We start from the raw sequence: 57,671 nt of genomic DNA on the forward strand, positions 1-57,671 counted from the left end.
GCCGCCCGCCCGCCCGCCCGCCCGCCCGCCCGCCGCCCGCCGCCCGCCGCCCGCCGCCCCGCCGCCCCGCCGCCCCGCCGCCCCGCCGCCCTGTGTCGTGGGTCCCGTGTCCGGCAGAGGGCTTTACGTGGCCACGATTGTTGTTATAGTTCATAACAACAATGATCGGGCGGACGGATGTGTCCGGCGACGTGGACGTAGCAGGAGAGGTAGATGGCTGACTATCAGGGGCGCTGGAGCTGCGTCGAGGTGCAGGTGGAAGATGGCGTTGCATGGGTGACGCTGAACCGTCCGTCCAAGCGCAACGCGATGAGCCCGACGCTGAACCGGGAAATGCTCGAGGTGCTCGATGCGGTCGAGCTGGACCGCGATGCGCAGGTGCTGGTGCTCACCGGCGCGGGCGAATCGTGGTCGGCGGGCATGGACCTGAAGGAATACTTCCGCGAGACCGACGGTCATGACGAGATCGCGCAGGAGCGGATCCGGCGCGAGTGCTCGGCCTGGCAGTGGCAGCGGCTGCGGTTCTACACCAAGGCCACGATCGCGGCGGTCAATGGCTGGTGCTTCGGCGGCGCGTTCTCGCCGCTGGTGGCGTGCGACCTGGCGATCGCGGCAGACGAGGCGGTGTTCGGGCTGTCGGAAATCAACTGGGGCATTCCGCCCGGGAACCTGGTGAGCAAGGCCGTGGCCGACACGATGGGCCACCGCCAGGCGCTGTACTACATCATGACCGGCAAGACCTTCACCGGCCAGGAAGCGGCGGCGATGGGCCTGGTGAATGCGTCGGTGCCGCGAGCGCGACTGCGCGAAGAGGTCAAGGCGCTGGCGGCCACGCTGCTGGAGAAGAATCCGGTGGTACTGCGTTTTGCCCGGCACGGATTCAAGCGCTGCCGCGAGCTGACCTGGGAGCAGAGCGAGGACTACCTGTACGCGAAGGTGGACCAGTCCAACCACCGCGACCCGGAGTGCGGTCGCGCCCAGGGCCTGAAGCAGTTCCTCGACGACAAGACCATCAAGCCGGGGCTGCAGACCTACCGGCGCGACGTGCCCGATCCGGCGGCGCCTGGCCAGGAGAAATAGACGTGCATGCGATGGAACTTCTGATCGGCGGTGCCCGTCGCGGCGCCGCCAAGGGCGCCACGTTCGAGCGCCTCGACCCCGTGACCGGCACGGTCGCGAGTCGCGCGCCGGCGGCCACCCTCGAGGACGCCACCGCCGCGGTGGACGCCGCCGCCGGTGCGTTCCCCGCCTGGTCGGCAACCTCGCCCGGCGAGCGTCGTGCGAAGCTGCTCAAGGCGGCCGACCTGATGGATGCGCGCGCGCCCGATTTCATCCGCGTCGGCGTGGCCGAAACCGGAGGCACCGCCGGCTGGTACGGCTTCAACGTGATGCTGGCGGCCAACATGCTGCGTGAAGCGGCGGCGATGACCACCCAGATCACCGGCGAACTCATTCCCTCCAATGTGCCCGGCAGCCTGGCCATGGCCGTGCGCCAGCCGGCCGGCGTGGTGCTGGGCATCGCGCCGTGGAACGCCCCGGTGATCCTCGCCACCCGTGCCATGGCGCTGCCGCTGGCCTGCGGCAATACCGTCGTGCTCAAGGCATCCGAGGCTTGCCCGGGCGTGCACGTCATGATCGGCGAAGTGTTGGTCGAGGCGGGGCTGGGCGAAGGCATCGTCAACGTCATCACCAACGCCCCGGCCGACGCGCCGGATCTGGTGGCCGCGCTGATCCGCGACCCGCGCGTGCGTCGGGTCAACTTCACCGGTTCCACCCGCGTGGGCCGCATCGTCGGCCGCCTGGCGGCGGAGTATCTGAAGCCGGCGGTACTGGAGCTGGGCGGCAAGGCGCCGTTCCTGGTACTCGACGATGCCGACCTGGAAGCGGCGCGCGACGGCGCGGTATTCGGCGCCTTCATGAACCAGGGCCAGATCTGCATGTCGACCGAACGTTTGGTCGTGGACAAAACCATCGCCGATCGCTTCGTGTCGATGGTCGCCGACAAGGCGTCCACGCTCAAGGCCGGCAACCCGGCCGAGAACAACACGCCGCTGGGCGCGCTGTTCTCGCCCGAGTCCGCCGCGCACTGCCGCGAGCTGATCGACGACGCGGTCTCGAAGGGTGCGCGCATCGCCTGCGGCGGCCAGATCGAAGGCACCATCATGCAGCCCACCGTGATCGACGGGGTGACGCGGGAGATGCGCCTGTATGGCGAGGAGTCGTTCGGCAACCTGGTATCGGTGATCCGCGTGGACGGCGAGGAGCAGGCCATCGCGGTGGCCAACGACACCGGCTACGGCCTGTCCGCGGCGGTGTTCAGCCGCGACGTGTCGCGCGCCTGGCGCGTGGCCGCGCGGATCGAGTCGGGCATCTGCCACATCAACGGCCCGACCGTGCATGACGAGGCGCAGATGCCCTTCGGCGGCGTCAAGGACAGTGGCTACGGCCGCTTTGGTGGCAAGGCCGGCATCGCCGAATTCACCGAGCTGCGCTGGATCACGATCCAGAACGAGCCGCGCCACTACCCGTTCTGAGTAGGCGCGATGGCCCTCGAGTGGCAACCCCCGCTGGATGACGCCGGCTTCCTGCTCGGCCCCTGGCTGCGGGCCGAGCAGGACTGGGTGCGCATGCCGCGCCTGGCCGGCATCGACCTGGACACCGCGCAGGCGGTGCTGGCCGAAGCCGGTCGCTTCTGCGCCGTTGTGCTGGCCCCGCTCAATGCCACCGGCGATGCCCAGGGCTGCCGCGTGGTGGACGACCAGGTGCGCACGCCCGACGGGTACGTCGCCGCGTACCGCCAGTTCGTCGACGACGGCTGGCCGGCGCTGGCGCGCGATCCCGAGTGGGGAGGGCAGGGCCTGCCCGGCCTGCTGGATCTGGCCTTCTCCGAGATGCAGGTGGGCGCCAACCACGCCTGGGCGATGTATCCGGGCCTGCTGGGCGGCGCGGTGGCCTGCCTGCAGGCGCATGCCACGCCGGAGCTGCAGGCGCGGTTCCTGCCACCGCTGGTGAGCGGCCAGTGGCTGGCCACCATGTGCCTGACCGAACCGCAGGCCGGCAGCGATCTGGCCCTGCTGCGCACGCGCGCCGAACCGGACGCTGACGACAGTGTGCGCATCAGCGGAGCGAAGCTGTTCATTTCCGGCGGTAGCCAGGACCTCACCGACAACATTGTCCACCTGGTGCTCGCGCGGCTGCCGGACGCGCCGGAGGGTACGCGCGGCATTTCACTGTTCCTGGTGCCGGACGTGCTGGAGGACGGCAGCCGCAACGGCGTGCACTGCGACGGCATCGAACACAAGATGGGGCTGCACGGCAGCGCCACCACCAGCCTGCGCTTCGAAGGCGCGTTGGGGTGGCGGGTGGGCGAGCCCCATCGTGGCCTGTCCGCGATGTTCGTGATGATGAATGCCGCACGCCTGCACGCGGCCATGCAGGGCGTGGCGCACGCCGCCCGCGCCAGCGCGCTGGCGCGGGACTACGCGCAGCAGCGCCGGCAGATGCGCGTGCAGCCGCGCGTGGACCCGGAGCAGCCGGCCGATCCGATCGCCGCCCACCCGCCGATCCGGCACCTGTTGCGCACGCTGCAGGGGTGGAGCGAGGGCATGCGCGCGGCCGCCTACTGGCTGGGGCATCAGATCGACCTGTCCGGGCACGCGCAGGACGAACAGACGCGCACCCATGCACGCATGCTGGTGGAGCTGCTCACGCCGGTGGCCAAGGCCCACTTCACCGAATGCGGCCACCTGCTGGCCAACCGCGCCCTGCAGGTGTTCGGTGGCTACGGCTACGTGCGCGAGTACGGCATCGAGCAGGTGGTGCGCGACAGCCGCATCGCATTGATCTACGAGGGCAGCAACGAAATCCAGGCGCTGGACCTGGTGCAGCGCAAGCTGCTGGCCGATGGCGGGGCGCGGCTGGCGGTGTTCACCGCCGTCTGCGCGGACATCGCCATGCGCGCCGAGGCCGCGGGCCTGGCGGGCCCGGCGCGGGTCCTGCGCAGGATGTGCCGGCGGCTGGATTCTGCGCTGCGGCGGCTGCGCGACGGCGCGGTCCTGGACCCGGAATTGCCGGCGCGCGTGGCCGATGCCTTCCTGCGCGCCACCGGACAGGTGCTGCTGGCCTACGTGTGCGTGCGCACCGCGCAGGTGGTGGCGGACAACCCCGCACCGCCGGCGCGGGCCCGCGGTGAACGCGCCACGTGGATGCTTGGCGAGCTGCGGCTGGAGTTCAACGCGCAGCTGGCGCGCGTGCGCGCCAGCTGACAGCGGCCGGTCAGGCGCCGTTGAGCGCGCCGGTTTCGGCCGCGCCATTCTCGAAGATTCGCACCGAGGCGCGTGTCGCCAGCGAGCGTGCCTGCGGCAGCGACACGCCGAGTGAGCGCAGCATCGCCTGGGCCATGTCGCGGCCGATCTGAGCCGGGGGCGTGGCCAGGCGCTCTTCCAGCACATGGCGCACCGTGATCACGGTCAACCCCATGATCACGAGGATCCCGCATTCCAGATCGATCCCGCGAAACCGGCCGGATGCCAGCCCGCGCGCCATTACCTCGCCCATGTTCCGATTGATCGGGGCCTGGGTCATGGTCGAACCGTCATTGAGCTTGTACAGCACGCGAGCTGCATCGCGCGAGCGGGTGGCGAACCGGGCGAACACGCACAGCGCCAGCGCCACGTGCAGCGCCGCATCATCCACGTCGGCAGTCACTGCGCTGATCTGCGCTTCGACCTTGCGGCGCACCTCCGCGCCGATCTCGCGCGCGAACGCGTCCTTGTCCTGGAAGTGGTTGTAGAAGCTGCCCTTGGCCACATCGGCAAGGTTCACGATCTCGTCGATGCTGACTGCGTCCACGTCACGCTGCGCGAACAGGGTGCGGCCGGCGCGCAACAGCGCGTCGCGTGTGCGGTCGCGGCGCCGGTCGGGGCGCCGGTCGGGGCGGCTCGCGGACGTGGCGGAAGTGGGGTTGGCGGACATGGGTCTCTCCCTGGCGACTTCCGAAAGGTAGCCAAAAACGGACGATCAGAGAATGGTTGACTGGTTCGAACAATTATGACCAAATGGTCATAAGGCGTCCGGCAGATAGATCCGGCAAGCCGAATCCATGGCCGATCCCGCCACCGCGGGCAAGGCCATCCGGACCATGCCGCGGCAGTCGACCGCAGGCATGGCACCCGCGAAACGGAAGAGCGGTAGCGAATGCACGACCTGCAGCACCAGGCGCACGTTCGGCAGGAAATCCGTCCAGGGGCTCACGTGGGCATGGCAGCGACGCTGCGCGTGAACGCGTGTGGTGGAGCCGGCTCGCCCGGCGTCGCGATCCTCTTGCGAAGCGACTTCCCCATGCCGGCACCCCGTGCCTGGGCAGCGCGTTGAGCACGCCACCGACAGCCCGAAAACAAGGCAATGAAAGGTTCGCGCGGGCGCCAGTCGCTCGCACTGAACAGTCCCGCAGCGCCACTCCGGCGGTCGGGGCATCGACACGTACAACTCATCGATTCGTCTCTTGGAGGGTTTGCCGCATGTCCTGTGCCAAGCTTAGTCGTTCCATGTTGTTCATCGCGATGACCGCGTGCCTGGCTGGCGCCGTGCATGCGCAGGAAGAGGGCGACGCATCCCCCAGCGAAGCACTCACCCTGGATTCGGTGGTGGTCACCGGCTCCAGCATCCGCGGCGTCGCTCCGGTGGGATCGGCCGCGCTCGGATTCAACCGCGAGCAGATCGAGTCCACCGGCCTGACCAACACCACCGACATCCTGCGCACGATCCCGCAGGTGATGAACTTCGGCGCGGACTCTTCGCTGCGTGGCGGTGGCGCGGTGCAGAACTCCACCCAGAACATCACCTACGGGCGCGGCATCAACCTGCGCGCGGTGGGAACCTCCTCGACGCTGGTGCTGCTGGACGGCAAGCGCCTTGCACCAGGCAGCGTCGCGGCGCAGCTGACCGACGTGTCCGCCATTCCGGAAGCCGCGCTTGGCCGGATCGAGGTGGTGGCCGACGGCGCCTCGGCGATCTACGGTTCCGATGCGGTCGCCGGCGTGGTCAACCTGATCCTGCGCAGACCCTTCGACGGCGCCGAAACAAGGATGGGATATGGTCTTGGCGACGATGCTTCGAGCTGGAACTTCAGCCAGCTCTTCGGCAAGACCTGGGGCGGCGGTGGCGGCTATGTCGCCTACCAGCGCCAGCAGACCGACCTGACCCTGTCGACCACGCGGCCGCACCTGTACGACGCCAACTTCACCCCATACGGACGCGCGGATGGGCGCAGCCTCTATGCGGTTCCGGGCAACATCCTGTTCTCCGCTGCGCAGGTTCCCGCCGGTGCGCCGACGCTCTACGCGCTGCCCCAGCATGTCGGCGGCGCGCTGGATCTCTCAGGCCTCTCCAGCGCCGATCCACACAGGCTCAACACCTGGGAAAACACGGCGATCATCCCGGACTCGGAGAATGATTCGTTCCTGTGGAACGTCAGGCACCTGTTCGAGAGCGGCGTGCAGCTGAGCTTTACCGGTTTGTACTCTGATCGCTCGTTCCGCGAACCCTACGCCTACGCCACCGCCACCCAGTCCACCCTGCTGGTGCCCGCCAGCAACCCATACAGCCCCTGCGCCACGACCAACTACGTCGCCAATCCGCTCGGCATCGATTGCGCCGACCAGGACATGCGCGTGTACTACCGCTCGATCGGCGATCTGGGCGTGGCCGAGCGATTCGGTTACGCCAAGCAATACTTCACCAATGTGGGTGCGGACATGCCGCTGGGCGAGGCCTGGATGATCAAGGGATCGGTCGGCTACTCCGGCGCCCGCGATCATCGCGGTCTGAGCAACCAGATCAACAACGCCGCCCTGGCGATGTCCGTGGGCAACTCGGTGAGCGGCACCACCGGTGCTGTCGTGGCACCAGGCACGCCCGGCAGCGTCTCGTTGCCCGCGGCCATCCCGGTGCTCAACCCGTTCTGCACCGGCTGCAACGACCCGGCGACGGCCGACTTCATCCGCGGCGCACAGTACATCGGCAGCCAGTACGACATGGTCGACGTGCAGGTGGGGGCCGATGGCCCGCTGTTCGAGATCGGCGGAGGCGAGGTGCGCATGGCCGCCGGCATCGCCTATCGCAGCGATCGTATGTCCGGCTACAACGACACCCAGACCGGCCTCGTCTACACCTCGCCGAGGAACATCTCGTTCCAGACCGCGGACTGGAGCGGAAGCCGCGACGTGAAGTCGGCCTACGCCGAGTTCTACGTGCCGCTGGTGGGCGAACACCAGGAGCTGGCCTGGGCGCGTTCGCTGGAACTGAGCATCGCCGGCCGCTACGACCGCTACTCCGATTTCGGCTCGACCACCAATCCCAAGGTGGGCCTGACCTGGAAGACCGGCGACAGCCTCACCCTGCGCTCGTCCTACGGCGAGTCCTTCCGCGCCCCCACCCTGGCCGACGCCTCGCCGATGGCGACGGCGAACGTGGCCGCGGGTCGTCCCGGCGGCGGCGTGCACAGCGCCGCGGAACTGGGCGTCACCTCGGTGCCGGCCGACCAGCAGCTGTACGTCATCGGCACGCAGGGCGGGCGGCTCGGGCTCCAGCCGGAGACGGCCAAGACCTGGACCGCGGGCTTCGATCTGCATCCGGCCGGCCTGCCCGGCTTCGAAGCTTCGGTGAGCTACTACAACATCGACTATCGCAACCGCATCGGCACCCCGTCCTCGGACATGGGATCGGTCGGCGCGATCACCCACGTCGAGCGTCTGTACGATCCCTTCCTGGCATTGAACCCGCTGTACTTCCCGGAGCGTGCCGCCAGCAACGGCAACTTCAACGGTTTCGACACCAGCAGCCAGGCCGGCTACGACGCCTACGTCTCTTCACTGATCAACGGATCGACTCCGGCGTTCACCGGGGCGATCGGCCCGGTCAACCAGGTGGCGGCGGTCAACGACGCACGCCGCTCCAACTCCGGCCGCCTGCTGACCGACGGTTTCGACATCAGCGTCTACCAGCGGCTGCAGAACGACTGGGGCAACTGGCTGCTCGGCCTGACGGCCAACTACGCGCTGAGCTGGGAAAACTCGCCGGTGGCCACGGGCGAGCTTCGCGACACGCTCAACGAGATCTACAGCCCGTTGCGCCTGAGCGGCCGCGTGCAGGTGGGACTGAGCCGCGATGCATGGTCGGCGCACCTGTTCTACAACTACCGCAACAGCTACACCAACACGCTCAACGTGCCGGTGGAATACCGCGATATCGATGCCTACAACACCTTCGACGCCAGCTTCAGCTACACCCCGGCGCTGGAGGGATTGCTGGGCGGCGCCACCCTGAACCTCAGCATGCAGAACCTGTTGGATGAGGATCCGCCGTTCGCGCTCAACAGCAACATCCTGTTCGACCCGCAGGTCGCCAGCGCCCTTGGTCGCTACGTGACCCTGCAGGTGAGCAAGAAGTGGTGACCGTCGTCCCGGGACGTGGCCGACCAGGCCGTCCCGGGTACCGCCACCGGTCCGGGAATCAGAGCTCCGGTGCGCACTCCCCGGCTCGGGGGCGGACACGACCGTGCGTCCCCGACCCCAACCGATCGAAGCCAAGCGAGGAAACACAGTGACAACGAAGACTACGCGTACCGTCGCAGCGGCCGTCGCACTCGTGCTCGCTGCGGGCGCGGCCACGGCATGGGCCGCCCAGCCGCGACGTGAGAGTGCCGCCGAGCGCAGCCAGCGCTGGTCCGAGCTGCAGCACCGCATCGAGCGCCTGGAAGCGGTCAAGGCGGTCGAACGCCTGCAGTACATCTCGGGCTACTACCAGGACCGCATGCTCTTCAAGGAGCTGCCGACGCTGTTCACCGACGACGGCAAGGTGCAGTGGATCCATGAGGTGTGGGAGGGCAAGGAGGCGATCAACCGCATGTGGGTCGACTACTTCGGCGCCACCTTCAGCAACGGCACCTTCGGCCCCGTGCCCGGTCGCCTGTTCGAACTGCCGCAGTGGCAGGAGATCGTCACCGTGTCGGAGGACAACCTCAGCGCCAGGTCGCGCTACCGGACCCTGGCCAAGATGGCGTACTACCGCGAGAAGGAGCTGTGGATCGCCGGCGTGTTCGAGAACGAATACGTGAAGGAGGACGGCGTGTGGAAGATCAGCAGCATGAAGTTCTGCAGCCCCTGGTCGGCCGGCTATACCGAAGGCTGGCAGGACGTCAGGTGGAGCGCGAACCCGGAGTGGATGCCCGCCAAGCCGGCCGGCATCGCGCCTTCGCGCCAGGCCTCCGCGGCGGAGGAGTGCAAGGACCGCTATCCCGACGTGGGGACCGAGGACTTCCACTTCCAACATCCGGTGGGAGGATCGTGATGCGCAGCCACCACAACCACAACCACAACGCCGCCCGGGGCGGAACCAGCCGCATTTCCACGCCGGCACTTCGCGCCACGGTCCTGGCGATCGCGGCGGTGCTGGCCTGCACCGCCGCCCACGCGCAGGAGATGACCTACGAGCAGGCGCTCAACCGCATCGGCAAGGTCAACGTGGAGGACGAGATCGTCCGCTTCCACCACGTCTACGGTTTCCAGCAGGACCATCTGCTGAAGTCGGCGCAGTCCGAACTGGCCCATCCCGACGGTACGTTCCTCTACAAGTACGGCGCATGGAAGGGGCTGGACGGCGCGCAACGGCTCTGGGTCGGCCACTGGGGCGCGTTCACCGGCTATGCCGACTGGCCGGTCCAGGGCGCTTTCATCGACCACAAGATGGCGCAGCCGGTGCTGACCGTGTCTGACGACCTCAACCACGTCAAGGCCTACATCCGCACGTCCGCCGACCGCTTCTTCTCGCACCGGCCCCGCAGCATTCCGTTCTCGAGCCTGAGCAAGGAAGGATCGGATCATTCGATCTGGTACGACATCGAGTACACCAGGCACGAAGGCTTGTGGAAGATGAGCCATTTCCAGGTGTGCATCGTCGCCGAAGGCGCCATCGCCACCGGCATGGCCAACCTGCCCAAGGCCGGTGTGCTTGGTGCGCCGGAGGACATGCCAGAAGACTGGTGGAAGAGTCAGGAGCGCCTGGTCGAGGACTACGCCTCGACCGTCGAGCCGCGTCCGGAAAACTGGCGTGGTCCCGACTACGCGTTCGAGCCTGACGACTTCGGCTGCTACTTCGCCAAGAACCAGGTGATGATCCATTCCGTCCTGCTTCCGTTCAACTTCCCCAACCCGGTGACGGGCGAGGAAGTGCTCTGGAAAAACTATTGAACCCGACCGGGAGGCACTGTTCCATGGGTATCAAGACCATCTGCACGGTCGCGGCAATCGTCCTGGCTTCGGCCGCTGCCACGGCCACCGCATCCGTACCGACCACCGGACAACTGGACAAGCTCGAGCACGAGGTCGTGCGGGCCGAGGACGTGGCGGCCATCAAGCGCCTGACCTACGCCTTCGGCTACTACCGCGACAAGTTCCTTGATGACCAGACGCTGCGCGTGTTCACCGATGATGCCGAGTACCACATCTTCAACGGCCGCTACCGGGGCAGGGATTCCATCGGGCGGCTGCTTGCCAGCGCACGCTACCGGCCCGAAGGCGCGCCGCCCCGGGTGCAGGGCCCGCAGCATGGCGTGCTCAACGACCGCATCCTGCTCCAGCACACGATCACCGTGGCCGATGACGGCCAGTCGGCGAAGATCCGTTTCAAGGACTGGACCCAGCAGGCGGTGCACGGCGTCAACCAGACCTACTCGCTGGGCGCCTATGAAGGCCAGCTGGTGAAGGTCGACGGGCAGTGGCTGTACCGGCGCCTGGTCGAGTGCACGCGCTACAGCGTGCCCTACCTGACCAGCTACCTGGACATGCCCCTGCCCGAACCGGGCCCGGTGCCGGAGTTCTACCCCGGCGATCCGGACGGCCCGGACTGGTACACCAACGAAGGCTGTCACCAGTTCCCCAACTACGGCCTCAGCCCGAAGCCGCACTTCGTGCACCCGGTCACCGGCGAGCCGTACCACAAGCCCTGACCAGGGCGTGCCACCCCCGCGCCGCGTCCGGCGCGGGGAGCGGGCGGCAAGCAGTCCGCCCGAATCCGGGCGATTGCCCGGCATACGCCCGGGCGGTGATCGGTGGGCGCTTGAGACCGCGTCGCGGCCAGCGCATTTCTCGGACAGCGCCGACTCTGCGTTTCGATGTGAGCCCGCTGTCCCATCAGGTACGACGGGGTGGCGAAGCCGCGCCGGGTCGCCTTGCGCGCTTTCGCGGCGCACAGGCCGCCAGACACGAACAGCCCAACATGAACAGCCCGACGTCCGCGTCGAGGCGGCGACATCTTCCTGTCGTTCGCGCCGCCGTTTTCATGTCCGCGCCGTGTGCCGGCCCCCCTCCGATGTCGCAGAACAGCCGCGCTGGCCGCCCACTTGATGGTGCGATGCAGCTTGCGAATCGGAATTCTTGTATGCAAGTATTCATGTGCATCGGGACACATGCAGCGCATGAAGGATTGGACCCCGGCCAGGGCCGGAACCTCAAGTGCCGTTCGGGATGAATCCGCCCCCGCGGTCTCCGGGCGGAGCGGGCAGCCGGCCGCACGCGGCAGCCCCGCGCACTGCATGGGACGACGGGAAGCTGCACGCCAAGGGACGGGGACAAATCGCCAACACGCCTGACGCCATGGGTACGAAGCCGATCTTCGGGCAGGCAACCAGAAACAAGAGATTCAAAACAACCTATTGGGAGGACTTCGACCTATGCGCACGGCCTGCGACATCAGAACGAATACATTGTCGATATCGATCGGCAGATGCCTGCTGCTTGGCGTGATTGCGGCAGCTGCATCGAGCGCGGCCTACGCCCAGGAGCAGGGCGCCGGAGATGACCCGGTTTCGCTGGACACGGTGTCCGTGACCGGTTCGAGGATCCGCGGTGCCGAAACCGTCGGGTCCCACGTCATCGGTTTTGACCGGGAACAGATCGAGATGTCCTCGTCGGTGACGACCACGGACATCCTGCGTGAGATCCCGCAGGTCATCAATCTGGGCACGGACGAATCGCACAAGGGCAGCCAGAACGCGCAGCTCAACAGCACCAATGCCAGCGGGATCAACCTGCGCGGCATCGGCGGAAGCACGACGCTGCCGCTGATCAACGGGCGCCGCGTGGTGCCCAGCGGCACGCAGGGCCAGTACATGGACCCGTCGATCATCCCCACGCTTGCGTTGGAGCGCATCGAGGTCCTGGCCGACGGCGCGTCGGCGCTGTATGGGTCGGACGCCATCGCCGGCGTGGTCAACCTCATCACACGCGAGCAGTTCGAGGGGCACGAGACCCGGATCCGCTATGGCGCGGGCGACGGCCTGGACCGCTTCCAGTTCGGGCACGTGTCCGGCTTTTCCTGGGATTCGGGAAATGTGATGGTCGCGTTCGAGCACACGGAGCGCAGCGAGCTGGAAGCGTCCGACCGGTCGTTCTACCGCCAGGACCTGACCCCCTTCGGCGGAATGGACTACCGCGCCAACCAGTGCAACCCGGGAACGCTCGTGGTTGGCGGGCAAACCTATGCGTTGCCGCCGGGCAACGGCGTCGGCATCGATCCTGCGTCCCTCGTCGCCGGCACCGGCACCGGCACCGGCAACCTGTGCGATTCGCTCGAATCCGCCTGGCTGCTTCCGCGGCAGGAACGCCACAGCATCTACATCAAGGCCTCGCAGGACCTGGGCGAGCGGCTCAGGCTCAGGGTCGAGAACCTGTACTCGAAGCGTGAGTTCAAGCAGGTCTCGGGCGGAAGGACCGCCTCGATCGCGCTCCGCAACACCAACCCCTACTTCATCAGCCCGGTCCCCGGCGCGAGCTCGGTCAGCGTCAACTACATGATGCCGGCCGAGGAGTTCGGGCTCGCGCAGTCCCAGGGACAGGCGCGCGTGCGGCAGTGGACCGTCGGCCTCGATGCACAGCTCTGGGGCGACTGGAACGGCGCGTTCAACTACGTCTACGGCAACTCGCTGGACGTCAACGACGCGCGCAACATCGTCAACGCCGCCAATCTCGCGGTCGCGACATCCACAACCGACCCATCGCTTGCGCTCAATCCGTTCGGGTCTGGCGCCAACAGCCCGCAGTCGGTGTATGACTTCCTGCGTGGCAGTACCTACCAGCCGCCCTCTTCGACGATGCGCATGTTCGAGGCCCAGGCCGACGGAAGCCTGTTCGAAATGTGGGGCGGCAATGCACGGATCGCCGTGGGCGTCGAGCACAGGGAGGACGAGCTGTACACGGCGACGCTGACCTTCCGGCCGGGTAGCCCCGAGGAGCTGCGCGAGGCGACCGTCGGGCGCGACGTGAGCAGCGCCTACGCGGAGGCCTATCTGCCATTCGTGGGCGCGCAGAACGAGCGCGCGGGTATCCACCGCCTCGACCTGTCGCTGGCCATGCGCTACGACCGTTACAGCGACTTCGGATCCACCACGAACCCGAAGGTCGGCATCACCTACGCGCCGACCAGGGCGGTCGCCCTGCGGGCCACCTACGGTGAATCGTTCCGCGCGCCGAGCCTGTCGGAGCTGGATGCGTCCAACAACGTGCTCTACCAGCGCACCCGGATCGATCCCACCGCGCCTTCCGGCCAGTCGCTGGGCGTCATCCTCGCCGGTGGAAACCCCGGTCTCGGTCCGGAAATGGCGAAGACCTGGACGGCCGGCATCGACTGGAAACCCGAATCCATTCCGGGCCTTTTCCTCAACGCAACCTACTGGTCGGTGGACTACTCGGGGCAGGTGGTCGATCTGTTCACGGTGAACGACGTCCTGATCCGGGAGCCGGTGTACGCGGACCACATCATCCGCAACCCGACGCTTGACCAGGTCAACAGCCTGATGGCTGCCTACCGGTTGTCGGGAGCAATCAACCCGGCGACCACGGAGTTCATCCTCGACGCGAGAAGGCAGAACCTGGCCATCACCCGGGCGAGCGGCATCGATCTGTCGGCCGGCCACGTGTTCGAACTCGGCCGCGGCAACCTGCGCCTGAATGCGAACGCCACCTACTACAACGAGTATGAAACGCTGGTCGCTGCTGGCGCGGATGCGACCGACGTACTCAATACGATCAACTACCCCGTCGACCTGTCCTTCCGCGGCAACATCGGCTGGTTCGACCAGAACTGGAACACGCGGCTGTCGTTCACCCACATCGGCGGCTATCGCAATACCACTTCCAGCCGCCAGGACAAGGTTGGCTCGTGGAGTACCGCTGACTTCTACCTCGGCTACCAGTTCGATTACGGAAAGGGTTGGGTCACCGATGGGCTGACCCTCAGCCTGGACGTGCAGAACCTGCTCGACCGCTCGCCCAACTTCGTCGACACGCCCGGTGGCTACGACGGCGAGAAGGCAAGTGCGCTGGGGCGGATCTTCACGATCGGCGTGGCGAAGAACTGGTAGTCGCTTCGCCGCGCCTTGCAAGGCTGGTGGTGCACGGCAGCCAGGTCGACCGCTTCAACGCAGTCGCCTGGTTGCCGTGTTTTGTTTCGGGGCGCGAGTTCCCGGATCCGCGCGAATGGGGAAACAGTCGTGAAGAGGAGAGGGTGATGGCCTGGTTGGATGCAATCGATTGGCGCCGTGCGGTCCTGGGTTGCGGTGCGATGGTGCTGCTTGCCTCCGCTGCGCTCCACGCACGGGCGGAGGACAATCCCCATCGCGCCATCGCGATGCGGATCGCCGGGAACGAGTTCGCCGAGTCGGCGATGAAGTTCTGTTACCGGCGCAAGTACACCCCGCCGCCGAGCCCGGTGGAATACGCCGACTCGCGGATATTCGACAATCTGGTTTTCCTCGGTTTCGGGACCAACCCGAACAAGTGGAACGCGTGGGCGCTGCTGACCAGCGACGGGATCGTCATCTTCGATCCGCTGGCGAGCGACGATGAAGCCGAGCGGTACATCGTCCGGGGCCTCAGGTCACAGGGCCTGGATCCCCTGCAGATCAGGAAGATCGTCATCATGCATGGCCACGCCGACCACTATGGCGGTGCTCCGTATCTCCAGGAACTCTCGGGCGCGGACATCTACATGTCGAAGCTCGACTACCAGCACATGCAGGAACTGGTCGTGCCGCCCGAGCTCGCCGCGGCGCGGAAGCCGGAGCGGGTGCTGTTCCTGGACGATGGGCAGACCCTGAGCCTGGGAGACACCACCATCAGCTTCCACCTGACCCCGGGCCATACGCCAGGCACCCTGTCGGCCACCTTCCCGCTCAGGGATGGGGAAGCGGAGCATGTCGCCTTCTATCGCGGCGGATCCGGTGCGATGGGGGGGCTGGCGCGGATGGAGGAATTCCTGCAGTCCACGCTGAAGATGCGCACGATCGGGCTCGATGCGCGTGCGGACGTGTTCCTCAGCAACCATCCGGCCAATGATCTGACCAGTGTGCGGCTGCCCCGGCTTGCGACAAGGCGCAGCGATGCGCCGCACCCGTTCGTGATCGGTGTGCAGGGCGTTGACCGGGTGTTGGCCGTGGCCCAGGAATGCCTGATCGCATCGATCGAAGACGCGATGAAGGAACAGTAGCCGGCGGTTGGCGGAGACCGCGCTGCCGTGGCGGCGCGGCGAGGATGGCAGGCGGCTGCCGGCGCATGATCGAGCGGCGCCGGCGCACCTGGCTCCGGAGAGTCGCCGTGCCTACTCGACGCCGACGACCGGCAGCAGGACGACCGAGGGATGTTGCGCGGTACGCAGTATCCGCACCGTGCCAGGCTCCTGCGGATGGGAGTGGGGCCGGGCAAAGCTCAGGTTCATGCGCATGCGGTGCCCGGCGCGGAACACGTAGGACATCGGCAGCAGCTCGAACACCAGTTCCATCGGTTGGCCGGGCTCGACCTGCAGCACGTCGCCGCTGCGGTGCGATTGGTATGGACGGCTGCCGGTGTCGTATGGCGCCTGTGCAAGGGCGCGGTGCGTGGCGCGCAGCTGCCCGAGCATGTAGTGCGATGCGCTGGCCACGGTCCCGTCCGGGGCGATGTCGTCGAGTCGCGCAAGCACGTCGACGTCTTCGAGTTCGGTGGCCAGCCACAGGCGCATCACCGGGTGCCCGCTCAGCTCGACGTCGCCTTCCAGCTGCGGGCCGAGATAGCTGATGCCGGCGTTGGCCGGATGCACCTGTGTGGTGACCGAGTTGGTGCTCGGCCGCGGCCCGGTCAGCACGACATCTTCGCCGGGCGTTCCGAAGTCCGGCTGCAGGCTGCCGCTGCCGACGTGGAAGGCGGTATTCACGCTGCCGGCCGGTGGCCAGCTGCGGGACTGGCGCCAGCCATCGCCGGGGGCGTGATAGGTGTAGTAGGTGAAGCCGGGCTCGTCCATCACCCCGTTGTCGATGCCCTTGAGCCAGTGGTCGAAGAACCGCAGTTCCTCGACGACGATGTCGAAGCCCGATGCCTGCTTCACATCATCCCAGCGGCAGTGGGCACCGAAGGTGGCGATGGCCTTGACGTTGGGGACGTTGTTGAACAGGTCGAAGCCGCCGCGTCGGGCGCCGGCCTCTTCCCAGGCGTTGCTGACGTAGATGCCGATGCCTGATGCGCGCAGGGCGTCCAGGTAGGACACCGGGCTGCCCTGCAGCCACCATTGCACGCCCAGGGTGGGCGATACGCTGTCGCGGAACGGCACGTCGCCAACCGAGAGGATGTTGTGGCGGTGCTCGCTCAGGGCCTGAGCCAGCAGCGCGTCGCCGTTGGCGCCGTCCACCGGCGCCGGATTCACGTCCAGGTCGGGCGTCTGCCCCGGCTGCGGCAACTGCACCGGGTCGACGATTCCGCCCAGCGGCATCGAGTCGAACTCGATGCTGAGCGGCATGATGGCCTTGAGCGAAGGCGGCCGGGTGGTCGCGGCCTGCAGTTGGCTCGTGCCGGTGGCCGAACAGCCCCACATGCCGATGCGGCCAGTGCTCCATGGCTGGCGCGCGAGCCATTCGGTGACGTCGTAGGCGTCCCAGCGCGCATGCTCAAGCCACTGCCCGCGGGTGCGTGCGTGATTCTGGCCGAACGAGGCGTTGACGCCGCGGTAGTCGACCACCGCGACGTTGTAGCCGTAGGGCAGCAGCTGCGCGGCGTAGCCGGTGTAATGGTCGATGGTCGGCCCCCGGCGGTAGTTGCGGCGGTTGTACGGCGTGTGCATCCAGATCACGGGCAGGGGCTCGGCACTCGCGCGGCCGTCGCGGGTGGGACGGAACAGGTCCACCGCCAAGCGGGTTCCATCACGCACCTGGATATGGAACGAGCTGCGCTCGGAGCCGTCAAACACCGGCTCGGAATAGCCCTGGTAGCGACCAGGCGCGGACACCCGTCGCGGCGTTGCGTCATCGGCCTGCGTCGGCGTGGCCGTCGGCGTTGCGGCCAGCGCGGGACCGCCCTGGCCCGCAAAGGCGGTCGCGGCCAGGCCAGCGGCCACGACAAGCAGCCAGGAGGGGTGGGGGGCAGTCATGCGTGCAAGCTCCTTGATGGGGACCGGACCGGACCGGACCGGCCGGATACGGCGCCGGTGCAGCCCTGGATGGAATGGCGTCGGTACGCGCGGGGTATGCGCGTCCGCGCGACAACGCAGCGGCGGCGCAGCTGTCCGGGCCGGGTACGCCGCCCGCCTATGGGCTGGCGGGTGATACCTGGATGACCGCCCGACGATCGGTCGGCCGGTCGCCCACCACGGGCGCGGACGGGAGGACCTCGATGAGTTGTGCGGGAACACCGAGCCCGTGCAGGGTTTGGACCAGGTAGCGCGCGCGCCGCTGGGCGATGTCGGCACGTTCGAACAGGTCGCTGCCGTCGCTCAGGCGCACCCGCGCGCGGTGCCCGGTGATGCGCACGCGCGCAGCATCGCCCAACGCCAGCGCATGGCGTGCGGCGGCCTGGATCGGGCGCACGCCGGTGTGGGACGGATTGCCGATGAAGGCTTCCTCCACGTCGAAGGTGAACTGGACCTGGTAATCGCGTTCGACGAATGGCTGCGGCAGATCCTCGATCGGAGGACGCCGACGCAGGCGCGTGTTGTCGCGGTGGGTCGGTGCCGGGCCTCGCTCGACGGTCGGAGGATCGGGGTGGTCGTCGGCGGGCAGGATGGTGTTGCAGCGATCATCCACCTCGGGCAGCACCGAGGCGGTGACGTCCTCCAGCACGCGTCCGCCGCAGATGCGCGGCGCATCGGTCAGGCGACCTTCCACCAGTGCGCGGTGGCGCAGCTGGGGGGCGATGAAGGGCGAGGAGGAGCCGCCCTGCGGGCCGAGGTAGTACAGCTCGCCCTGGTACTCGGCCAGCCAGCATGGATGCGCGGTGTCGCGCACGATGGGGCAGGCGACGAAGGCCAGGTGCTCTCCGGGCCCCGGCTGCGCGGCCGGGGCCGCACCGGCAAGCAGCAGTGCGGCAAGTGCAATCGAGGGGAGCGTGCGCGTCATGGCCGGGACCTCACAGGGTGCGCAGGAAGTTGGCCATGTCCTCGACATCGGCTTCGCTCAGGCCGATCTCGAAGCGCCGGTCATAGAAGCGCACCACGTCCTCGACGGTGCGCGCCGAGCCGTTGGAAAAGTACGGCGCGCGTGCGGCCAGTCCTCGCATCTGCTGGATGTTGATCGAACCGATGTCCACGCAGCGACCGGTCACCAGGGCGCGCCCGGGGTCGCTGGTCAGCACGCTGCGACCCAGGTAGGGGTGCGGATTGGCGTCGGCGCGGCAGGTCAGGCGGAACAGCGGCAGATCGTCGTTGGGATCGGCCCAGGGCTGGTTGGCCACGCCGATGTCCATCCAGCCCGGCGCCAGGTCCATCCCGGTCATGGTGTGGTTGTGGCAGGTCGTGCAGGTGCGCTTGACCGGATTGCCCAAGCCGATGCTGTTGAGATAGGTCACGTCCCGGATCCAGAACGGGCGCAGCATGAAGAGTTCGTGTCCGCGCGCCACGGAGGCGCGATGCGCGTCGTCGCCCCACTGCTCCAGCGGACCGAACACCGGGCGGTCGAGGTTGTCGCCCAGCACGCCGACCTGGGCGTCGGCCATGGCGCGGGCGCCGAAAATGGGCGAGCTGCCACCGGCGGTGAGGTCGCCGGCGACATGGTCCTCAGCCTGCGCGACATGGACCCGGGCCAGGAAGTCCAGGATCTGTTCCAGGGCCTCCCCGGCGGGCGCGTGCGGGCTCTGGTGGTGGGTCAGCGATGCGTCGATGGCCTGCAGCTTCACCGTCGGATGCCGCGCGTCCGCCATCAGGTTCATGGTGACCGGGAGGCCGGTGTCCGGGTCGGTGTCCATGGCATGGCCGTTCTTGAGGTTGATCGGCGAACCCGGGCGGGTGATGTAGCGCAAGTTGGCCGCCACCCGCGGGCGGCGGAACACCGAAACGGTCGGTGTCGGCGAATGCAGGCCGTAGATGGGGTCCAGGTTGCAGCCGGCGGGATCGTGCACCACCTCGATGTCGAACTCGGGCTCGATCTGGCGACCGTCGCGCGCGCGCGGTGGCCACGGCATGGGGGTGCGGAACAGACCGCGCTCCAGCAGCAGGCTGTGCGACGCGCGCTGGCCCGGACTGGCCGAAGGGCAGTTGGCGCCGTCGAATACGGCGAACAGGGGATCGGTACCGCGGGTGGCTTCCCAGCGCGCACGCGCACTGTCCGCCGACAGGCTCATCGCGTCGGTGGGCTGATGGCAGGTCACACAGGCACGGCCGTTACCGGGACCGGGGACGAAGAACGGATGCTGGCCAGCGTCGATACCGCCGCCCTGCAGATACATCTCGTGGGCGCCGGCCGGGTTGGTCCAGCGGGTGTCCTCGGCCAGGTGCCAGGCTTGGCCCGGTGCGCGCCACTGCGCCACGTCCGTCGGCGCATCGGATGCCTGCGGCGGCGCCGCACATCCGCCGTGCACGAGGCACAGGGCCAGCAGCCCGATCACGGTCAGGCCGGGGCGATGACTTCCGTTCCGCGCTTGGTGCGACATCGGTTCCGTGCTCCGGTGAGCCAGGTGCCAACCGGGTCCGCCGTCGCGGGCCGGTAGCCGGTTCATGCGATGAGGAATGTTGCTATGGATACTTGCATACATCAATCCGACCGGCAAGTGACTGCCCGGTCAATATAGATGCTCAGACCGCGCCTTCCTCCTTGAGCAGCTCCAACTCCTGCGCGGAGAGCCCCAGGCGCCCGCAGTACAGGGCCTCGTTGTCGGCGCCGATGCCACGCCCGGTCCAGCGCACTTCGCCGGGAGTGCGGCTCAGTCGGGGAGCGGCGGCCTGGATCCTGATGTTGCGCCCCAGATCCTCCGCGATCGCTTCGGTCATCAGGCCGCGGGCCTGCATATGCGGATCCTCGACCACATCCTTGATGTTGTAGATCGGCGCGACCGGAACCCCGTGTTCGTTGAAGATGCGCACGGCGTCGCGGCTGTCGTGGCGAGCGATCCATTCGCCGACAAGGGCGTCGATCTCGTTGATCTGTCCGGTCCGGCTGGCGTGCGAGGCATAGCGCGGATCGGTGGTCATGTCCTCGCGACCGATTGCACGGAACGCGCGGAACGCGATCTCGTCGGTGGCGCAGGAGATCGAGACCCAGGTTCCGTCCGCGGCCAGGTACACGTTGCGCGGCACGGCGGCCGGGGAGCGTCCGCCCAGCGGCTGGGGGATGTGTCCGAGTTCATGGTAGGCCGTGCCCCAGGGCCCGAGCATGCCGAAGATGGACTCCATCAGGGTCACGTCCAGCACCTGGCCGCGGCGTTCCGGATCCCGGTCGCGCTGGTAGAGGGCCATCAGCACCGAGAACGCCCCCATCTGCCCGGCAGCGGCGTCGGCCAGCGGCACGCCGGGAAGGATGGGCTTGCCGCCCGGTTCGCCGTTGGAATAGGCGAGGCCGCTCAGCGCTTCTGCCTGGGAACCGAATGCCGGGAGGTCGCGATACGGACCGTCCTGACCCCAGCCGGAGACGCGCAGCACCACCAGGCCCGGGTTGGTGGTGTGCAGTTCCTTCGGGCACAGGCCGACCTTCTCAAGCTTGCCAGGCCGCATGTTGTCGACCAGCACGTCGGCCTGGTCGACCAGGCGCCGGACCAGCGCCTGACCGCGTGGATCCTTGAGGTTGGCGGTGACGGCGTGCTTGTTGCGGCCCAGGTGGCGCCACCACACCGAGGTGCCCTCCACGTTGTAGCCGGCGCGGCGGGAGGCGTCTCCGTGCGGAGGCTCGACCTTGATGACGGTGGCGCCGAAATCGGCGAGCAGCATCGCGGCATAGGGCGCGGCGAGCATTTGCGAGATGTCGATGACGATCACGCCTGCCAGCGGGCCCTGGGCGAAGGGGTCGACGAGGGAGTGGGTCATGGATCGATCCTGGTCATGTGGGCCGTCGCGCAGAGCAGCGCCGGCGGTGGGAAGGGGATGACTCATCGGGCCTTGGGCGCCACGCGGCGCTCGAGGAAATCCAGCATCTGCGCGTCGATGCTGCGGTCGTCCCAGCTCGCGGGATCCACCATGTCCGCCCACAGCATCAGCGTCGGAATGCCTGCGCTTTCGAGTGCGTGGGCGATGAACAGCGAGCCGGTGGAAGAGGGGCGCGAGTTGGTCGGCACCAGCACCACGGCGCCGTGAATGCGGTTGCGGCGCGCCTCCTCCGCGTACCAGGCGCCGGCCCAGGGCGGGTCGTGCAGCCATTCGCGGATCGCGACATAGCGCGAGGCCAGCGCCCGGACCGGATCCTCCAGCCCGTAGCGCAGGTAGGCATCGGCGCCGAAGGCCGGGTACTCGGCCCAGGTGAAGACCGCGCCGTGCGATTGTTCCCAGCGCTGGTAGAAGCCGCCCTTGTGCCAGAGGCCGGCACCCACCCACATCAGGCGCAGCCGCTCGTCCGGGCAGGCGGCAATGCCACGCTGCACCCGATCGGCCACTTCATCGCGGAAGGCGCGGGCATGATCCACCGCCCATGCGGTGCCGCGATGCCACTGCGCCAGCATCGATGTGCCCTGCGCTTCCATGATCCGGATCGGGCTTTGCGGCGCGGTGGCCACCAGGGTGCGGATCTGGTCGTAGTACTCCTGCTGCGCGTTGGTCAGCTCCAGCACGCTGCGCAGGCGGCCGGTGTCGAACGCGCGGCCCGTGGCTTCCTCGCCCAGCGCGATCATGTCGTGCAACTGGGCGGTCATGTGGTCGAGCCGGTGGGTCTGGTGGAAGGACTCCCAGTTGGCGCGGCAGTCGCTCCACCAGCGCAGCTGGAAGTCGCTGGCGCCGGTGGAATCGAACAGGAACAGGGGCGCGTCGAAGGCCTTGGCCCACAGCGAGAACACCCGCTGCATGCAGTCGCAGGCCAGGCGCGTGACCAGCATCGCCGGGCGCGGCAGGCCGCCCCATGGCGCACGGTCGCCGGCGTCGACCAGGGTGGACGCCAGGCCGGTGGAACAGTAGCGGCACAGCTTGCCCTCGTAGCCCAGCGCCTTGAGGCCGTCGAAGTAGAAGTCGGCCATGCCGCGCGAGGCGACGACCGCCGACCACCACTGGTTGGGCACCACCGGCACGTCCATCGACTGGAACACGTCGGCGGGCGTATCGACGTTGGCGATCACGTAGGGCGCGCCGTCCTCGAACACGTCCTGCCTGAGCTGCGCGAACCACTGCTTCTGGTGCGCGGCCGCCGCGCGGCTGGCGTCGAGCTGCTTGTCGATCGGCTTGGCTGGCTCAGTCATGGCCTAATCCCTGGACGAATACTGCGATCTGGCTGCTGCCCTTGTCGGTGATCCGCTCCGCGTCGCCCCTGAGCACAGTGGCCGGCACGCCCAGTTCACGGGCCACGGCCAGGTCGCCCGGGACGTCCCAGCCGGCCAGGTCATCGAAGTCGGGCGCATAGACGATCACGCCGTCGATGTCGCCGGTGGCCAGGCGCTGTGTGTACCACTGGCGGCGCAGGCTGTCGGGATGTACCCGCGCGCTGGGTTCGTCGCGGAAGTACTTGTCGAAGATGGCAAGCAGCGCATCGCCGTCCTGGTCGATCGGATGGCCGGTGCTGCGCGAACCCCAGGGATCATCCTCGGCCACGACCACGCCGCCGGCCGCTTCCACCGCCGCGTGCAGCCCCGTGTGATTGAGCGGGAAGCCCCGGACCAGCAGGCGCGGGCCAGGGCATTCCCGGCCGCCGTCGGCGAGCGCGTCGAGCAGGCGCGCGCTGTAGTGGTCGGGCAGCATGAAACGACCCGCGCCCAGCAGCATCAGCGCATCGGTGCCCGACTCGAGCGCCGGGGAATTCCCGCGCCGCGCCAGCAGCGCGCCGCGGGCGACGTGGCGACGGTTGGATTCGACAATGGCTTGCCCCAGGTCGTCGTCGGTGATCGGGCGTCCGGCGCACTGCGCCAGTCGCGCCAGCAGTTCGCGCGTGCGCTCGATGCCGTAGCTGCGACTGCGCTGGGTGCGGGTGTGCAGGAGGTCGTACAGGTGCAGCGGCGGCACCTGCGCGCCGTGGCCGATGCGCTGCACTTCGGTCAGGTACAGGAACAGTTTGAAGTACTGGTCGGAGGTGCGCGGGATCACGCACAGGGCCAGCGGCCCGAAGCGCCCGGTCAGCAGCCCGTCGAACACCGCGCGCACTTCCGGCTCGAAGAACGGCTCCATCCAGCGGTCACCTTCGGGCGTGGGACCCGCGCGCCCGGTCAGCGTGAGCGGGAAGCCGCCGGCGGCGCGAATCAGTTCGACCGGCACCGTATTGCCCAGCACGCCCACCACCGGCAGCCCGCTGGAGTGAGCCTGCGCAGCCGCGACGTCCAGGCGCGAGTAGAGGTCGCGCAGCTGGCTGCGCGCTGTGCTGGCGTCAGGTGCTGGGCCTGGAGCGGCCACATCGGGGAATTGGGCAGGCATGGAAGTCCTTGGCGAAAACCAGTGGACGCGGCCCGTCGTCACGACTCACCGGGCAAGTGAATACTTGCATACAATGAGTCATGGATGCAATTCCCCGGCCACCCGCCCATGCCGGTGACGCCAGCGGTCCTTGCGGCGCGCCATTGGTCCGGCCGCGGGGCGGCAGCGATGCCGTCGCCAGGCGGCGACCGGTCAACAGGTTGGAGACCCGTGCACCGCGATGCGAACCGGACGGCGTGCAGCGTGCTGCGAGCAAGCGTGCAGGCCGCGCGCGATGTGCGGCCGGATGGGTCCGGCGGCCGCGTGCCGCCGGGATGTGGCCGTTACTTCCTGGCTTTTGTCTTCGTACGGGCGCTGGCTTTCGCGGGGGCGACGAGGACCGCGTCGCTTTCGTGATGGACATGCGCCAGCGCGTGGGTTGCGGCGGCGTCGGCATCGCCGTCCTCGATCGCCTTCCAGATCCGGCGATGGTCGGCCAGGGTCGAAGGCGCATGGGCAGGGTCCGGCCCCTCGCCCCGGTTGGACGAAATCGAATATTCCAGCAGTTCGCCCAGCAGGTCCGCCAGCCGGGTATTGCCGCTGGATTCCTGCAGGATTGCGTGGAACTTGATGAACTCGTCGCGCAGTTCCTGCCAGCGCTCGCGTTCGAGCAGGAATTCGCACAACTCGATGTTGTCGCGCAACTGGCGCCGGAATGCCGGATCCGGGTTGAGCGCGGCGCGCCGGGCGACGATGGCTTCCAGCGGCGCGCGAATCTCGTAGATCTCCTGGAAATCCTGCGGCCCCAGCCCGCGCACGATGATGCCCCGGCGGTCGGAGATCGACACCAGCCCGCCGGACTGCAGCAGGCGGAAGGCCTCGCGCAGCGGCGTGCGGCTGATGTCCAGCGCGCTCGCCAGCTCCACTTCGGTGATCCGGTCGCCGCCGATGAGATCGCGCGTCAGGATTGCGGCGCGCAGCGCGCGATAGACGCGCTCACGCAACGGGCCTTCCGTTTCACGATCGAAATGCGCGCGAACCAGGGCCAGGCGAGCGTTGGCTGCCAACATGCGTCCCCTCGAGGTTGTCTCTGTATGCAGGAAGTCCCCGCCGGGCCGGCGGCCACGGCAGCCGCCCATTCTACTGATGTCGCACAGGGTGTATACCCGCACACACTTGCGCATGCTTGCGGGCGAATGCATTCTTGTGCTCAAGTATACAATTCAGCGTGAGCACAACGATGAGTGGCTCCACTGCCCCTAGCGCGACGTCCGATGCAGGCGCCCCGCGCATCCCGTTCGCCGCCTGGTATGCGGTCGCGATCTGCATGCTGATTTCGTCGATCGCCGTGCTGGACCGCCAGATCCTGTCGCTGCTGGTGGATCCTATCAAAAGCGATCTGGCCATCACCGACATCCAATTCAGCCTCCTGACGGGGCTGGCCTTCTCCTTCTTCTATGCCATTGCCGGGTTGCCCATCGGCGCCCGGGTGGACCGCGGATCGCGCGTGGTGATCCTCGCCAGCGGGCTGCTGGTGTGGAGCCTTGCCACCACCGTCAGCAGCCTGTCGCGCAGCTTTGCGTTCCTGTTCGTGTGCCGCTCGGTGGTCGGTGCCGGCGAGGCGGTGCTGCAGCCGGCCACCAAGTCGCTGATCACCGACCTGTTCTACGGCCGCCATCTGGGCAAGGCCATCGCGATGGTCGCGCTGGGTTCGTCCATCGGCAGTGCGGCTGCCCTGCTGATCGGTGGCGCGTTGCTGGCGCAGGTGGGGTCTGCGCAGTACGTCGACGTGCCTGTGCTGGGCCAGCTGCGCCCCTGGCAATTCGTGCTGGCATGCGTGGGCCTACCGGGCATCGTGCTCGCGCCGCTGTGCCTGCTCACCCTCAAAGAGCCGGTGCGACAGCGCGTGCTGGTCACCAGCGAAGGCAAGGACGCAGAGTCGTCCTACCGCCAGCTGTGGCATTTCTGCCGCGAATACCGGCGCGCCACGCTGTGCGTGATCCTGGGCTATGCGATCTACTCGATGGCCTTCCAGAGCGTCCTGGCCTGGGGGCCCACGTTCCTGATCCGCCAGCACGGGATGAGTCCTTCCGACGTGGGCGCATGGCTGGGCAAGGCGACGCTGGTGACCAATGTGCTGATGACGCTGGCCAGCGGCTGGTTCGTGGACTTCGCCGTGCGTCGTGGCATGGTCGATGGCGCGCTGCGATGGTCGCTGGGTGCGGCCTGTCTGGGCGTGCTGCCCACCCTGGCGCTGCCCTGGGTGGCCGATGCCGGCGTCGCCTCGATCTTGCTGGTGCTCACGACGGTTGGCACCAGTGGCTATGTCATCGGCGCGATCCCGCTGATGCAGCTGATGCCCAGCCAACTGCGCGGCAAGGCCATGGTCAGCTTTCTGCTGCTCAACAACATCGTGTCGGGCATCTGCGGTCCGTTCATGGTCGCCTTCTTCACCGACCGGGTGTTCCAGGATCCTGCCAAGGTGGGCTATTCGCTGGCGATCGTGGCCGGCGCCTCGTTGCTGATCACCATCGCCCTGATGATCTGGGGCCGCGGCGCCTATCGCGCCGCGATCCACGCCGTCAGCCGGCAGACGCGCTGAGCCGCCGTCGACCGGGCCGGATCGGGCAGGGTTGAGATCCCCCCCCTGAGCGCGTCGCGGGAGTGGCGCGCGAATGTGCAGTGCGCGCCGAGCGTGGCAACCGCTTGCGCCGATGCCGCGCGGAGCGCGCTGCGTATGCCGACGGATCATGGCCCGGCGTGGAGGCCAGGGTTCAGGACGGTGCCGACGTCCGGGCACCGCTCCGGTGCCGGTAGTCGCGTGGGGAACATCCCATGGCACGGCTGAAGAAGCGGCTGAAATAGGCCGGATCGCTGAAGCCAAGTTCGTCGGCGATCACCTGCACCGGCTTGTCGGTATAGGCCAGGTGGCGGCTGGCCTCCAGCACCAGCCGCTGGTGCAGCAGCGACTGTGCGCTGTCACCGGCCAGGTCGCGGCAGGTGCGATTGAGGCTGGCGGTGCTGGTGCCCAGGTGCCGGGCGAAGTACGCAAGCGGCAGGTGCTTGCGGTAGTGCTGTTCCACCAGTGCGCGGAAGCGGTCCAGCTGCCGCTCGCGTACCGGTCGCGGGCCGGACGGCAGGCGCGCATCGCTGGACTGGTGGCGCAGCATGCGCACCAGGATCTGCAGACACAGGGCATGCATCATCGGCTCGCGGGCCGGGGCCTCATGCAGGTATTCGCGGTGCAGCTGCGCGAATGCAGTGGCCAATGTCGCGTCCGTTTCGCCCGCGACCATGCGCATGGGATGTCGCAGCCGGTCGCCTGCACCCAGTTCGTCGCCCAGGCGCGCCAGCAGCGGTGCGGCGAGCGTGACCACGTGACCCTGCACGTCGTCGCTGAAGACGAAGCCGTGCACGCACAGCGGCGGCACGTACTGCAGCACCGGACCCTGCGCCCTGTGCTGTTGCCCGTCCAGCTGGATGCGTACCTGTCCGCCCGTCAGCCACAGCAACTGCGCCAGTCCCGAATGCCGGTGCGGCGCGATGACCCAGCCGTGCACGCGGCTGCGCGCAGCAATGGTTTCGCAATGCAGCAGGTCCGGCAGCGGCCATGGCGCGCTATCGCCATACAGCGGGAACAGCGGGATCGACGTGCCGTCGCAGGTGCGGGGGCTGGCATCGGCCACTCGGGTCCTCCGTGGTTGGCCCGGGAAAGACGTTATGTAGTATAACTACAATCGTGGCGGCGTTCCGGCCCGCCACGCCCGCCCCGTGCTCCAGGATGTCCGGCCTTGCTGCGCGGAAAGTCCCTGCAAATGTGCGCCTGCGTGCATTCCGCATCGTCGCGCGCCCGCCAAGAATCGGTCAGGGCGCGACGTGCGCCGGATCCGTTGGAGTTCAGATGAAGACCCAGGTCGTGGTGATCGGCGCCGGCCCCTCGGGGCTGCTGCTGTCGCAGCTGTTGGCGCATTCGGGGGTCGAGGTGGTGGTGCTGGAGCGGAAGACCCCCGACTACGTGCTGGGGCGCATCCGCGCCGGCGTGCTGGAGCAGGGCACCGTCGACCTGCTGCGCCTGGCCGGCGCCGGTGAGCGCATGGATCGCGAAGGCATCCCGCACGAGGGCTTTCACATCGGCGTGGACGGCGAGCTGCACCACATCGACCTCAAGGGCCTCACCGGCAGGCAGGTCATGGTCTACGGCCAGACCGAACTCACCCGCGACCTGATGGAGTTGCGCCAGGCACAGGGCGGGGTGATCCACTACGGCGTCGCGGACGTGGCGCTGCACGACATCGATGGCGCCCGCCCGGCGGTGAGCTTCACCCATGAAGGCCGCCAGCAGCGCATCGAGTGCGATTACATCGCCGGCTGCGACGGCTTCCACGGCATCAGCCGTCGCAGCATCCCGGCCGGGGTCATCACGGAACACGAACGCGTGTATCCGTTCGGCTGGCTGGGCCTGCTGGCCGATACGCCGCCGGTCGACGAGGAGCTGATCTACGCACGCCATGCGCGCGGGTTTTCGCTGTCGAGCATGCGCAGCCGCAGCCGCAGCCGCTACTACCTGCAGGTGCCGCTCACCGAAAAGGTCGAGGACTGGTCGGACCAACGCTTCTGGGACGAGCTTCGCCGCCGCCTGCCGCCGGCGCACGCCGCGCGCCTGGTCACCGGCGCCTCGCTGGAGAAAAGCATCGCTCCGCTGCGCAGTTTCGTGGTCGAGCCGATGCAGTACGGCCGCATGCTGCTGGTGGGCGATGCGGCGCACATCGTGCCGCCCACCGGCGCCAAGGGCCTGAACCTGGCCGCCTCGGACGTGTTCGCGGCCTGGAAGGTGCTCGAACGCGCGCTGTGCGCCGGAGACCCGGCGGTCATCGCGCGCTACTCGCCGCTGTGCCTGGACCGGATCTGGAAGTCGCAGCGGTTCTCGTGGTGGATGACCAGCCTGCTGCACGACTTCCCCGACACGCCGACATTCGACGGCCGCATCCGCGAGGCCGAACTGTCCTACCTGCTGGGCAGCGAGGCGGGCCGCAGGACCATCGCCGAGAACTACGTGGGCCTGCCGTTTCCCGAGCTGGACTAGGCAGGCGCGGGACAATTGCAGTGGTGGCTGCGTCCGGTACGGGGGCGCGGATGTGGCGTGCCTTCGCTGTTCGCCACTGAAGCCCTTCCAGGGCGAATCTTCAGCGGCGTCACAGCCAGAAGGTCGGCGCACCGTCGCGATCGTCGCGCGCCGGATCCAGCGCCGCCGGCAGGCCCGAGCGCAACAGCGTGATCATCGATTGCTGCGCCTGGGTGGTCGGCCGCTGCGCGCTGGTGGCAAGCAGGATGCGCGCGCTCAGCGTCGGCGAGACGATGGGGCGGGCCAGGAAGCGCCCGGGCTCGGCGGCGGTACGTACCGCGTTGGCGCTGAGCAACGCATGGCCCACGCCGTCGGCCACCAGCCCGAGGATGGCATCGACGCCGTCGACCTCGATCGCGATGGTCGGCGCCAGCCCGTGCCGGGCGAGTGCGCTCTCGACCAGCATGCGCAGGGTGTTGGGCCGGCGTGGAATCACCAGCGGCCGCCTGGCCACCTCGCTCAGCGCAATCGGGTCGGGTTGCGCACCGGCGCTGGCGCGCGACACCAGCAGCAGCGCTTCCTCGTACACCGGCTCGCTGGCGATGCCAGGCCAGGACACCGGTTCGTAGACCAGGGCCACGTCCAGAGAGCCGCTGCCGAGCGCTTCGAGGGTGGCGGAGCTGAGGCCCTCGCTGATCGATAGCGTGACCCCCGGCAGGTGGCGCGCGGCTGCGCGTACCAGCGGCACCGTCAGCACCTTGGACAGCGTCGGCGGCATGCCCAGCGCGACCCGCCCGCGGGTGCCTTCGCCCAGCCGCGCCAGTTCGTCGCGCAGGTTGTCGACCTGGTGCAGCAGGCCGCGGCCGCGCTCCAGCAGCAGGCGCCCGGCCTCGGTGGGCGTCACCCCGCGGCCGGTGCGCAACAGCAGCGGTTGGCCGAGTTCGACCTCCAGCAGCCGCACCTGGCGGCTGAGCGCTGGCTGCGCCACGTCCAGCACCAGCGAGGCACGGGTGAAGCTGCCCAGCTCGGCTACCTGGACGAAATACGTGATCTGGCGCAGATCCATCCGCTTTCTCCTTGCACAGGCGGCGACAGAGGCATTGCCGCATTGCTCGTGGCGCTGGTCAACCGTCCAGATCCAGGACCAGCCGCGGCGACAGCGCGCGCGAACAGCAGGGGGTGAACAGCGCGTTGGAGGCGCGTTCGTCCGGGGTGAGATAGCTGTCGCGGTGATCGGGAATACCGCCGCGCAACGGTGTGACGCAGGTGCCACAGATGCCCTGCTCGCACGACAGCGGCACGAACACGCCATGCGCCTCCAGGCACTGCGCCACGGTCTGCCCGGCGGCCACCTGCAGCACGCGACCGCCGTTGAGTTCAACCTCGAACGGCAGGTCCGCAGCGTCGGCGCCCGCAGTCGGGGAAAACGACTCGGAGTGGAGCCGGTCCTCGCCCAGGCCCGCGGCGGCACTGGCGCGGCGCGCGGCCTCGATGAAGCCGGTCGGCCCGCAGACGTAGACGTGGGTGTCCGGCGGCGCCCGCCCGACGATATCGTCCAGGCAGTGGCCGGGCCCGCCATCGCCATCGATGTGGATCTGCACCCGCGAGGCCCATGGGCCGTCGCGCAGCCGGTCCCGGAACGGCAGCCGGGCGGCGCTGCGCGCGCAGGCGTGGAGGCTGAAGTGCCGGCCATCGCGGTGCAGTGCGGCGGCCATGCCCAGCAGCGGGGTGATGCCGATTCCGCCGGCAAGCAGCAGATGGTGGCTCGCGGCGGCAGCCAGCGGAAACGAATTGCGCGGTACGCCGATGCGCAACACGTCGCCTTCGCGCAGCTCGTGCGCCGCGCGTGAGCCGCCGCGCGATTGCGCATCCAGCAGCACGCCCAGTTCGTACCAGGGTTCGCCCGCAAGGTTGCACAGCGAGTACTGGCGCACCAGGCCCGGGCCCAGGTGAAGGTCCACGTGCGCACCGGGCTCGAACGCCGGCAGCGCCTCGCCGCCCGTCGCGGCCAGGCGCAGCGAGACCACGTCCTCGGCCTCGGGCGCGCGGCCCAGCACGCGCGCCTGCAGGGTCGCGGTCACGACACGGTACCGGGGCCCTCGGCGGCGATCATGCGCTCGATCATGCGCCGGGCCTGTACGCCGCCTGCGTCGATGTTGAGCTTGAGCAACTCCCGTCCCGGGTGCGCGAGCAGGTTGCGCTGCTGCGACTGCAGCATCTCCATGTCCTCGGCGAAGATGTGTCCCTGGCCCTCGCGGATGCTGGCGGTGAGCGCGTCGTCGTGCACCTGGAAGCGACGCGCCATGCCCCAGAAATACCAGTGGCTGGTCTCCGTCTCCGGAGTGAGGAAGTCGACAACGACGCTGGCGGCCTTGACCGCATCCGGCGCGGCATGGCCGCCGTGGCCGGCCAGCGCCACGCCGACCTCGATCATGATGTGGCTGGGCGGGGTGAAGCGGCAGATCTGCCAGCGGTCCACCAAGTGGTCGTCCGGCAGCCCGTTGCCGCGCAGCGCCATGCGCCAGAAGGGTGGCGCGGTGATGTTCTCCATGAAGCGGCTGGTCACCACTTCCGGGCCAACCATGCGGGTGGACACCGGGGCCTCGTCGATCTCCTTCTGGCCGATGCTGGTGGCGTGGACGTAGGTCTCGTGGGTGAGGTCCATGAGGTTGTCGACCATCAGCCGGTAGTCGGCCTGCACGTGGTACAGGCCGCCGCCGTACGCCCACTCCGGGCTCTCGGCCCATTCGAAGTGGGGCAGTGCGTCGACGCTGGCGTGCGCCGGGTCGCCCGGCCACACCCAGACGAAGCCGTAGCGTTCGATCACCGGATAGCTGCGGATGCGCGGGAAGCCACCTACGCGCTGGCCGGGCATCGACACGGTGCAGCCGTCGCGGCCCATCACCAGACCGTGGTAGCCACACACCAGATGGCCCTCGCACACCGAACCCAGCGACAGCGCCGCGCCGCGATGCGGGCAGAAGTCCTCCACCGCCGCCGCCTGGCCCTGGCCGTCGCGATACAGGCACATGGCCAGCCCGCAGATGCGGCGGCCCAGTGGCTTGTCTTCGATCTCGTCCGGGGTGCAGGCCACGTACCACGCATTCAGGGCGAACATGCAACTGCTCCTGGACAGGTGCGGCGGCGGGCATGTTCAAGGCGCCCGCCGGACAGGCCGCTCCGGATCAATGGTTCTTCCACACCACCTCCTTGCCGGTGACCGGGTTGGGGAAGTTGAACGGCAGGCTGACCGAGCGGACCATCACCTGGTTCTTGGCGAAGTAGCAGCCGAACTCGTCGATCGGGATGGTCCGGTCGGGCCCGCGCCAGTTTTCCGGGTACAGCGTGGTGGTCTGCGCCGAGGCATCCTCGTCCAGCCGCTCCTGGCCTTTCCACCAGTCCTGCGGCATGTCAGCCGGCGCGCCTAATACGCCGGCCACGGGCAGGTTGGCCATGCCGGTGGCGATGGCGCCTTCGGCGACGATGCACACTTGGAAAAAACTCATCTTCCACACGCCCTCGTGCCTGCGGTAGCCGGTGCGGTACCACACCGAGTGCTCGGCGCCTTCGCGGCTGAGGCTGTTGAAGTTGTTGCGTGGACGGTGCGAGAAGAAGCGGTCGGACGAGGTGCGGAAATACGCGCTGGCGTGCTCAAGGTCGTCGGAGACGGTGATCACCGGTTGCGCCATCTTGTGGTCGATGAACGCCCCGTAGATGGGCCAGTCCACATAGCCGGTATAGGTGCCCCAGTAGCCGACCCAGAGCCGATGCGCGCCATCCAGGCCGTTCCAGGCGCCGTACTTGTAGAGGAACGTCCCGTCCGGATGCGCAAGCCCGGCCTGTGCCGACTTCAGCAGGTGGTCCTGCTGGAAGCCGTAGATATGGTGGAAGCGCACGATCTCGTCGGCCGCGCCCACCTTGCCGATGCGGGTCAGCGCCTCGTCGTAGTCCATGGCGCCGGCCGCGGCGGCCGGCAGCAGGCACGCAAGCAGCGCGATTGCGGCGGCGCGGCGCGCGCGGCGGGGCCGCGCCCGCTGCAGGGGGTTGTTGTCCATCGACGTCTCCCACGTTGCGGTCGCCGCAGGGGCGCGGCGTGGCCCGCAGCGGCGCGAAGCGCGGGCTGGCGGGCGTTAATGACCATTCGGTCATATAGTGACCAATGAGTCAAGTTCGGTGCATCGCGATGCGCGGCCGCGTGATCAAGGCGGCCGGGGCGTGGTGGTGGACGCATGGCGCAAAGCCGGTTGGCGCGCGGCGCCGCAGGTGGAAGATGGGGCTGCGCCGGAAGAAAGAAGTTATTGACAATAACTATCTGCTGTGGCTTTCTCGACCGCTGGCGCCACGTTGCGGTGGCTGATGACGGCAGGCAACTGGGGACTGGAATGACGCAGGGTGGTCGCGGGGCGACGCACAGGACGGCATGGTTGACGTTGGCGCTGTGCTGCGCGGTGTCCGTGTTCGAAGGTTTCGATCTGCAGGCCGCAGGCGTGGTCGCGCCGCGGCTGGCGGGCGTGTTCGAGCTGGGGCCGGAGCAGTTGGGATGGTTCTTCAGCGCCGCCACGTTCGGCCTGATGATCGGCGCGGCCATCGGCGGGCGCCTGTCCGACCGCCTGGGTCGCAAGAACGTGCTGGTGGCTTCGGTGCTGGTGTTCGGCACGATGTCGGCGGTCACCGCCTTCAGCTGGGACGCCAACAGCCTGCTGGTCACGCGTTTCCTCACTGGCGTGGGCCTCGGTGGCGCATTGCCCACGCTGCTGGCGCTGGTGACCGAGAACGCGCCGCCGAACCGGCGCAACTTCGTGGTAGGCGCCCTGTACGCGGGGCTGCCCACCGGCGGCGCGCTGGCGGCGCTGACCAACACCTTCGGCGTGGAGCCGGAAAGCTGGAAGAACGTGTTCCTGGTTGGCGGCCTGGCACCGATCCTGCTGGTCGTGCCGCTGATGCTGTTCCTGCCCGATTCGCGCGAGCAAAGTCGCCTGGAGACACGCGTGCGCGTCGGCGTCGGCCGCGCGCTGTTCGGCGAGGGCCGTGGCGTGTCCACGGTGGCGCTGTGGGCGGCGTTCTTCCTCGCCCTGCTGGCCATGTACCTCCTGCTCAACTGGCTGCCCTCGCTGCTGGTGGGACGCGGGCTGAGCGTCAAGGACGCTTCCTGGGTGCAGATGCTGTTCAACATCGGCGGTGCGGTGGCCAGCATCGCCACCGGCCGGGTGATGGACGGGCGCTGGCGCAACGTCGGCGTGCCGGTCGCCTTCCTGGCGACCATCGCCGCGCTGGTGGGCATGGCGGTGTCACCGGCCGCGCCGCTGGTGGCGATGCTGTGCGGCTTCGCGATCGGTGCCACCGTTTCCTCCACCCAGACCATCCTCTACTCGCTGGCGCCGAACATGTACCCCACCGCGGTGCGTGGCACCGGGGTCGGCGCGGCCGTGTCGGTCGGGCGCCTGGGTTCGGCCGCCGGCCCGCTGTTGGCGGCGATGCTGATCGGCGGTGGCGGCAGCGCCAACCAGGTGCTGCTGGCACTGGTGCCGGTGCTGTTGGTGGCCGGCGCATTGACCTGGTGGATCACCCGGCGCACGTGGCGGGCCCCTGCGGCCCCTGCGGCCCCTGCGGCCCCTGCGGCCCCACGTCCCGGGCATGAGGGCAAGTCGGCCATGCCCGAATTCGATAACAGCTAGTGCGCAGGCGGGGTGGTCGGGACCGCCCCCGATCAAAACAATGTCCATCATGCAGTGCGCCATCCCCAGCCTGATCATGCGCGGCGGTACTTCGCGCGGACCCTTCTTCCTGGAATCGGACCTCCCGGCAGACACGGGCGTGCGCGACCGGGTGTTGCTCGCCGCGCTGGGATCGCCGCACCAGCGCCAGATCGACGGCCTCGGAGGCGGCCATCCGCTGACCAGCAAGATCGGCATCGTGCGCGCCGGCACTGCGCCCGGGATCGACGTGGAGTTCCTGTTCGCACAGTTGCAGCCGGATGCGGACACCGTCGATACACGCCCCAACTGCGGCAACATGCTGGCGGCAGTGGTCCCGTTCGCGCTCGAAACCGGGCTGTGCGCGGCGCAGGGCGACACCACCACCCTGCGCGTGCTCACCCGCAACACCGGCATGGTCTGCGAAATCACCGTGTGCACGCCCGGCGGGCGGGTCAGCTACGAGGGCGATACCCGCATCGACGGCGTCCCGGGCACCGGCGCGCCGGTGCGCATCGACTTCCTGGACGTGGCCGGTTCGGTCTGTCCCTCGCTGCTGCCCACCGGCAACGTGCGCGATCGCATCCAGGTCGAAGGCCCGGGGGTGGAGCCGTTCGAGGTGGAGTACACCGGCATCGACAACGGCATGCCGCTGGTCATCGTGCGCGCTGCGGACTTCGGCATCGACGGGCATGAAACACCGCAGCAGCTCAACGCCGACGTTGCGCTGAAGGCGCGTCTTGAGGCGCTGCGCCTGGCGGTGTCCCCAGGCCTGGGCCTGGGCGACGTGAGCGCGCGCAACTACCCGAAGATGACCCTGGTGTCCGCGCCCACCGCCGGCGGTTCGATCAGCACGCGCAGCTTCATCCCGCACGTGTGCCATGACGCGGTCGGCGTACTCGCGGCCGTCACCGTGGCCACCGCGGCGGTGCTGGAAGGCTCGATCGCCCACGAGGTGGCGCGGGTCGGCGAAGGCCGCCTGCGCCAGGTGGAGGTGGAACACCCCAGCGGCCGGTTCGCGGTCGAACTCGGCCTGGACGCCGAGCGTGGCGGCAACGTGGTGCGCGCGGGCCTGCTGCGCACCGCGCGGCTGATCATGCGCGGCGAACTCATGATCCCGGCTTCAGCATGGAGTGAACACACGCAATGATCATCGACTGTCACGGTCACTACACCACCGCGCCGCCGGCGCTGGAAGCCTGGCGCAAGCGCCAGGTGGCGGCCATCGGCAACCCGTCCGCGATGCCGCGCGCCTCGGAACTGCAGATCTCCGATGACGAGATCCGCGAGAGCATCGAGACCAACCAGCTGCGGCTGATGCGCGAACGCGGCGCGGACCTGACCATCTTCTCGCCGCGCGCCAGCTTCATGGCGCACCACATCGGCGATTTCCAGGTGTCCTCGGCCTGGGCGACGCTGTGCAACGACATGTGCCACCGCGTCAGCCAGCTGTTCCCGCGGCACTTCATCCCCGCGGCGATGCTGCCGCAGAGCCCCGGCGTGGATCCGGCCACCTGCATCCCCGAGCTGGTGCGCAGCGTGGAGCAACTGGGCGCGGTGGCGGTGAACCTCAACCCGGATCCGTCCGGCGGCTACTGGACGGCCCCGCCGTTGACCGACCGCTCCTGGTATCCGATCTACGAGAAGCTGGTCGAGTACGACATCCCGGCCATGGTGCACGTGAGCACCAGCTGCAACGCCTGTTTCCACACCACCGGCGCCCATTACATCAATGCCGACACCACCGCGGTGATGCAGCTGATCCAGGGCGACCTGTTCCGCGACTTCCCGCAGCTGCGCATGATCGTCCCGCACGGCGGCGGCGCGGCGCCGTACCACTGGGGCCGCTACCGCGGGCTGGCGCAGGAGCTGGGCAAGCCGCTGCTGGCCCAGCACCTGCTGCGCAACGTGTACTTCGACACCTGTGTCTACCACCAGCCGGGCATCGATCTGCTGGCGCAGGTCATTCCCGTCGACAACATCCTGTTCGCCAGCGAAATGATCGGCGCGGTGCGCGGCATCGACCCGGAGACCGGGCACTACTACGACGACACCCTTCGCTACATCGAGGCCAGCCCCGGCCTGACCGCGCAGGACCGGCAGAAGATCTACGAGGGCAACGCGCGGCGGGTGTTCCCGCGCCTGGATGCGGCGCTCAAGAAGCAGGGCAGGTAAGTCATGTACGAACTTGGAGTGGTCTACCGCAACATCGAGCGCGCCGAGCCGGCGGTGGCCGAGGCCATGGCCGCGCTGGGCTCGGCGACCGTGCACGAAGCCATGGGCCGGGTCGGCCTGCTCAAGCCGTGCATGCGCCCGATCCACGCCGGCGCCCAGGTCTCCGGCACCGCGCTGACCGTCCTGCTGCAGCCGGGCGACAACTGGATGATGCACGTGGCCGCCGAACAGATCCGTCCCGGCGACATCGTGGTGGCCGCGGTCACCTCCGAATGCAGCGACGGCTACTTCGGCGACCTGCTGGCCACCAGCTTCCAGGCGCGCGGCGCGCGCGCGCTGGTGATCGATGCCGGCGTGCGCGATGTCAGGACGCTCGGCGAGATGGGCTTCCCGGTATGGAGCCGCGCCATCAGTTCCAGGGGCACCATCAAGGCGACCCCGGGCTCGGTCAACATCCCGGTGGTGTGCGCGGGCATGTGGGTCAGCCCGGGCGACGTGATCGTGGCCGACGACGATGGCGTGGTCTGCGTGCCGCGCGCGATGGCCGCCGCCACGCTCGAGGCGGCGCGCGTTCGCGAGGCCGGCGAGGAGGCCAAGCGCAGGCGCCTGGCGGCCGGGGAACTGGGCCTGGACATGTACGCCATGCGCGAGCCGCTGGCGCGCGCCGGGCTGAGGTACATCGACTGATGCGCAGGATCGCGCTGATCGGCTATGGCGAGGTCGGCAAGATCCTGGCCGAAGACCTGCGCGCCCGCGACCTGGAGGTGCATGCCTGGGACCGTGACCTCGATGCGCCGCGCGGCGACGCCATGCGCAGCCACGCCGCGCTGCACGGGGTGGCGCTGGGCGCTTCGGCAGCCGCGGCGGTGTCAGGCGCGGACCTGGTGGTCAGCGTGGTCACCGCCAGCCAGACGGTCAACGCGGCGGCGGACTGCGCGCCCGGACTGCGGGCCGACGCCTTCTTCCTCGACCTCAACAGTGCCTCGCCCGCCGCGCGCCATTACGGCGTGGAGGATGCGGTGCTGGTGTCGCCGCGCGAAACCTTTCCTGGCATCCATTGGGAAAGCCAGGCCAGCTACTTCTTCCAGCGCACGATTGAGCATGGTCGCCGCCGCAGCGAGGAGATGCGCGAGGCGGCGCGCAGCGTGACGGGAGCCGGACTGGAACCGTTGTCGGCCTCTGCCGCGGCCGAGCGCCAGGGCTGGATGGCCGACCTGGCCGACGCCGGGTGTTTCGGTGCGCGCGAGGACGTCGGCTACGCCCGCAGCGCCGACTGGCGCGTGGAGGCCGATCGCATTCTCGGCCGCACGCCGGGGACACGCTGATGGCATTCGAGAAAACCCCCGGCTGGCTGGACTGGCATCCGGCGCCCAGCCACCCCGCATTCCGCCTGCCGCCAGGCGCGGTGGACGCGCACTGCCACGTGTTTGGGCCCGGACACCTGTTCCCCTATGCGCCCGAACGCAAGTACACGCCCTGCGACGCCAGCCGCGAGCAGCTGTTCACCCTGCGCGGCCAGCTGGGTTTCGCGCGCAGCGTGATTGTCCAGGCCACCTGCCACGGCGCCGACAACCGGGCCATGATCGATGCGCTCCGACACGCCGGCGGCACCGCGCGCGGCGTGGCCACCGTGCGCGCAACGGTCACCGATGCGCAACTGCAGGCGCTGCACGAGGCCGGCGTGCGCGGTGTGCGCTTCAACTTCGTCAGGCGGCTGGTCGACGCCGCCCCGTGCGAGGAATTGGCCGCCATCGCCGGTCGCATCGCGCACCTGGGCTGGCACGTGGTGGTCTATTTCGAGGCGGCCGACCTGGCCAGCTACCGGGACTTCTTCGCCTCGCTGCCGACGCCGGTGGTGGTCGACCACATGGGGCGCCCGGACGTCAGCCAGCCGGCCGACGGCCCGGAGTTCGACCGCTTCGTGCGTTTCATGGCCGACAACCCGGCGGTGTGGTGCAAGGTCACCTGCCCGGAGCGGTTGAGCGTGTCCGGCCCGCCCGCTCTCGACGGCGAGCGACACGCCTACCGCGACGTGGTGCCGTTCGCGCGGCGCATCGTCGAGACCTTTCCCGACCGGGTGCTGTGGGGCACCGACTGGCCCCATCCCAATCTCACCACGCACATGCCCGACGACGGGCTGCTGGTCGACTTCATCCCCCACATCGCGCCCACCGCCGACCTGCAGCGCAGGTTGCTGGTGGACAACCCGATGCGGCTTTACTGGAGCTGAGCCATGGCACTGGAAAAACCCTACCTGGACATCCCCGGCACGACCATTTTCGACGCCGATCAGTCGCGCAAGGGGTATTGGATCAACCAGTTCTGCATGTCGCTGATCAAGGCCGAGAACCGCGAGCGGTTCAAGGCCAACGAACGCGCCTACCTGGACGAATGGCAATTGAGCGTGGAGCAGAAGCAGGCGCTGCTGGACCGCGACCTCAACCGCTGCCTGGCGCTGGGCGGAAACATCTACTTCCTGGCCAAGCTCGGCGCCACCGACGGCAAGTCATTCCAGCAGATGGCCGGAAGCATGACCGGCATGACCGAAGAGGAGTACCGCGAAATGATGATCAAGGGTGGACGTTCGGCCGAGGGCAATCGCCGCCTCGGCGAGACGGGTGACGCGCAGCCGCACGGTGACGCTACCAGCGCCCGGGGAGAGAACGACTGATGGCCCGCATCAGCGCATCGGTGTACACCTCGCACGTGCCGGCCATCGGCGCGGCCCTGGACCTGGGCAAGGCTGGCGAGGACTACTGGAAGCCGGTGTTCGCCGGCTACGACTTCTCGCGACAGTGGCTGCAGGACAACCCGCCGGATGTGGTGTTCCTGGTCTACAACGACCACGCCACCGCCTTCAGCCTGGAGCTTATCCCGACCTTCGCGATCGGCACCGGCGCCGAATACGCGCCGGCTGACGAGGGCTGGGGGCCGCGTCCGGTGCCCACCGTGCACGGCCACCCGGAACTGGCTGCGCACATCGCCCAGAGCGTGATCCAGGACGAGTTCGACCTGACCATCGTCAATCGCATGGACGTGGACCACGGCCTGACCGTGCCGCTGTCGCTGATGTGCGGACAGCCGCAGGCCTGGCCGTTCAAGATCATCCCGTTCGCGGTCAACGTGGTGCAGTACCCGGCACCCTCCGGACGCCGCTGCTACAACCTGGGCAGAGCCATCCGTCGCGCGGTGGACAGTTTCGACCAGGACCTCAACGTACAGATCTGGGGCACGGGCGGCATGAGCCACCAGCTGCAGGGACCGCGTGCGGGCCTGATCAACCGCGAGTGGGACAACGCGTGGCTGGACCAGCTGATCGCGGACCCGGGCGCGGTGTCGGAGATTCCGCACATCGACTACGTGCGCGAGGCCGGTTCGGAGGGCATCGAGCTGGTGATGTGGCTGATCGCGCGCGGCGCGATGGCCGACGCGGCCGGCGGCGCGGCGCCGCGACTGGCGCACCGTTTCTATCATGTCCCCGCCTCGAACACGGCGGTGGGACATCTGATCCTGGAGGAAAGCTGAGATGAGCAGCATCAAGGTGGCGCTGGCAGGCGCCGGTGCATTCGGCATCAAGCACCTGGACGCGATCGCCGGGATTGATGGCGTGGAGGTGGTGTCGCTGGTCAGCCGCGACCTGGACAAGACCCGTGCGGTCGCAGACCGCTACGGTATCGCACACGTCAGCACCGACCTGGACGAGGCGCTGGCGCTGCCGCAGGTGGACGCGGTGATCCTGTGCACGCCCACCCAGATGCACGCCGCCCAGGCCATGGCCGCCATGCGCGCCGGCAAGCATGTGCAGGTGGAGATCCCGCTTGCCGACAGCCTGGCCGATGCCGAGGCGGTGGTCGCGCTGCAGCGGCAGAGCGGGCTGGTCGCGATGTGCGGGCATACCCGCCGCTTCAACCCCAGCCACCAGTACGTGCGCAGGCGCATCGAGAATGGCGAGTTCAACATCCAGCAGATGGATGTGCAGACCTACTTCTTCCGCCGCAGCAACATCAATGCCCTCGGCGATCCGCGCAGCTGGACCGACCACCTGCTGTGGCACCACGCCGCGCACACTGTGGACCTGTTCGCGCACCAGACCGGCGGGGAGATCCTGCAGGCCCACGCCATCCGGGGCCCGATCCATCCCGAGCTTGGCATCGCCATGGACATGTCGATCCAGCTCGCGTGCAGCACCGGCGCGATCTGCACCCTGTCGCTGAGCTTCAACAACGACGGCCCGCTGGGCACGTTCTTCCGATACATCGGCGACACCGCCACCTACATTGCCCGCTACGACGAACTGGTCCAGTCCAGCGGCAAGGGCGGCGAGGTGCCGGTGGACGTGAGCAAGGTCGATGTGAGCATGAACGGCATCGAGCTGCAGGATCGCGAATTCTTCGCCGCGATCCGCGGCAACCGCGAGCCGCAGGCCAGCGTCGCTTCCGTGCTGCCCTGCTACCGGGTGCTCGACCGGCTTGAACGGATGCTGGGCGGGTAGGCAGACAGCGCCGGCTGGTCCGTTCCGGCGCGCACCGCGGTGGATACCGGCGGTGGCTGGATGGCGCTGCCGGCGAAGGTTGTGCCGAAGGTGGTCGCGGCTGAAGCCGCTCCTGCAGCGGGTTCGCGCGTCGAGCGTTCCCCTCCCGGCGCCGGCCGCGAATCGCGGTCTGCAGGAGCGCCTTCAGCCGCGATGGGCGGTGAGGCCACGATCCCCTGCATGAACCCTTGCCCGGACGGCAGCACGCCACGCCGGGATGCCGATCTCGCCGGAACTGTTCAGAGATTCCCTAGGGAATCTCTGAACAGTTCGCCCTGACGCTGTAATTTCGGTCTTCTGCTGCGTCAGCAACCTTGAGCAAGCCTGATTCGCGCCGCTTTCGGCGTGTTCGTGCGGGTTTCCCCGCATTTCAGGCACAACTATCTCACCGCACGCAACAACTGCCGGCGCGCCATCCACAGATTCGACAGCGCGAACAGCGTCAGCATCTGCGATGTGTTTTTCGCCAATCCGCGGTAGCCCACTTTGACGAAGCGGAACTGACACTTCACCACCCGGAACGGGTGCTCCACCTTCGAGCGGATGCTGGCCTTGTGCCGCTCCCAACGCTTTGCATAGTGACGCTCGCGTTTGCTCTTGATCGTCCGCAGCTTCGATGGCTTCGCAGCGATCAGAAAACCCGCCTTCACCGCCTGCCGTTCCTCACGCTTGTCCGCGCCGGTATAGCCGCTGTCGCCATACACCGTCTCTTCCTCGCCGTGCAGCAGCTTGTGTACCGGGTCATTACGTCGCGGAAGACATCCGGAGCACCGGTAGTCGGTCCGGATCTCTTCCACACTCGACAGGTCCGGGTCCGGTGGCGGCAGGCGGCCCTGAGCACGCACGCCTGCCATGACGCCCACCAGCAGCAACGCCGCCGACGATCCAACGCGACATGTCCACCCCCCCCCCCCCCACGGATCCCGGGTGTCGCGCGGCACTGCCCCCACTGCAAGTATCCAGTTCGTCCGCCCCCGGCCCGTCGGAGGGGCCGGTCCGACCTGGCGCGCCGAAGCCGGTCTGGATATGCGAAGGACCTCAGCGCTGCACGGAAGGCGCAGCCATCATTCGGTGGAAGTCCCCACCTCGACGGTGATGGTCACCCGGCGTCGCGTGTGGTCGTCGATGCCGTTGCCCGGCAAGGGCTGCGTCGACCAGTGCACGTCGAGCAGGGACTCCGAGACGCCGAGGTCGACCAGCGTCCTCCTGACTCGCGTGGCGCGCCGTTCCGCGATGTCGGCGGGCTCGACCAGGTTCTCGCCATTGTTCAGTCGCGAGACGCCACGGGTCGCCTCGATCCGAACCGCGTGCGGCTTGCTCAGCTCGATGAAGCGCACCAACTCCTCGAGCTTGCGCGTGTTGCGTCGGGCCAGGAACTCGCTGTCGAACTGGAGTTCGAGCACGTACTGGCGGCTCACATAGGGTGGCTCGGGATCGACCCGCGGCGTCGGCGGGTGCGGCCGCACGGCGGGGCCCGGGCCGCGCTGGTACGGCGGAGGCTCGAAGCCATCCGTCGGCAGGATCGTCTGGCAGGACGGATCGATCTCGTGCATCACGGAGACCTGGACGGCCTCGAGCGGAATGCCACCGCAGATGCGCGCGCCGCCCGCCACCTTCGCCTCGATCAGGGCCTTGTGCTTGAACTGCGGCGAGTAGAAGCTCGACGCACTGTCGCCCTGCAGGCCCAGGAAGTACAGCTCGTCCTCGTACTCCGCCAGCCAGCAGGGAAGCTCCGTATCGCGGATGATCGGGCAAGCGACGAAACTCAGATGACGCCCTGCTTCGGGGAGCGTCCCGGCAGCCGCGATGGTCGAGCACACCACCGCCAGGAAGATCCACCACGCGCGTCTTCGCATCACAGCGTACTCATGAAGTTGACCAGGTCCTGCTTCTCCTGCTCGCCGAGCTCCATCTCGAAGCGGCGATCATAGAAATCGACGACCTCCATCAGGTCCGCCGCCACACCGTTCGCGAAGTACGGCGCACGTTCTGCAAGTCCGCGCATCTGCTGCAGATTCACGGCGCCCACGTCGACGCACTTGCCGGTGATCAGCGCGCGGCCCGGGTCCGTCGTCAGGATGGTCCGTCCGAGGTACGGATGCGGGCGCGTCGTCGGGGCGCAGGTCACCTTGAACAGCGGCAGGTCGTCCGTCTTCTCCGCGAACGGCAGGGTGTTGGTCCCGAGGTCCATCCACCCGGGCGCGCCGTCGATGCCGACGTGCTGCATGTTGTGGCATGTGGCGCAGGTGCGCTTGATCGGGTTGCCCATGCCGATGATCGTGTTCAGGTGCGTCACGTCCCGGATGTAGAACGGCCGCATCATGAAGATCTCCTCGCCACGCGCGACGGACTCCCGGAACGCGCGCTGCTCCGCCGTCACGTCGCCACCCGCCGGCGTCTTCCAGGCCTCGAAGTATGGGAAGACGCGACGCTCGACGTAGTCGCCCAACAACGGCTTGCCTTCCACCACCGAGGCGGCACCGGCGGTCGCGCCGCCTGCATCGAGGCGACCGCCCACGTGGTGGTTCACGGCGGCCATGTAGACGCCGCTCAGGAACCGGTCCAGCTCCAGGATGTCCGCTTCGCTGAGCGGCTCGCTCCGTTGGAGATGCGTCTTCGCCGCGTCGCGCGACTGCATCCGGAGCGTGAGGAACCTCGCATCGGACAGGAGGTTCATGTTCTGGCGCTCGCCCGTCTCCGGGTCCCGCATCACGGGAACGCCGGTCTTGATGTTGAACAGGTTCGGCACCGTGAGGATGTAGCGGAGGTTCGCGGTGGGTCGCGGCCGGCGATAGACGGAGATGGTCGGCGTCGCGCTGGCCAGGCCGTACTCCGGGCTTGGATTGCAGCCGGTCGGGTCGCGCACGACTTCGATCGAGAACTCCAGCGCCTCGCCCTCCGGTAGCTTCGGCGGCCACGGCAGGCCGATACGTATCAGGCCGCGCTCGAGCAACAGCGAGTGCGACTCGCGCTCGCCCGGCGTGCCGTTGGGGCAGTTCGCCCCGTCGACCATCGCGAACAGCGGGTCCTTGCCTCCCGACAGCGCCCACATCTCGCGGATGGTCGCCGTGGACAAGCTCATGCCGTCCGAGGGTTGGTGGCAGGTGACGCAAGCCCGGCCGTTCGCCCCGATCGGCGCGAAGAACGGGTGGTCCGCCGCATCGACCGGCAAGTCCGGCCCGATGGTCTCGATATCGACGCTCCGCCCCTCGAACCGCATGTGCGGATGCCAATGGCGCTTCTCGCCCGGACGCCACCACCTCCGCTCGCCAGGGACGACCTCGACGTGCCCGTCGCCTTGCGCGGACGCGGCGCCCCCGGGCGCGCCATCCACGGCTTTCGGGCTGAAGAAGAACGCCAGCGCAACTGCGCCTGCGGCAAAACCAAATTTGAGGTAGGTACGGTTCATATGCCTGTCAACAATGCTCCCACGTCGCCCATTTCATCCAAGGATGCCACGGACGACGCAAGCTGTTCGATCCGGTCACGCTGCGGACGCGACGCGCTCAGCAGTCCGCACTCGATGAACTTCGCGTGCAGTTCCTGATGCGTCAGCGGATCCTCGACGGATCCGCGCAGGTGCTGGACATCGCGTGCATTTCGGGACCCATCGGCCATGACGAGCTCGACCACGGCGCCGCCGCCGGCGCTGGCGGGGCGCGCGCGTTGCGCGTCGTGTACTGCGCGCACCCGGGCGGCGAGCGCCAGCGTCGCGGGATCCCCCAGTGCTGCGTCGCTGAACGAGGCCAGCGTCACCTGGCCGGTGCGCAGCGCCGTAGCCACGCAGAATGGAATGCTGAACTTGGCGTCGATCGCGCTGACCGGTCGCTGCTTCTCCGGCGCACACAGCTCCGCATTGCGCGGATGGATCGTGCACACGATCTCTTCCGGGTCGGTCAATCCCTGCCGATGGAGGTCGATCGCGGCCTGCACGTAAAGGTGCGTGCCGCGACAGGACGGCCATGCCTTGAACGCCACGTCCGCGTTGTGGAAGCGCGTCCCGAGCCCGTCGACCACCATCTCGGGCCGATACAGGCCGCGCGCGAACATCTCGTAGAAGCCGGCCTGGCCCTCGAACGGACGCTCGAACCCGACGACCCCGCTCCGGGCCAGCTGCGCGGAGACGAGGCCGGCCTGCGCGGCCAGGCCGTCGCGCACGGCGCGGATGTCCGCCGACGGGCTGTACAGGATCTCGGCGCTGCACGAGGACTGGCACAACGTCATGGAGAAGGCGGCCAGGGTTTGCTGCACGTCGAGGCGCAGCAGGTTGGCGGCCGCGGCAGCGGCGCCGAACGCGCCCACGATGGGCGGGATGTACCACCCGTGGCGCGTCCAGTCGTCCGTGCGCGCCAGCGCCAGCCGGATGGCGACCTCGCTGCCGGCCGCGACGGCCGCGATGAGCCGCTTGCCGTCGACCTGGCCGAGCTCCTCGGCCAGGGCCATCGCGGCGGCGATGGTCGCGGCGTTGGGATGGGTCGACGAGGCCTCGTGCACGTCCTCGTAGTCGAGGGCGTGCGCCAGGGCACCGTTCGCCAGCGCCGCATACGACGCGGGCGCGGTGAACCCGAAGCCCAGGACATGCGCACGCCCCTGCCCGGCGAGCGCGCGCGCGTGCTCGACGAAGGGCGTGCATACGGGCTCCAGCCCCGAGGCCGCCAGGCCCACACCGAGCGCATCCAGGATCGAGCGGCGCACGCACGAGACGACCGGCTCGGGCAACTCCTCGTAACGCAGACTCGACGCGAACTCGGCGAGACGCGCGGACAAGCCCGCAACCGCGTCGGGATCGGCCACGTCACCCGTGCGCGGCGGCGGGGAAACCGCCCCGGCAAGCGCCGCACCCGCGCCGAGCGCGGGTGCGGCCAGCGAGCTGGCGAGAAGCTGTCGTCTGGTGAGCTTCACGACGGACGCGTTACCACTGCTTTCGGATCCCGAACATGATCTGGCGCTGGATGAGGCTGGCGACCTGCGGGTCGAAGGCGAGATTGCCGTTGATCACGACCGGTGGCTCCTCGTTGAACAGGTTGTTCACGCCCAGCGAGAAGCTCACGTCGCGGAGCAGGGAACTGTCGGTTGCGGGGACGTAATTCAGGGCGAGGTCGACGGTCGTGTGGGAGTCCACGGAGGCCACCGGCGTCACCGACGTGTTGTCGTAGCTGCCGGTGTAGTTCAGGTAAGCCGCGACGGACAGGGGCCCGCGCTCCCAGCGCACGCGCCCGCGCCCGGACCACCCGAGCGGGTAGTTGATCGTGTTCGCGAAGTCGACCATCGGTGTCGACGGGATCAGCGATTGCTCGTAGCCACGCACGTGCTGCAGGTCCAGACCGATGGTCCAGTCGTCCGTATCGCTCCACCAGCCATAGCTCGCGCTCAGCTCCACGCCATCGGTCCTGACCCGCCCGATGTTGCGTGGACGGCCGTCAACGAAGGCCACGATCGTCGCCGGATTCTGCGGCAGGCCCGTGTAGCTGGGCATCGACAGATAGTAATCGACCAGGTCCGCCGGCGGATTGCGCATGATGAAGTCGGCGAGGATGTCCTCCTTCGTCAGCGGAGAGTTGTCGTTGCCCGGCGCCGCGATCCGGTCGGTGTAGTCGACGTTGAAGTAGTTGAGCGACAGGTTGAGGCCCGGCAGGGACGGCGGGCTCAGGTCGGCGCCGAGCGACCAGATGGTCGCGGTCTCGGGACGCAGGCCCTCGACGCCGCTGCGCACCCACAGCGTGCGGGCGATTCCGCCCGCCGCGGTCGGATCGACGAAGTCCATCACGGAGATGACCAGGCCCTTGTCTGCGCCGGGGCCGGCAGGCGCCTTGAACGACTTGCCATAGCTGCCGCGGAACTGCACGCCCTGCGTCGGCACCCAGCTGACGCCGAGCTTCGGGTTCGTCGTGGTGCCGACGTCGCTGTAATCGTCGTGACGGGCCGCGAGCGAGAAAGACAGGCGCTGGATGCCGGGCCTGGCGTTTTCGCGCCCGATCACCGGCACCAGCAGTTCGGCGTAGGCGGAGTTCAGGCGACGCACGCCGCTGACGTCGTTGATCGCGTAGAGGCTCGTGTCCGCCGTACCTGTATTGCGCCGCTCGAAGGTGCCCAGCTCGCTGCGCAGATGCTCGACGCCTACGGCCAGCTTGACCTTGCCACCCGGCAGCTCGAACAGATCGCCGCTGCCGCCGACGCCGAAGTGGAGCATCTCGTAGCTCCAGTCGATCTCGTTGGTCGCGCGGATGCTCGCGAGCGTCTGCGGATTGGTCAGGCCGCCACCGCCGAAGGGATTGAAGGCGTTCGCCGGATTGCTGTCGGCGAGCGCCGCCGCCATGGCCCGACTGTTGATCTCGTTCCGGGTGGTTTCCTGGTGGTTGTACCCGTAGCTGCCGAACACCTCCGCGGTCCATGAGCTGCCCACGTCGAACTCCAGGCTCGTCGTCAGGAATGCGACGCGCTCGGATGCCTCACGCACCTGGTTGCCGAAATCCGCCTGCAGGTTGTACGCCACCGACGCGGACGTCGCCGCCGGGTTGGTCGGGTGCACGAAGAACGGATTCGTGCCCGGCACGGTGAGCGTCTGGAGGAAGTTGCCGGGTCCTGAGCTGCGCTCCGACTCGCGCACGGCGTACAGCCCCTGCGCCTTGAAGCGCACCGACTCGGTGAACTCCTGCTCGAGGTTCAGCGCGACCGAGCGCCGCTCCTGCCTGGGAAGGGCGTCGGCGCGCGTGTGGGCGCTCTGCCGGTTCGGCGCACCCACGATGAGGTCGGCGGGCGTCAGCGCGGTGCCATCCTGGCCGGCCGGGATCGCGTAACGCACTCCGCCGACCACGATGTTGCCGGGCGTCGCGCTGTACGAGCGGCCGTCCGGGCCACCGTAGGGACGCAGGTCATCAGTGAAGTAGCTGCGGTCGGCCGCCGCCAGGTTGTCGCGCTCCTGCCACTGGGCGGCGATCATCAGGCCACCGGAGCTCCAGGTCCTGCCGACCGCGGCGTCGACGGAGTTGGTGTCGAAGCCATCGGCCCAGCCGTGCCGCATGCCGACCTCCGCGCCATCGAACGGACTGCGCAGCAGGATGTTCACCACGCCGCCCACGGCGTCGGCGCCGTAAAGGGCCGAACCACCGTCGGCCATGACCTCGACGCGCTCGACCGCCGACGTCGGCAGGAGCGAAACGTCGAACGCACCCGTGCCCGCGGTGGTGCCGAGCGTTGGGGAGATCGGCACGCGGCGGCCGCCGATCAGGCTGAGCGTCGCATCGGGACCGAACCCGCGCAGGTTGATCGCAGAGCCGGCGGTCAGGTTGCCGTTCGCACCCTGGACCGCGTTGAAGCGGCTGTCGTCCGCGCCGAGGTTCGCGACCTGGGGCACGTTCCGCAGCACGTCGGTGAGGGTGGTCACGCCCGCGGACCGGATCTGCTCCTGACCGAGGGACAGCACCGGGGCGCCGACCGGAGCCGCGCCGCGGATGCGCGTACCCGTGACGACCACGCTCTCGAGCGTGGTCTCCGCCTCACCATCGTCGGTGCTGGGAACCTCCTGCGCGAGTGCCGAAGCACACGCGACCGCCAGCGACAGCAGGCTGATCCCAGGAATGGGTCTGAGTACAAACTTCTTCACTATTGGTTCCCCCAAGAGATGGCGTCGGGCGACCGACCTGGAATGGATGTGGCGCGATCCGAGCGACCGGGTAGCGAATGGATCGGCGTTTTCTTTGTGTTTTCGATCATAGGCGCTGTTCCCCCCGGGTCGGCATGCACGAGGGTGATTCCGGATATTCCGAACGGCGATGCGCGCGCCGACACCGCCAGGCGCGCGAACGCCTCGGTCCCACGCCACGCCCTTTTGGATCCAGATGTCCTAGGCGGCCGAAAGATTCTTTCGCAGGTCGCGACCCGCCAGGAAGAAATGCACAGCCGCCCATGCGGCCAGGCTGAGCACGCACAACATCGCGTAGCGCAGCGAGTGCTCTCCCAGCGCCGGTGCAAGCAGATCGCTGATCGCGCCCACCAGAATCGGGCCAATTCCGTAGCCGACCAGATTGGACAGCACGAACAGCAAGGCGGCCACCGTGGAGCGCATGCGCGGTGCGACCAGGCTCTGGCTTAGCGCCGCGACGGTCGGAAACCAGAACAAGACCGCGGCGGCGAAAACCACAACGCCCGCAAGCGCCGCATTCGGGTTGGTGGTGAGAACGGACCAGGTGCCGATTCCCAGGGTGGCGATCGCGGCGAACCCGATCAGGCGCGTGCGGTTTCGCTCGTCTCGGGCGCCCAGGAAGTCCGACAGGGTGCCGGAGATCAGGTTGGACGCCATCCCCAGCACCGCGATGCCGATGCCGATTATCGGTCCCACCTCGTGGAGTTTGAGATCGTGGCTGCGCACGAGGAAGGAGAAGTGCCAGGACCCCATGCCGGCCACGACCACGTAGCAAAGCGTGGCGCCGATCAACAGATGGCGCAGCGATCGTTGTCGCCAGATGTGGGCAAGCGTTTCCCGCAGCGGCGGCGCTTCGTCCGCGCTCTGCCTGCGGTCGGCGAGGCCCCTGACCGGCTCGTGCGCCGTCAGCAGCAACAGCGCCAGCGCGAACCCGGGGAGCGCCGCGGCCACGAGGGTCATGCGCCACCCGTAGGTGTGCGCGATCTGGGTCGCGAACGTGAGATTGATGAGCGCCGCCAGTTGCGTTCCCGTCGCGAACACGGCCATCGCCGTCGCGCGACGGCGCGGCTCGAAGCTGTCCGCGATCATCGATAGCGCAGTGGGCCCCCCGCCGGCTTCGCCGACCCCGACGCCAATCCTGGCGAGAAGCAGGTGCCACATGTTCTGTGCCGCCGCGCAGGCGAGCGTCATGGCCGACCAGGCGGAAACACAGATGGCGGCGAGATTGCGACGGTTCATGCGGTCCGCAAGCATGCCAAGCGGCAGGCCGGCCGCGCCCATGAAGATGGCGTAGACCAGCCCCATCAATGCGCCAAGCTGGCCATCCGACAGGCCGAACTCCGCACGGATGGGCTCGATCAGGATGCTGAGTACGATCTTGTCAAGGACTAGCAGCAGGTTGAGGAGCGTCAAGAGCGCGAGCAGGTAATAGCGCCGCGCCGCCGACACTTCTGCGATCGCTGCGTTGGAACTGTCGGCAGCTGCAGAGTTCTGACTGGGCATGCTGTGAAGGATTCCTGATGGACGTCGGCGGTGCGACGGGCATCGCCGCCGTTTCGGCAATCAGATAGGAGCAGGGGACGCCAAGTCAATTTCGCGCATCGATTTCGACTATGCGGGCCGCGAATATCCCCTCAAGGGCGGTCCCCGACTGCCTGCCGCGCCGCCTCGGAGATCATCGCCCGCAGCCACCGGTGCCCGGGTTCGTCGTGCACGCGCGGGTGCCATGCCATCGACACCGCAAAGGGCGGGAACTCGAGTGGCGACTCGTGGATGCGCAGCCCCGGCAGTTGGGCATAGCGCGACGCGAGTGCCGCAGGGACCATCGCGATCAGGGGAGACTCGAGCACGACGAACGGGGTCGCCGAGAAGTTGGACACGAGGGCGCCGATATTGCGTTGCAACCCGTGCGCGGCGAGCGTCATCTCCGCCATGTTCTGCGCGGTACGCTCGTCCGGCGAAAGCACGACATGCTTGAGCGAGAGGAACGTCTCGACGTCCAACTCATCGCCGATCGCCTTGTTGTCCGCGCCGCTGATCACGACCAGGCGCTCCTCGAAGAGCTTCCTGAGGTGCCAGTCCGCGGGGAGCGCCTGGAACCACCCGACCAGCAGGTCGAACCGGGTGGCCTCCAGATGGTTCATGTCCAGGCGGCGGCTGTGCACCGACAGCACCTTCAAGGTGGCGCGCGGCGCGGCCTCGGCGAACAGGCGCTGCAGGGGGGGGAGCAGCACAACGGCCGCGTGGTCGGTGCACGCCAGGCGGAACGTGGCATCACTGTCGCCCGGCACGAACTGGTTTGCACGCCCCAGCACCTCGATCTGCGGCACAAGGTGGGTGACGTGCGCCAGCAACCTATGGCCATACTCGGTCAACACGAACCCGTCGCGACCGCGCACGAGCAGGTCGTCGCCGAACGTCTTCCTGAGGCGCGCGAGCATGTGGCTCATCGCAGGTTGGCTCAACCCAATGCGCTGCGCCGCCTTGCTGACACTGCGGTCACGCAGCAGTGCCTCCAGAGCGAACAGGGCCCGCAGCTCAAGCTTCGCGATATTCGAGTTGTGCATACCCAGTATGACCGTGCCGGTGTATCGGCACTTGCGCAGCAAGAAATAGTATAGCTGGCTCATTATCCCCATGCGCAACGGCAGCGAGGCTTCGGACAGCGTGACACCCAGAATACAGCGGCTCATGAGATCATTGGACAACGTGCGCGACTGCCGTTTCGACGTCAGCATCGCGAAGGGCGTCCTGGTGACGGAAGCATTCCGCGCCAGCGAAGGCGAGCCGCAGGTCGTTCGCTGCGGTCGTGCGCTTGCGCGCGTCCTCGACGAGATCCCGATCCACATCGACGCGGATGATCTCCTGCTGGGCAACCTCGCCAGCCGCCCCGCGGCGGTGGAACTCAGCTGCCTGTGGGCCACTTGGCCGGACGAGGAACTGGACGCATTGTGCGCAGGTGGCTTCGCCGTCGCCGATGCCGACCGGCCGCGCATCCGCGAGATGAACGGCTACTGGCGCTCACGCTGCATGACGGCGCGCATGACCTCGCTCTACGACGAGGAGCATCTGTGGCCGTACGCGCAGCTCGGCGTGGTGCTCCCTCCGTTCCGCAGCAAGGAGGAAGGCTGGGGCCCGGGTGGCATGATCGGCTGTGGATGGGGGATCCACCACGAGATCAGCCAGATCATCGGTGTGTTCCAGTTCGAAAAGGTGATCCAGTCCGGCCTGGACGGGCTGATCGGGGAGGCCAGGCGCGAGCTCGCCCAGACACGGATCTTCAGTGCCGAGGCAGTGGCAAAGATCGACCAGCTGCGCGCCATCCTGATCGCCCTCGAGGCGGTGAAGCACTATGCATCCCGGTTCGTGGACTTGGCGGAGCAGACCGCGCAGGCAGAGCGCGACCCCGCGCGGCGCGAGGAGCTGCTCGAGCTCGCGCGCATCTGCCGCCACGTGCCGGCCAACCCGGCGCGCACCTTCCGCGAGGCGTTGCAATCATTGTGGTTCATGATCCTCATGGTGCTGCCGTCCGGCGTGCTGTCGTTCGGCCGCTTTGACCAGTATCTCCATCCGTACTATCAGGCCGACCTCGAAGCCGGGCGCATCACCGAGTCAGAAGCGCTCGAGCTGATCCAGTGGCTGCGCATCAAGGATTCGCAGATCGTGATCACGGCCGGGCGCACGCACCGCTCGAAGTACGGCGGTCTTGCCAAGTGGCACAACTGCGTGATCGGCGGGCAGACGCCCGAGGGGAAGGACGCAACCACTCCACTGTCCCATCTCGTGCTGCGCGCCGCGCGCGAGTGCCCCACCCCCCATCCGACCGTGACGATGCGCGTGCACGCGGCCACGCCGGACGCGTTGCTTGCCGAGGCGCTCGACCTCATCGCGACAGGCATCGGCGTGCCGGCGCTGATCAGCGATGAATCGACGATCCCGTATCTGGTATCGCAGGGCGTGTCGCTCGAGGACGCCCGCAACTACGCCGTCGCCGGCTCGCTCGGCGTCAACGTCCCCGGGCAGTCGCGGACGATCGCTTGGCCGATGTTCACGGCGCCGCGCGTACTCGAGTTCGCCATACACGGCGGCAAGGATCCGCGCACCGGAGCGCAGGTAGGGCCCGAGACCCGGCCGCTCTCCCAGTGCAACTCCTACGAGGAGTTCGTGTCCGGCCTCAAGACGCAGCTCTCGCACTTCATCGCCCTGCAGGGCGAGTTCAACAACGTCACGATGCAGGCCTACGCCGAGAGCTTTCCGCAGACGATCGAGACGGCCCTCACCGAGGGCGGCCTGCAGTCACACAAGAACATCCTCGGGCGGACGTTGCCCTTCGAGAACGGCTCGGCCATCAATCCAATCGGCATGATCAACGTCGTGGATTCGCTGGCGGCCATCAAGAAGCTCGTGTTCGAGGACGGCGGCGTGAGCGCCGCGCAGTTCCACGAAGCACTGGAGAGCGACTGGCAGAACGAAGGTGGCGCGGGGCTGCGCGAGCGCGCGCTGGCCGCCCCGAAGTACGGCAATGACGACGACTACGCCGACGCGATCGCGGCCGACCTCTACGCCTTCTGGGCGGACCAGGTGTCCTCGCTCACGACCGTGTACGGCGGCCGGTTCATCCCGGCGGCGATCACGATCGGAACGGCGAATTGGCCCGGCGGCGCCCTGACCGGCGCGACGCCGGACGGGCGCCGCGCGGGGGAGAACCTGGCGGCCGAGTCGCTCACGCCCATGAGCGGCCGCGAGCGGCATGGCCCGGGCGCGGTGCTCCGCAGCGCCGAGAAGATCGACCAGCAGCGCTGGCAGTCGATGTCGCTTGAGCTGTTCCTGCAGCCCGATGCGTTCTCCACTCCGGAGAAGCGAGATGCAGTCGCGGGCGCCGTGCGCCAGCACTTCGCACGCGGCGGGAAGCACCTCCAGTTCAACGTGATCGATCCGGATACGCTGTCCGCGGCGCGCGCCACGCCCGCAGAGTACCGCGACCTGATCGTCCGCATCGGCGGTTGCAGCGCCTATTTCACGCAGTTGCCCGAACCCGTGCAGCTGGAGCTGATCGAACGGGCCGCGCTTGCAGGCACGTTCGACAGGACGCAAGCGGTGCCGGAACGCGGCGTCGGCCACGGCTGAGCACAAGTGCAGACATCCGGCAGCGCCACTCTGGCCGACAAAGTGGCCGTCGTGACCGGCGGTGCGAAGGGCATCGGTGAGGCTATCGTGCGCGAGCTCGCCCGAGAGGGCGCGCGCGTGGTGATCGTCGATGTCGACATCAAGTGTGCCGCCCGGCTCGCCAGCGAGGTGGATGGTGTCGCCCATGCGGCTGACGCCACCGATCCGCAAGCGCTCGCCAGCGTGTTCAGGCGGATCGACGCACAAGAGCCCGGCGTCGACATCCTGGTCAACAACGTGGGCGGCGGGGCGCGGCGCACGCTGGAACAGATGACCCTCGCGGACTGGCAAGACACGCTGACCCTGAACCTCACCTCGGCCTACGTCGCGACCCGCGGCGTGCTCGACGCCATGCGCCGCCGCGGCGGAGGCTCCATCGTCAACGTCGCCTCCATCGCGGCGCATTCGATCTCGCCGCTCGGGGGCGCAGCGTACGCGGCCAGCAAGGCCGGGCTTCTATCGTTGACGCGCCAGACCGCCCACGAATGGGCGAAGTACCGGATCCGCGCCAATGCGGTGTGTCCCGGACCGACGCGGACGGAGCTGACCCGGACCTCCCGGCGCCAGGACGCCGACTTTCCCCTGGGCACCTGGGTCCAGCCCGGCGACATCGCAAGCGCCGTGCGCTTCCTCGCCTCGTTCGAGGCTGCGATGTGCACCGGCGCGGTACTCGACGTCGACGGCGGCGTGGGTGTGGCGTAGGCCCGCCACCCCGGGCCAAGGTCGCTCGCCCCCGCCGGCGCGCACGCACCAGCCGCCGCGAAATGCGCACTTGACCGGCCGCGACGCGGGGAGTGAACTGGCTGTGTCCATCCCGGGCGCCGGCCGGCGGAAGCGATCGTGGACCGCGGCTGCGACACGAGCAGCGGGAATCGAAGTAGTGGCGCGACGCGCGGCTCAGCGCTGGGGGCGGGGTATGAAGACACCAGCTGAGGCGTATGCGTTGGCGGCCTGACCTGACAGCGCGAACAGCGGCAACATCTGTGACGTGTTTTTCGCCAATCCGCGGTAGCGCACTTTGACGAGGCGGAACTGACACTTCACCACCCGGAACGGTGCTCCACCTTCGAGCGGATGCTGGCCTTGTGCCGCTCCCAACGCTTTGCATAGTGACGCTCGCGTTTGCTCTTGATCGTCCGCAGTTTCGATGGCTTCGCAGCGATCAGAAAACCCGCCTTCACCGCCTGCAGTTCCTCACGCTTGTCCGCTCCGGTATAGCCGTTGTCGCCAATACACCCTCTCTTCCTCGCCGTGCAGCAGCTTGTGTACCTGGGTCACGTCGGCCACGTTCGCTGCCGTGCATTCCCCGTGGTGCACCAGGCCGGACTCCTCATCCACGCCGATGTGCGACTTCATCCCGAAGTGCTACTGGTTGGACTTCTTCGTCTGGTGCATCTCCGGATCACGCTGGCCGTCGGCGTTCTTCGTCGAGCTCGGCGCCGCAATGATCGTCGCGTCCACGATCGTGCCCGCACGCAGGCTCTGACCCTTGCGCGAGAGATGCGCGTTGACCCGTTCGAAGATCTTCGCGGCCAAGCCATGCGTCTCCAGCAACCGGCGAAAGTTGAGGATCGTCGTCTCGTCGGGAATCGCATCCAGGCCGCTCAGCTGCGCGAAGCGCCGCAGCGTCGGGATCTCGGACAACGCCTCTTCCATGCCCGGATCGCTCAGGGCGTACCACTGCTGCAGGAAGTGGACGCGCAGCATCGTCGCCAGCGGATACGGCTGCCGGCGAGGGCGGCCCATCTTCGGATAGTGCGGTTCGATCAGCGCTAGCAGCGCCTTCCACGGGACGACCTGGTCCACCTCCGCCAGAAAGATCTCCGGCGCGTCCGCTTGCGCTTGCGCAGGCCTTCGGCATCACCGAACGTCAGCTGCATTGATCGTCATCCGCATCAGGTCGCGCTATTGTCGCGCGGAACAGGTGAGTTGTTCAGACCTTCCCTAGAGCGGGCCATCGGCCGCCAGTCAGGTCCCGGTGCGGCGGCGCGACGGTGTCTGGCCCCGTGCACGCACCTGCGCGCGGCAGGCGTTGCGCCAGCGCGCCGGCGACATGCCGAAACGGCCCTGGAAGGCGCGCTGGAACTGGCGCTCCGATTCGAACCCCAGGTCGTACAGCAGGAACGTGATCGTGCAGTCCGGCTCCTCGCGCAGGCGCCTGTGCGCGAGCAGCAGCCGCCGTTCCCGGATGTAGCGCGCGACGCCGCCAAGCGGGCGGAACATGCGGTACAGCGTGGGCCGCGAGACGAAGAATCGGCGCTGCAGGGCATCGCCGCCCAGCGCCGGGTCGCACAGTTCCTCCTCGATGCAGCGCAGGATCCGCGGCAGTCGCGGATGCGCCGCTGGCCCCGGCGGTGCGGCGGGCCGGGCAAGGCCAGGCGGCATGGCTGCAGCCGGCAAGGGCTGGCCGGTACCCCCGCTGGCGGCGTCGTTGGGGCGGTCCATGTGCATTGCGCAAGGTCTCCAGGGCGGGCGGTCGTGTGCCCGTTACCTGTCCATTGCGCAAAAGGGCGGCAAAACCCTTCACCGGCATCCGGCCGGCCCGCACGGCGCGCGCCTGAGACGAAATGTCGGGTTTGCCCGAAGGCGCGTTCCTAAAGTCGATGCGCTGGCCGGGCCTGCATCAGGCCGGCCGTACGCGGGGCAGGGAGCCGGCACACACCGACGCGACACGAATCGGATGGGGCGGATCGTTGCCAAGCGGGGCCCGTCGGCCGGTTGCCACCAGGGTGGCGACGGCGACGGACAGATGCGTATCCCGGGCCTGCCGCAAGGCGGCCTGCCGTGCCGGTGACAGGCGCGGCCGGGCGGGGCCTGCACCAACATCGCCGACGGAGGCCACAGCCATGGCAAACAGCCAGAAGTTCATCGCGCGGAACCGGGCACCGCGCGTCCAGATCGAGTACGACGTCGAGGTCTACGGCGCGCAGAAGAAGGTGCAGATCCCGTTCGTGATGGGCGTGCTGTCGGATCTGTCCGGCGCCAATGCCGCGGACCTGCCGCCAGTGGAGGAGCGCAAGGCGCTGGAGATCGACGTCGACAACTTCGACAGCCGCCTGCAGTCGATGAAGCCGCGGGTCGTGGCCAAGGTGCCCAACACGCTGACCGGCGAGGGCGAGATTGCGGTCGACATGACCTTCGAGAGCATGGACGACTTTTCGCCGGCCGCAGTCGCGCGCAAGGTCGAGCCGCTGGCCAAGCTGCTCGAGGCGCGCACCCAGCTGGCCAACCTCGACACCTACATGGACGGCAAGGCCGGCGCCGAGAACCTGATCGCGCAGGCGATCCGCGATCCGGCGCTGCTGCAGGCGCTGACGTCCGCAGCCAAGCCCGCCGACGGCGACAACGGGGAGTAATCGACATGGCCACCGAACAGCTTGCCGAAACCGGCGCAACCGCCGAAGCCAAGAGCCTCGATGCGGGCGACTTCGCCTCGCTGCTGAGCAAGGAATTCAAGCCCAAGAGCGAGCGCGCCAAGGAAGAAGTCGAAACCGCCGTGCGCACGCTCGCCGAGCAGGTGCTCGGCCGCGGCGACGTGGTGTCCGACGACGTCTCGCAGACGATCAAGGCCTACATCGCCGAGATCGACCGCAAGCTCAG

45 protein-coding genes and 2 pseudogenes (1 of these 47 running past the window's edge) are annotated in these 57,671 nt (G+C 68.3%); 24 read left to right on the forward strand and 23 right to left on the reverse strand.

The window, feature by feature from the left end; translation table 11 throughout:
* Positions 1 to 213 precede the first annotated feature (213 nt).
* From ACW5EG_RS15680 to ACW5EG_RS15690, 3 genes are read left to right on the forward strand one after another with little or no spacing between them, the layout of a single operon-like run.
* On the forward strand, positions 214 to 1,080 hold the full coding sequence (locus ACW5EG_RS15680; RefSeq protein WP_457018443.1) for a p-hydroxycinnamoyl CoA hydratase/lyase: 867 nt from the start codon (positions 214 to 216) through the stop codon (positions 1,078 to 1,080).
* An 11-nt stretch (positions 1,081 to 1,091) separates the two neighbouring features.
* Positions 1,092 to 2,534 carry an aldehyde dehydrogenase gene (locus ACW5EG_RS15685; RefSeq protein WP_457018849.1) on the forward strand — a complete coding sequence of 481 codons (1,443 nt, stop codon included), beginning with the start codon at positions 1,092 to 1,094 and terminating at the stop codon, positions 2,532 to 2,534.
* Positions 2,535 to 2,543: 9 nt separating this feature from the next.
* Positions 2,544 to 4,265: an acyl-CoA dehydrogenase family protein gene (locus ACW5EG_RS15690; RefSeq protein ID WP_457018444.1), complete on the forward strand. Its 1,722-nt coding sequence runs from the start codon at positions 2,544 to 2,546 to the stop codon at positions 4,263 to 4,265.
* 10 nt (positions 4,266 to 4,275) lie between these two features.
* Here ACW5EG_RS15690 and ACW5EG_RS15695 read toward each other — a convergent pair whose 3' ends face one another.
* Together ACW5EG_RS15695 and ACW5EG_RS15700 are read right to left on the reverse strand one after the other, a co-directional pair.
* Positions 4,276 to 4,974, reverse strand: coding sequence for a TetR/AcrR family transcriptional regulator (locus ACW5EG_RS15695; protein WP_457018445.1), 699 nt, complete (start codon positions 4,972 to 4,974; stop codon positions 4,276 to 4,278).
* A gap of 87 nt (positions 4,975 to 5,061) precedes the next feature.
* Positions 5,062 to 5,253 (reverse strand): hypothetical protein, encoded by a 192-nt coding sequence (locus tag ACW5EG_RS15700; protein WP_457018446.1) that lies wholly within the window; start codon positions 5,251 to 5,253, stop codon positions 5,062 to 5,064.
* Between the two features lie 293 nt (positions 5,254 to 5,546).
* On the opposite strand from ACW5EG_RS15700, the gene ACW5EG_RS15705 reads away from it, so the two are divergent.
* From ACW5EG_RS15705 to ACW5EG_RS15730, 6 genes are all read left to right on the forward strand, one after another.
* The gene (locus tag ACW5EG_RS15705; RefSeq protein WP_457018447.1) at positions 5,547 to 8,453 is read left to right on the forward strand and encodes a TonB-dependent receptor domain-containing protein; all 2,907 of its coding nucleotides are present in this window, start codon (positions 5,547 to 5,549) and stop codon (positions 8,451 to 8,453) included.
* 148 nt (positions 8,454 to 8,601) lie between these two features.
* Positions 8,602 to 9,348, forward strand: coding sequence for a nuclear transport factor 2 family protein (locus tag ACW5EG_RS15710; protein WP_457018448.1), 747 nt, complete (start codon positions 8,602 to 8,604; stop codon positions 9,346 to 9,348).
* Positions 9,348 to 10,247, forward strand: coding sequence for a hypothetical protein (locus ACW5EG_RS15715; protein WP_457018449.1), 900 nt, complete (start codon positions 9,348 to 9,350; stop codon positions 10,245 to 10,247). Before ACW5EG_RS15710 ends, ACW5EG_RS15715 begins: the two co-directional genes overlap by 1 nt.
* Positions 10,248 to 10,270: 23 nt before the next feature.
* Entirely contained in the window at positions 10,271 to 11,005 is a 735-nt protein-coding gene (locus ACW5EG_RS15720) for a nuclear transport factor 2 family protein (protein WP_457018450.1), read from the forward strand.
* A 756-nt stretch (positions 11,006 to 11,761) separates the two neighbouring features.
* A complete protein-coding gene (locus ACW5EG_RS15725; protein WP_457018451.1) occupies positions 11,762 to 14,416 on the forward strand; it encodes a TonB-dependent receptor domain-containing protein in 2,655 nt (884 codons plus the stop codon).
* Positions 14,417 to 14,445: 29 nt separating this feature from the next.
* Positions 14,446 to 15,540, forward strand: coding sequence for an MBL fold metallo-hydrolase (locus tag ACW5EG_RS15730; protein WP_457022266.1), 1,095 nt, complete (start codon positions 14,446 to 14,448; stop codon positions 15,538 to 15,540).
* A gap of 111 nt (positions 15,541 to 15,651) precedes the next feature.
* Here ACW5EG_RS15730 and ACW5EG_RS15735 read toward each other — a convergent pair whose 3' ends face one another.
* From ACW5EG_RS15735 to ACW5EG_RS15765, 7 genes are all read right to left on the reverse strand, one after another.
* Positions 15,652 to 17,448 carry a CocE/NonD family hydrolase gene (locus tag ACW5EG_RS15735; RefSeq protein ID WP_457018453.1) on the reverse strand — a complete coding sequence of 599 codons (1,797 nt, stop codon included), beginning with the start codon at positions 17,446 to 17,448 and terminating at the stop codon, positions 15,652 to 15,654.
* Between the two features lie 157 nt (positions 17,449 to 17,605).
* Complete coding sequence (locus ACW5EG_RS15740; RefSeq protein WP_457018454.1) at positions 17,606 to 18,412, reverse strand: hypothetical protein; 807 nt, start codon at positions 18,410 to 18,412, stop codon at positions 17,606 to 17,608.
* A gap of 10 nt (positions 18,413 to 18,422) precedes the next feature.
* Positions 18,423 to 19,940 (reverse strand): hypothetical protein, encoded by a 1,518-nt coding sequence (locus ACW5EG_RS15745; protein WP_457018455.1) that lies wholly within the window; start codon positions 19,938 to 19,940, stop codon positions 18,423 to 18,425.
* A 142-nt stretch (positions 19,941 to 20,082) separates the two neighbouring features.
* Positions 20,083 to 21,306 (reverse strand): CaiB/BaiF CoA transferase family protein, encoded by a 1,224-nt coding sequence (locus tag ACW5EG_RS15750; RefSeq protein WP_457018456.1) that lies wholly within the window; start codon positions 21,304 to 21,306, stop codon positions 20,083 to 20,085.
* Positions 21,307 to 21,368: 62 nt separating this feature from the next.
* Positions 21,369 to 22,661, reverse strand: a complete 1,293-nt coding sequence (locus tag ACW5EG_RS15755) for a 2-hydroxyacyl-CoA dehydratase (RefSeq protein WP_457018457.1) — start codon at positions 22,659 to 22,661, stop codon at positions 21,369 to 21,371.
* Entirely contained in the window at positions 22,654 to 23,823 is a 1,170-nt protein-coding gene (locus ACW5EG_RS15760) for a 2-hydroxyacyl-CoA dehydratase (protein WP_457018458.1), read from the reverse strand. Before ACW5EG_RS15760 ends, ACW5EG_RS15755 begins: the two co-directional genes overlap by 8 nt.
* A gap of 323 nt (positions 23,824 to 24,146) precedes the next feature.
* Positions 24,147 to 24,869 (reverse strand): GntR family transcriptional regulator, encoded by a 723-nt coding sequence (locus ACW5EG_RS15765; protein WP_457018459.1) that lies wholly within the window; start codon positions 24,867 to 24,869, stop codon positions 24,147 to 24,149.
* 173 nt (positions 24,870 to 25,042) lie between these two features.
* Between ACW5EG_RS15765 and ACW5EG_RS15770 the strand changes: the two genes are divergently transcribed.
* A complete protein-coding gene (locus ACW5EG_RS15770; RefSeq protein WP_457022268.1) occupies positions 25,043 to 26,404 on the forward strand; it encodes an MFS transporter in 1,362 nt (453 codons plus the stop codon).
* Between the two features lie 172 nt (positions 26,405 to 26,576).
* Here the strand turns inward: ACW5EG_RS15770 and ACW5EG_RS15775 are convergent, their stop codons facing one another.
* Complete coding sequence (locus tag ACW5EG_RS15775; protein WP_457018461.1) at positions 26,577 to 27,488, reverse strand: helix-turn-helix domain-containing protein; 912 nt, start codon at positions 27,486 to 27,488, stop codon at positions 26,577 to 26,579.
* A 215-nt stretch (positions 27,489 to 27,703) separates the two neighbouring features.
* Here ACW5EG_RS15775 and pobA point away from each other — a divergent pair, with 215 nt between their 5' ends.
* The gene (gene pobA / locus ACW5EG_RS15780) at positions 27,704 to 28,885 is read left to right on the forward strand and encodes a 4-hydroxybenzoate 3-monooxygenase (protein WP_457022270.1); all 1,182 of its coding nucleotides are present in this window, start codon (positions 27,704 to 27,706) and stop codon (positions 28,883 to 28,885) included.
* Positions 28,886 to 28,994: 109 nt separating this feature from the next.
* Here the strand turns inward: pobA and ACW5EG_RS15785 are convergent, their stop codons facing one another.
* The 4 genes from ACW5EG_RS15785 to ACW5EG_RS15800 all read right to left on the reverse strand — a co-directional run bounded on the left by ACW5EG_RS15785 (position 28,995) and on the right by ACW5EG_RS15800 (position 32,919).
* A complete protein-coding gene (locus ACW5EG_RS15785) occupies positions 28,995 to 29,930 on the reverse strand; it encodes a LysR family transcriptional regulator (protein ID WP_457018463.1) in 936 nt (311 codons plus the stop codon).
* Positions 29,931 to 29,988: 58 nt separating this feature from the next.
* Positions 29,989 to 30,945 carry a PDR/VanB family oxidoreductase gene (locus tag ACW5EG_RS15790; protein ID WP_457018464.1) on the reverse strand — a complete coding sequence of 319 codons (957 nt, stop codon included), beginning with the start codon at positions 30,943 to 30,945 and terminating at the stop codon, positions 29,989 to 29,991.
* A complete protein-coding gene (locus ACW5EG_RS15795; RefSeq protein WP_457018465.1) occupies positions 30,942 to 31,982 on the reverse strand; it encodes an aromatic ring-hydroxylating dioxygenase subunit alpha in 1,041 nt (346 codons plus the stop codon). Before ACW5EG_RS15795 ends, ACW5EG_RS15790 begins: the two co-directional genes overlap by 4 nt.
* Before the next feature lie 67 nt (positions 31,983 to 32,049).
* Positions 32,050 to 32,919: a hypothetical protein gene (locus ACW5EG_RS15800; RefSeq protein WP_457018466.1), complete on the reverse strand. Its 870-nt coding sequence runs from the start codon at positions 32,917 to 32,919 to the stop codon at positions 32,050 to 32,052.
* Positions 32,920 to 33,246: 327 nt separating this feature from the next.
* On the opposite strand from ACW5EG_RS15800, the gene mhpT reads away from it, so the two are divergent.
* The 9 genes from mhpT to ACW5EG_RS15845 are packed head-to-tail and all read left to right on the forward strand — an operon-like array spanning position 33,247 to position 41,224.
* Positions 33,247 to 34,539: a 3-(3-hydroxy-phenyl)propionate transporter MhpT gene (mhpT, locus tag ACW5EG_RS15805; protein WP_457022272.1), complete on the forward strand. Its 1,293-nt coding sequence runs from the start codon at positions 33,247 to 33,249 to the stop codon at positions 34,537 to 34,539.
* 49 nt (positions 34,540 to 34,588) lie between these two features.
* On the forward strand, positions 34,589 to 35,707 hold the full coding sequence (locus ACW5EG_RS15810; RefSeq protein WP_457018850.1) for a 4-oxalomesaconate tautomerase: 1,119 nt from the start codon (positions 34,589 to 34,591) through the stop codon (positions 35,705 to 35,707).
* Entirely contained in the window at positions 35,704 to 36,732 is a 1,029-nt protein-coding gene (locus tag ACW5EG_RS15815) for an amidohydrolase family protein (RefSeq protein WP_457018468.1), read from the forward strand. Before ACW5EG_RS15810 ends, ACW5EG_RS15815 begins: the two co-directional genes overlap by 4 nt.
* A gap of 3 nt (positions 36,733 to 36,735) precedes the next feature.
* Positions 36,736 to 37,419, forward strand: coding sequence for a 4-carboxy-4-hydroxy-2-oxoadipate aldolase/oxaloacetate decarboxylase (gene ligK, locus ACW5EG_RS15820; protein WP_457018469.1), 684 nt, complete (start codon positions 36,736 to 36,738; stop codon positions 37,417 to 37,419).
* Positions 37,419 to 38,057 (forward strand): DUF1932 domain-containing protein, encoded by a 639-nt coding sequence (locus ACW5EG_RS15825; RefSeq protein WP_457018470.1) that lies wholly within the window; start codon positions 37,419 to 37,421, stop codon positions 38,055 to 38,057. Before ligK ends, ACW5EG_RS15825 begins: the two co-directional genes overlap by 1 nt.
* Positions 38,057 to 38,962, forward strand: coding sequence for an amidohydrolase family protein (locus tag ACW5EG_RS15830; RefSeq protein ID WP_457018471.1), 906 nt, complete (start codon positions 38,057 to 38,059; stop codon positions 38,960 to 38,962). The genes ACW5EG_RS15825 and ACW5EG_RS15830 overlap by 1 nt, the downstream gene beginning before the upstream one ends.
* 3 nt (positions 38,963 to 38,965) lie before the next feature.
* Positions 38,966 to 39,403 (forward strand): protocatechuate 4,5-dioxygenase subunit alpha, encoded by a 438-nt coding sequence (gene ligA, locus ACW5EG_RS15835; protein ID WP_457018472.1) that lies wholly within the window; start codon positions 38,966 to 38,968, stop codon positions 39,401 to 39,403.
* Positions 39,403 to 40,257 (forward strand): class III extradiol dioxygenase subunit beta, encoded by an 855-nt coding sequence (locus ACW5EG_RS15840; RefSeq protein ID WP_457018473.1) that lies wholly within the window; start codon positions 39,403 to 39,405, stop codon positions 40,255 to 40,257. The genes ligA and ACW5EG_RS15840 overlap by 1 nt, the downstream gene beginning before the upstream one ends.
* Before the next feature lies 1 nt (position 40,258).
* The gene (locus tag ACW5EG_RS15845; RefSeq protein ID WP_457018474.1) at positions 40,259 to 41,224 is read left to right on the forward strand and encodes a Gfo/Idh/MocA family oxidoreductase; all 966 of its coding nucleotides are present in this window, start codon (positions 40,259 to 40,261) and stop codon (positions 41,222 to 41,224) included.
* A gap of 419 nt (positions 41,225 to 41,643) precedes the next feature.
* Here ACW5EG_RS15845 and ACW5EG_RS15850 read toward each other — a convergent pair.
* The 7 genes and pseudogenes from ACW5EG_RS15850 to ACW5EG_RS15880 form a co-directional block, all read right to left on the reverse strand.
* Positions 41,644 to 41,997, reverse strand: a pseudogene (locus ACW5EG_RS15850) (transposase); the annotation flags it as partial.
* Positions 41,998 to 42,327: 330 nt separating this feature from the next.
* Positions 42,328 to 43,119 (reverse strand): hypothetical protein, encoded by a 792-nt coding sequence (locus tag ACW5EG_RS15855; RefSeq protein ID WP_457018475.1) that lies wholly within the window; start codon positions 43,117 to 43,119, stop codon positions 42,328 to 42,330.
* A complete protein-coding gene (locus tag ACW5EG_RS15860) occupies positions 43,119 to 44,672 on the reverse strand; it encodes a hypothetical protein (protein ID WP_457018476.1) in 1,554 nt (517 codons plus the stop codon). The genes ACW5EG_RS15855 and ACW5EG_RS15860 overlap by 1 nt, the downstream gene beginning before the upstream one ends.
* Positions 44,669 to 46,057 (reverse strand): MmgE/PrpD family protein, encoded by a 1,389-nt coding sequence (locus ACW5EG_RS15865; RefSeq protein WP_457018477.1) that lies wholly within the window; start codon positions 46,055 to 46,057, stop codon positions 44,669 to 44,671. The genes ACW5EG_RS15860 and ACW5EG_RS15865 overlap by 4 nt, the downstream gene beginning before the upstream one ends.
* Before the next feature lie 118 nt (positions 46,058 to 46,175).
* Positions 46,176 to 49,085: a TonB-dependent receptor plug domain-containing protein gene (locus ACW5EG_RS15870; protein ID WP_457018478.1), complete on the reverse strand. Its 2,910-nt coding sequence runs from the start codon at positions 49,083 to 49,085 to the stop codon at positions 46,176 to 46,178.
* Positions 49,086 to 49,106: 21 nt separating this feature from the next.
* Positions 49,107 to 50,408, reverse strand: a complete 1,302-nt coding sequence (locus tag ACW5EG_RS15875; RefSeq protein WP_457018479.1) for an MFS transporter — start codon at positions 50,406 to 50,408, stop codon at positions 49,107 to 49,109.
* Positions 50,409 to 50,539: 131 nt separating this feature from the next.
* Complete coding sequence (locus tag ACW5EG_RS15880) at positions 50,540 to 51,598, reverse strand: LysR family transcriptional regulator (protein WP_457018480.1); 1,059 nt, start codon at positions 51,596 to 51,598, stop codon at positions 50,540 to 50,542.
* On the opposite strand from ACW5EG_RS15880, the gene ACW5EG_RS15885 reads away from it, so the two are divergent.
* Positions 51,597 to 54,032, forward strand: a complete 2,436-nt coding sequence (locus ACW5EG_RS15885) for a pyruvate formate lyase family protein (protein WP_457018481.1) — start codon at positions 51,597 to 51,599, stop codon at positions 54,030 to 54,032. The genes ACW5EG_RS15880 and ACW5EG_RS15885 overlap by 2 nt on opposite strands.
* A gap of 6 nt (positions 54,033 to 54,038) precedes the next feature.
* Positions 54,039 to 54,773 carry an SDR family NAD(P)-dependent oxidoreductase gene (locus tag ACW5EG_RS15890; RefSeq protein ID WP_457018482.1) on the forward strand — a complete coding sequence of 245 codons (735 nt, stop codon included), beginning with the start codon at positions 54,039 to 54,041 and terminating at the stop codon, positions 54,771 to 54,773.
* A 195-nt stretch (positions 54,774 to 54,968) separates the two neighbouring features.
* Here ACW5EG_RS15890 and ACW5EG_RS15895 read toward each other — a convergent pair.
* Together ACW5EG_RS15895 and ACW5EG_RS15900 are read right to left on the reverse strand one after the other, a co-directional pair.
* Positions 54,969 to 55,951: pseudogene (locus ACW5EG_RS15895) on the reverse strand (IS5 family transposase).
* A gap of 88 nt (positions 55,952 to 56,039) precedes the next feature.
* Complete coding sequence (locus ACW5EG_RS15900) at positions 56,040 to 56,522, reverse strand: helix-turn-helix domain-containing protein (protein WP_457022274.1); 483 nt, start codon at positions 56,520 to 56,522, stop codon at positions 56,040 to 56,042.
* 395 nt (positions 56,523 to 56,917) lie between these two features.
* Here ACW5EG_RS15900 and tssB point away from each other — a divergent pair, with 395 nt between their 5' ends.
* Both tssB and tssC read left to right on the forward strand, forming a co-directional pair.
* Positions 56,918 to 57,427 carry a type VI secretion system contractile sheath small subunit gene (gene tssB, locus ACW5EG_RS15905; RefSeq protein ID WP_457018485.1) on the forward strand — a complete coding sequence of 170 codons (510 nt, stop codon included), beginning with the start codon at positions 56,918 to 56,920 and terminating at the stop codon, positions 57,425 to 57,427.
* A gap of 5 nt (positions 57,428 to 57,432) precedes the next feature.
* A protein-coding gene (gene tssC, locus ACW5EG_RS15910) for a type VI secretion system contractile sheath large subunit (RefSeq protein WP_457018486.1) crosses the window boundary here: on the forward strand, positions 57,433 to 57,671 show its beginning. It continues 1,261 nt past the right edge of the window; the window shows 239 of its 1,500 coding nt (coding positions 1-239); its start codon is at positions 57,433 to 57,435; the stop codon falls past the right edge of the window.

The sequence above is a fragment of the Luteimonas sp. A611 genome (assembly GCF_054072715.1).

Bases quoted from the DNA above. Each gene is read 5' to 3' on its own strand.
- ACW5EG_RS15680 (WP_457018443.1), top strand. From the start codon at position 214: ATGGCTGACTATCAGGGGCGCTGGAGCTGCGTCGAGGTGCAGGTGGAA.
- ACW5EG_RS15685 (WP_457018849.1), top strand. From the start codon at position 1,092: ATGGAACTTCTGATCGGCGGTGCCCGTCGCGGCGCCGCCAAGGGCGCC.
- ACW5EG_RS15690 (WP_457018444.1), top strand. From the start codon at position 2,544: ATGGCCCTCGAGTGGCAACCCCCGCTGGATGACGCCGGCTTCCTGCTC.
- ACW5EG_RS15695 (WP_457018445.1), bottom strand. From the start codon at position 4,974: ATGTCCGCCAACCCCACTTCCGCCACGTCCGCGAGCCGCCCCGACCGG.
- ACW5EG_RS15705 (WP_457018447.1), top strand. From the start codon at position 5,547: ATGTTGTTCATCGCGATGACCGCGTGCCTGGCTGGCGCCGTGCATGCG.
- ACW5EG_RS15715 (WP_457018449.1), top strand. From the start codon at position 9,348: ATGCGCAGCCACCACAACCACAACCACAACGCCGCCCGGGGCGGAACC.
- ACW5EG_RS15720 (WP_457018450.1), top strand. From the start codon at position 10,271: ATGGGTATCAAGACCATCTGCACGGTCGCGGCAATCGTCCTGGCTTCG.
- ACW5EG_RS15735 (WP_457018453.1), bottom strand. From the start codon at position 17,448: ATGACTGCCCCCCACCCCTCCTGGCTGCTTGTCGTGGCCGCTGGCCTG.
- ACW5EG_RS15740 (WP_457018454.1), bottom strand. From the start codon at position 18,412: ATGACGCGCACGCTCCCCTCGATTGCACTTGCCGCACTGCTGCTTGCC.
- ACW5EG_RS15745 (WP_457018455.1), bottom strand. From the start codon at position 19,940: ATGTCGCACCAAGCGCGGAACGGAAGTCATCGCCCCGGCCTGACCGTG.
- ACW5EG_RS15750 (WP_457018456.1), bottom strand. From the start codon at position 21,306: ATGACCCACTCCCTCGTCGACCCCTTCGCCCAGGGCCCGCTGGCAGGC.
- ACW5EG_RS15755 (WP_457018457.1), bottom strand. From the start codon at position 22,661: ATGACTGAGCCAGCCAAGCCGATCGACAAGCAGCTCGACGCCAGCCGC.
- ACW5EG_RS15760 (WP_457018458.1), bottom strand. From the start codon at position 23,823: ATGCCTGCCCAATTCCCCGATGTGGCCGCTCCAGGCCCAGCACCTGAC.
- ACW5EG_RS15770 (WP_457022268.1), top strand. From the start codon at position 25,043: ATGAGTGGCTCCACTGCCCCTAGCGCGACGTCCGATGCAGGCGCCCCG.
- pobA (WP_457022270.1), top strand. From the start codon at position 27,704: ATGAAGACCCAGGTCGTGGTGATCGGCGCCGGCCCCTCGGGGCTGCTG.
- ACW5EG_RS15785 (WP_457018463.1), bottom strand. From the start codon at position 29,930: ATGGATCTGCGCCAGATCACGTATTTCGTCCAGGTAGCCGAGCTGGGC.
- ACW5EG_RS15795 (WP_457018465.1), bottom strand. From the start codon at position 31,982: ATGTTCGCCCTGAATGCGTGGTACGTGGCCTGCACCCCGGACGAGATC.
- ACW5EG_RS15800 (WP_457018466.1), bottom strand. From the start codon at position 32,919: ATGGACAACAACCCCCTGCAGCGGGCGCGGCCCCGCCGCGCGCGCCGC.
- mhpT (WP_457022272.1), top strand. From the start codon at position 33,247: ATGACGCAGGGTGGTCGCGGGGCGACGCACAGGACGGCATGGTTGACG.
- ACW5EG_RS15810 (WP_457018850.1), top strand. From the start codon at position 34,589: ATGCAGTGCGCCATCCCCAGCCTGATCATGCGCGGCGGTACTTCGCGC.
- ACW5EG_RS15815 (WP_457018468.1), top strand. From the start codon at position 35,704: ATGATCATCGACTGTCACGGTCACTACACCACCGCGCCGCCGGCGCTG.
- ligK (WP_457018469.1), top strand. From the start codon at position 36,736: ATGTACGAACTTGGAGTGGTCTACCGCAACATCGAGCGCGCCGAGCCG.
- ACW5EG_RS15825 (WP_457018470.1), top strand. From the start codon at position 37,419: ATGCGCAGGATCGCGCTGATCGGCTATGGCGAGGTCGGCAAGATCCTG.
- ACW5EG_RS15830 (WP_457018471.1), top strand. From the start codon at position 38,057: ATGGCATTCGAGAAAACCCCCGGCTGGCTGGACTGGCATCCGGCGCCC.
- ligA (WP_457018472.1), top strand. From the start codon at position 38,966: ATGGCACTGGAAAAACCCTACCTGGACATCCCCGGCACGACCATTTTC.
- ACW5EG_RS15840 (WP_457018473.1), top strand. From the start codon at position 39,403: ATGGCCCGCATCAGCGCATCGGTGTACACCTCGCACGTGCCGGCCATC.
- ACW5EG_RS15845 (WP_457018474.1), top strand. From the start codon at position 40,259: ATGAGCAGCATCAAGGTGGCGCTGGCAGGCGCCGGTGCATTCGGCATC.
- ACW5EG_RS15855 (WP_457018475.1), bottom strand. From the start codon at position 43,119: ATGCGAAGACGCGCGTGGTGGATCTTCCTGGCGGTGGTGTGCTCGACC.
- ACW5EG_RS15860 (WP_457018476.1), bottom strand. From the start codon at position 44,672: ATGAACCGTACCTACCTCAAATTTGGTTTTGCCGCAGGCGCAGTTGCG.
- ACW5EG_RS15875 (WP_457018479.1), bottom strand. From the start codon at position 50,408: ATGCCCAGTCAGAACTCTGCAGCTGCCGACAGTTCCAACGCAGCGATC.
- ACW5EG_RS15885 (WP_457018481.1), top strand. From the start codon at position 51,597: ATGAGATCATTGGACAACGTGCGCGACTGCCGTTTCGACGTCAGCATC.
- ACW5EG_RS15880 (WP_457018480.1), bottom strand. From the start codon at position 51,598: ATGAGCCGCTGTATTCTGGGTGTCACGCTGTCCGAAGCCTCGCTGCCG.
- ACW5EG_RS15900 (WP_457022274.1), bottom strand. From the start codon at position 56,522: ATGCACATGGACCGCCCCAACGACGCCGCCAGCGGGGGTACCGGCCAG.
- tssB (WP_457018485.1), top strand. From the start codon at position 56,918: ATGGCAAACAGCCAGAAGTTCATCGCGCGGAACCGGGCACCGCGCGTC.